Source organism: Thermobrachium celere DSM 8682 (assembly GCF_000430995.1).
Classification (GTDB): Bacteria; Bacillota; Clostridia; order Clostridiales; family Caloramatoraceae; genus Thermobrachium; species Thermobrachium celere.
The window spans coordinates 1,096,272-1,153,942 of the sequence record NZ_HF952018.1; the positions used below are offsets into that span (position 1 = coordinate 1,096,272).

Annotated in this window: 54 protein-coding genes and 1 other annotated feature (1 of these 55 only partly in view); of the genes, 10 read left to right on the forward strand and 44 right to left on the reverse strand. The window is 30.2% G+C overall.

The features are described 5' to 3' along the window. From typA to TCEL_RS06055, 21 genes are all read right to left on the reverse strand, one after another. Positions 1 to 973 carry the 5' portion of a translational GTPase TypA gene (gene typA, locus TCEL_RS05960; RefSeq protein WP_018662146.1) on the reverse strand. The gene continues 848 nt to the left of window position 1, outside the view, so only the first 973 of its 1,821 coding nucleotides appear in the window; its start codon is at positions 971 to 973; the stop codon falls past the left edge of the window. A gap of 87 nt (positions 974 to 1,060) precedes the next feature. Continuing rightward, on the reverse strand, positions 1,061 to 1,528 hold the full coding sequence (locus tag TCEL_RS05965) for a QueT transporter family protein (RefSeq protein WP_018662148.1): 468 nt from the start codon (positions 1,526 to 1,528) through the stop codon (positions 1,061 to 1,063). A gap of 15 nt (positions 1,529 to 1,543) precedes the next feature. Then, on the reverse strand, positions 1,544 to 1,888 hold the full coding sequence (locus TCEL_RS05970; protein WP_018662150.1) for a YlbF family regulator: 345 nt from the start codon (positions 1,886 to 1,888) through the stop codon (positions 1,544 to 1,546). A 16-nt stretch (positions 1,889 to 1,904) separates the two neighbouring features. After that, entirely contained in the window at positions 1,905 to 3,569 is a 1,665-nt protein-coding gene (locus tag TCEL_RS05975) for a ribonuclease J (protein ID WP_018662152.1), read from the reverse strand. Between the two features lie 155 nt (positions 3,570 to 3,724). Then, positions 3,725 to 4,177 carry a Fur family transcriptional regulator gene (locus TCEL_RS05980; RefSeq protein ID WP_018662154.1) on the reverse strand — a complete coding sequence of 151 codons (453 nt, stop codon included), beginning with the start codon at positions 4,175 to 4,177 and terminating at the stop codon, positions 3,725 to 3,727. 173 nt (positions 4,178 to 4,350) lie between these two features. Next, entirely contained in the window at positions 4,351 to 4,482 is a 132-nt protein-coding gene (locus tag TCEL_RS14195; RefSeq protein WP_018662156.1) for a hypothetical protein, read from the reverse strand. 12 nt (positions 4,483 to 4,494) lie between these two features. After that, positions 4,495 to 6,336, reverse strand: coding sequence for a ferrous iron transport protein B (gene feoB / locus TCEL_RS05985; protein ID WP_018662158.1), 1,842 nt, complete (start codon positions 6,334 to 6,336; stop codon positions 4,495 to 4,497). Further along, positions 6,336 to 6,566: a FeoA family protein gene (locus TCEL_RS05990; protein WP_018662160.1), complete on the reverse strand. Its 231-nt coding sequence runs from the start codon at positions 6,564 to 6,566 to the stop codon at positions 6,336 to 6,338. Before TCEL_RS05990 ends, feoB begins: the two co-directional genes overlap by 1 nt. 48 nt (positions 6,567 to 6,614) lie before the next feature. Further along, complete coding sequence (gene sfsA / locus TCEL_RS05995; protein WP_018662162.1) at positions 6,615 to 7,322, reverse strand: DNA/RNA nuclease SfsA; 708 nt, start codon at positions 7,320 to 7,322, stop codon at positions 6,615 to 6,617. 62 nt (positions 7,323 to 7,384) lie between these two features. Further along, entirely contained in the window at positions 7,385 to 7,660 is a 276-nt protein-coding gene (locus TCEL_RS06000) for a DUF1292 domain-containing protein (RefSeq protein ID WP_018662163.1), read from the reverse strand. A 64-nt stretch (positions 7,661 to 7,724) separates the two neighbouring features. After that, positions 7,725 to 8,138 carry a Holliday junction resolvase RuvX gene (ruvX, locus tag TCEL_RS06005; RefSeq protein WP_018662165.1) on the reverse strand — a complete coding sequence of 138 codons (414 nt, stop codon included), beginning with the start codon at positions 8,136 to 8,138 and terminating at the stop codon, positions 7,725 to 7,727. Between the two features lie 9 nt (positions 8,139 to 8,147). Next, positions 8,148 to 9,128 (reverse strand): aldo/keto reductase, encoded by a 981-nt coding sequence (locus TCEL_RS06010; RefSeq protein WP_479725387.1) that lies wholly within the window; start codon positions 9,126 to 9,128, stop codon positions 8,148 to 8,150. Between the two features lie 25 nt (positions 9,129 to 9,153). Continuing rightward, positions 9,154 to 9,408 (reverse strand): IreB family regulatory phosphoprotein, encoded by a 255-nt coding sequence (locus TCEL_RS06015; protein ID WP_018662169.1) that lies wholly within the window; start codon positions 9,406 to 9,408, stop codon positions 9,154 to 9,156. A 41-nt stretch (positions 9,409 to 9,449) separates the two neighbouring features. Further along, positions 9,450 to 12,086: an alanine--tRNA ligase gene (alaS, locus tag TCEL_RS06020; protein WP_018662171.1), complete on the reverse strand. Its 2,637-nt coding sequence runs from the start codon at positions 12,084 to 12,086 to the stop codon at positions 9,450 to 9,452. A gap of 87 nt (positions 12,087 to 12,173) precedes the next feature. Then, positions 12,174 to 12,378 (reverse strand) — a binding site (T-box leader). Continuing rightward, positions 12,375 to 13,373 carry an AI-2E family transporter gene (locus TCEL_RS06025; RefSeq protein ID WP_040683756.1) on the reverse strand — a complete coding sequence of 333 codons (999 nt, stop codon included), beginning with the start codon at positions 13,371 to 13,373 and terminating at the stop codon, positions 12,375 to 12,377. Its footprint overlaps the feature before it by 4 nt. A gap of 10 nt (positions 13,374 to 13,383) precedes the next feature. Beyond that, a complete protein-coding gene (locus TCEL_RS06030; RefSeq protein ID WP_018662179.1) occupies positions 13,384 to 13,896 on the reverse strand; it encodes a PRC-barrel domain-containing protein in 513 nt (170 codons plus the stop codon). A gap of 84 nt (positions 13,897 to 13,980) precedes the next feature. Continuing rightward, positions 13,981 to 15,051 carry a tRNA 2-thiouridine(34) synthase MnmA gene (gene mnmA / locus TCEL_RS06035; protein ID WP_018662182.1) on the reverse strand — a complete coding sequence of 357 codons (1,071 nt, stop codon included), beginning with the start codon at positions 15,049 to 15,051 and terminating at the stop codon, positions 13,981 to 13,983. A 15-nt stretch (positions 15,052 to 15,066) separates the two neighbouring features. Continuing rightward, positions 15,067 to 15,486, reverse strand: a complete 420-nt coding sequence (nifU, locus tag TCEL_RS06040) for a Fe-S cluster assembly scaffold protein NifU (protein ID WP_018662183.1) — start codon at positions 15,484 to 15,486, stop codon at positions 15,067 to 15,069. A gap of 1 nt (position 15,487) precedes the next feature. Continuing rightward, positions 15,488 to 16,675 (reverse strand): cysteine desulfurase NifS, encoded by a 1,188-nt coding sequence (gene nifS / locus TCEL_RS06045; protein WP_018662185.1) that lies wholly within the window; start codon positions 16,673 to 16,675, stop codon positions 15,488 to 15,490. A gap of 2 nt (positions 16,676 to 16,677) precedes the next feature. Continuing rightward, positions 16,678 to 17,121, reverse strand: coding sequence for an RrF2 family transcriptional regulator (locus TCEL_RS06050; RefSeq protein ID WP_018662187.1), 444 nt, complete (start codon positions 17,119 to 17,121; stop codon positions 16,678 to 16,680). Between the two features lie 144 nt (positions 17,122 to 17,265). Further along, positions 17,266 to 18,573 (reverse strand): replication-associated recombination protein A, encoded by a 1,308-nt coding sequence (locus tag TCEL_RS06055; protein ID WP_018662188.1) that lies wholly within the window; start codon positions 18,571 to 18,573, stop codon positions 17,266 to 17,268. A 91-nt stretch (positions 18,574 to 18,664) separates the two neighbouring features. Between TCEL_RS06055 and TCEL_RS06060 the strand changes: the two genes are divergently transcribed. Next, the gene (locus TCEL_RS06060) at positions 18,665 to 19,420 is read left to right on the forward strand and encodes a putative ABC transporter permease (protein ID WP_018662189.1); all 756 of its coding nucleotides are present in this window, start codon (positions 18,665 to 18,667) and stop codon (positions 19,418 to 19,420) included. A gap of 102 nt (positions 19,421 to 19,522) precedes the next feature. On the opposite strand, the gene TCEL_RS06065 is transcribed toward TCEL_RS06060, so the two are convergent. Then, complete coding sequence (locus tag TCEL_RS06065; protein ID WP_018662191.1) at positions 19,523 to 19,723, reverse strand: 4Fe-4S binding protein; 201 nt, start codon at positions 19,721 to 19,723, stop codon at positions 19,523 to 19,525. Positions 19,724 to 19,934: 211 nt separating this feature from the next. Here TCEL_RS06065 and gltS point away from each other — a divergent pair, with 211 nt between their 5' ends. Next, positions 19,935 to 21,119 (forward strand): sodium/glutamate symporter, encoded by a 1,185-nt coding sequence (gene gltS / locus TCEL_RS06070; RefSeq protein ID WP_018662193.1) that lies wholly within the window; start codon positions 19,935 to 19,937, stop codon positions 21,117 to 21,119. A gap of 14 nt (positions 21,120 to 21,133) precedes the next feature. Here gltS and hisC read toward each other — a convergent pair whose 3' ends face one another. The 15 genes from hisC to TCEL_RS14200 all read right to left on the reverse strand — a co-directional run bounded on the left by hisC (position 21,134) and on the right by TCEL_RS14200 (position 40,075). After that, the gene (gene hisC, locus TCEL_RS06075) at positions 21,134 to 22,222 is read right to left on the reverse strand and encodes a histidinol-phosphate transaminase (RefSeq protein WP_018662196.1); all 1,089 of its coding nucleotides are present in this window, start codon (positions 22,220 to 22,222) and stop codon (positions 21,134 to 21,136) included. A 208-nt stretch (positions 22,223 to 22,430) separates the two neighbouring features. Beyond that, positions 22,431 to 23,345 (reverse strand): UDP-N-acetylmuramate dehydrogenase, encoded by a 915-nt coding sequence (murB, locus tag TCEL_RS06080; protein WP_018662198.1) that lies wholly within the window; start codon positions 23,343 to 23,345, stop codon positions 22,431 to 22,433. A 113-nt stretch (positions 23,346 to 23,458) separates the two neighbouring features. Continuing rightward, positions 23,459 to 24,175, reverse strand: a complete 717-nt coding sequence (locus TCEL_RS06085; protein WP_018662200.1) for a phosphatase — start codon at positions 24,173 to 24,175, stop codon at positions 23,459 to 23,461. A gap of 67 nt (positions 24,176 to 24,242) precedes the next feature. Continuing rightward, on the reverse strand, positions 24,243 to 26,087 hold the full coding sequence (gene uvrC / locus TCEL_RS06090) for an excinuclease ABC subunit UvrC (protein WP_018662202.1): 1,845 nt from the start codon (positions 26,085 to 26,087) through the stop codon (positions 24,243 to 24,245). A gap of 11 nt (positions 26,088 to 26,098) precedes the next feature. Further along, a complete protein-coding gene (locus TCEL_RS06095; RefSeq protein WP_018662203.1) occupies positions 26,099 to 26,713 on the reverse strand; it encodes a metal-dependent hydrolase in 615 nt (204 codons plus the stop codon). Between the two features lie 72 nt (positions 26,714 to 26,785). Further along, positions 26,786 to 28,213 (reverse strand): peptidoglycan D,D-transpeptidase FtsI family protein, encoded by a 1,428-nt coding sequence (locus tag TCEL_RS06100; protein ID WP_018662204.1) that lies wholly within the window; start codon positions 28,211 to 28,213, stop codon positions 26,786 to 26,788. A gap of 2 nt (positions 28,214 to 28,215) precedes the next feature. Then, positions 28,216 to 29,430 (reverse strand): FtsW/RodA/SpoVE family cell cycle protein, encoded by a 1,215-nt coding sequence (locus TCEL_RS06105; RefSeq protein WP_040683757.1) that lies wholly within the window; start codon positions 29,428 to 29,430, stop codon positions 28,216 to 28,218. 12 nt (positions 29,431 to 29,442) lie between these two features. Beyond that, positions 29,443 to 29,862: an FHA domain-containing protein gene (locus TCEL_RS06110; protein WP_040683758.1), complete on the reverse strand. Its 420-nt coding sequence runs from the start codon at positions 29,860 to 29,862 to the stop codon at positions 29,443 to 29,445. A 94-nt stretch (positions 29,863 to 29,956) separates the two neighbouring features. Next, positions 29,957 to 30,538 carry a YdcF family protein gene (locus TCEL_RS06115; protein WP_018662211.1) on the reverse strand — a complete coding sequence of 194 codons (582 nt, stop codon included), beginning with the start codon at positions 30,536 to 30,538 and terminating at the stop codon, positions 29,957 to 29,959. A gap of 42 nt (positions 30,539 to 30,580) precedes the next feature. Beyond that, complete coding sequence (gene uvrA / locus TCEL_RS06120; protein WP_018662213.1) at positions 30,581 to 33,394, reverse strand: excinuclease ABC subunit UvrA; 2,814 nt, start codon at positions 33,392 to 33,394, stop codon at positions 30,581 to 30,583. Positions 33,395 to 33,554: 160 nt separating this feature from the next. Continuing rightward, the gene (uvrB, locus tag TCEL_RS06125) at positions 33,555 to 35,504 is read right to left on the reverse strand and encodes an excinuclease ABC subunit UvrB (protein ID WP_018662215.1); all 1,950 of its coding nucleotides are present in this window, start codon (positions 35,502 to 35,504) and stop codon (positions 33,555 to 33,557) included. A gap of 111 nt (positions 35,505 to 35,615) precedes the next feature. Continuing rightward, the gene (gene asnB, locus TCEL_RS06130) at positions 35,616 to 37,457 is read right to left on the reverse strand and encodes an asparagine synthase (glutamine-hydrolyzing) (protein ID WP_018662217.1); all 1,842 of its coding nucleotides are present in this window, start codon (positions 37,455 to 37,457) and stop codon (positions 35,616 to 35,618) included. Between the two features lie 25 nt (positions 37,458 to 37,482). Beyond that, complete coding sequence (locus TCEL_RS06135) at positions 37,483 to 38,247, reverse strand: hypothetical protein (protein ID WP_018662219.1); 765 nt, start codon at positions 38,245 to 38,247, stop codon at positions 37,483 to 37,485. A 63-nt stretch (positions 38,248 to 38,310) separates the two neighbouring features. Further along, complete coding sequence (locus TCEL_RS06140) at positions 38,311 to 39,870, reverse strand: recombinase family protein (RefSeq protein WP_018662221.1); 1,560 nt, start codon at positions 39,868 to 39,870, stop codon at positions 38,311 to 38,313. A 70-nt stretch (positions 39,871 to 39,940) separates the two neighbouring features. Continuing rightward, complete coding sequence (locus TCEL_RS14200) at positions 39,941 to 40,075, reverse strand: hypothetical protein (protein ID WP_018662224.1); 135 nt, start codon at positions 40,073 to 40,075, stop codon at positions 39,941 to 39,943. A 174-nt stretch (positions 40,076 to 40,249) separates the two neighbouring features. Between TCEL_RS14200 and TCEL_RS06145 the strand changes: the two genes are divergently transcribed. Continuing rightward, positions 40,250 to 40,699, forward strand: a complete 450-nt coding sequence (locus TCEL_RS06145) for a helix-turn-helix domain-containing protein (protein WP_018662226.1) — start codon at positions 40,250 to 40,252, stop codon at positions 40,697 to 40,699. A gap of 5 nt (positions 40,700 to 40,704) precedes the next feature. Here TCEL_RS06145 and TCEL_RS06150 read toward each other — a convergent pair whose 3' ends face one another. From TCEL_RS06150 to TCEL_RS06175, 6 genes are all read right to left on the reverse strand, one after another. Continuing rightward, complete coding sequence (locus TCEL_RS06150; protein WP_018662227.1) at positions 40,705 to 41,331, reverse strand: hypothetical protein; 627 nt, start codon at positions 41,329 to 41,331, stop codon at positions 40,705 to 40,707. A 108-nt stretch (positions 41,332 to 41,439) separates the two neighbouring features. Continuing rightward, positions 41,440 to 42,153, reverse strand: coding sequence for a M48 family metallopeptidase (locus tag TCEL_RS06155; protein ID WP_018662229.1), 714 nt, complete (start codon positions 42,151 to 42,153; stop codon positions 41,440 to 41,442). A gap of 9 nt (positions 42,154 to 42,162) precedes the next feature. Beyond that, on the reverse strand, positions 42,163 to 45,342 hold the full coding sequence (locus TCEL_RS06160; protein WP_018662231.1) for a type I restriction endonuclease subunit R: 3,180 nt from the start codon (positions 45,340 to 45,342) through the stop codon (positions 42,163 to 42,165). Positions 45,343 to 45,363: 21 nt separating this feature from the next. Next, positions 45,364 to 46,287, reverse strand: coding sequence for a restriction endonuclease (locus tag TCEL_RS06165; RefSeq protein WP_018662232.1), 924 nt, complete (start codon positions 46,285 to 46,287; stop codon positions 45,364 to 45,366). A 21-nt stretch (positions 46,288 to 46,308) separates the two neighbouring features. Beyond that, the gene (locus tag TCEL_RS12795) at positions 46,309 to 47,472 is read right to left on the reverse strand and encodes a restriction endonuclease subunit S (protein ID WP_018662234.1); all 1,164 of its coding nucleotides are present in this window, start codon (positions 47,470 to 47,472) and stop codon (positions 46,309 to 46,311) included. 14 nt (positions 47,473 to 47,486) lie between these two features. Continuing rightward, positions 47,487 to 49,004: a type I restriction-modification system subunit M gene (locus TCEL_RS06175; protein ID WP_018662236.1), complete on the reverse strand. Its 1,518-nt coding sequence runs from the start codon at positions 49,002 to 49,004 to the stop codon at positions 47,487 to 47,489. Positions 49,005 to 49,178: 174 nt separating this feature from the next. Here TCEL_RS06175 and TCEL_RS06180 point away from each other — a divergent pair, with 174 nt between their 5' ends. The 5 genes from TCEL_RS06180 to TCEL_RS06195 all read left to right on the forward strand — a co-directional run bounded on the left by TCEL_RS06180 (position 49,179) and on the right by TCEL_RS06195 (position 54,084). Then, on the forward strand, positions 49,179 to 49,988 hold the full coding sequence (locus TCEL_RS06180) for a RecB family exonuclease (protein WP_018662239.1): 810 nt from the start codon (positions 49,179 to 49,181) through the stop codon (positions 49,986 to 49,988). 15 nt (positions 49,989 to 50,003) lie between these two features. Next, positions 50,004 to 50,138: a hypothetical protein gene (locus TCEL_RS14205; protein WP_018662241.1), complete on the forward strand. Its 135-nt coding sequence runs from the start codon at positions 50,004 to 50,006 to the stop codon at positions 50,136 to 50,138. Then, positions 50,131 to 51,621 (forward strand): recombinase family protein, encoded by a 1,491-nt coding sequence (locus tag TCEL_RS06185; RefSeq protein ID WP_242823452.1) that lies wholly within the window; start codon positions 50,131 to 50,133, stop codon positions 51,619 to 51,621. The genes TCEL_RS14205 and TCEL_RS06185 overlap by 8 nt, the downstream gene beginning before the upstream one ends. After that, a complete protein-coding gene (locus tag TCEL_RS06190; protein ID WP_018662244.1) occupies positions 51,587 to 53,194 on the forward strand; it encodes a recombinase family protein in 1,608 nt (535 codons plus the stop codon). Before TCEL_RS06185 ends, TCEL_RS06190 begins: the two co-directional genes overlap by 35 nt. Before the next feature lie 245 nt (positions 53,195 to 53,439). Next, the gene (locus TCEL_RS06195; protein WP_018662246.1) at positions 53,440 to 54,084 is read left to right on the forward strand and encodes a hypothetical protein; all 645 of its coding nucleotides are present in this window, start codon (positions 53,440 to 53,442) and stop codon (positions 54,082 to 54,084) included. A gap of 71 nt (positions 54,085 to 54,155) precedes the next feature. Here TCEL_RS06195 and TCEL_RS06200 read toward each other — a convergent pair whose 3' ends face one another. Next, a complete protein-coding gene (locus TCEL_RS06200) occupies positions 54,156 to 54,437 on the reverse strand; it encodes an ATPase (protein ID WP_018662248.1) in 282 nt (93 codons plus the stop codon). Between the two features lie 251 nt (positions 54,438 to 54,688). On the opposite strand from TCEL_RS06200, the gene TCEL_RS06205 reads away from it, so the two are divergent. Together TCEL_RS06205 and TCEL_RS06210 are read left to right on the forward strand one after the other, a co-directional pair. Continuing rightward, positions 54,689 to 56,695: a methyl-accepting chemotaxis protein gene (locus tag TCEL_RS06205; protein ID WP_018662250.1), complete on the forward strand. Its 2,007-nt coding sequence runs from the start codon at positions 54,689 to 54,691 to the stop codon at positions 56,693 to 56,695. 228 nt (positions 56,696 to 56,923) lie between these two features. Next, positions 56,924 to 57,598, forward strand: a complete 675-nt coding sequence (locus TCEL_RS06210) for a hypothetical protein (protein WP_018662252.1) — start codon at positions 56,924 to 56,926, stop codon at positions 57,596 to 57,598. Positions 57,599 to 57,671 lie beyond the last annotated feature (73 nt).

Consider the following 57,671-nt stretch of genomic DNA (forward strand, 5'->3'; position numbering starts at 1 on the left):
CACCCTCTTTACCTGCAAATGGGCTGTCATTTACACTAAAAGTCATAGAAAGAGTTGGTTCATCTATCTGTACAAATGGTAATGCTTCTATATTTTCAATATCTGATATTGTTTCTCCTATGTTTATATCACTAATACCAGCAACTGCAACTATATCTCCAACTTGACCTTCTTCAATTTCCTCTCTTTTTAAACCATTAAATGTATATAAAGTAACTACCTTAGCATTTCTTACATTTCCATCTCTGTCAACTACTGCTACTTGTTGATTTTTTCTTATTTTACCTCTATAAATTTTACCTACAGCAATTCTACCTACATAATCATTTGAATCTATAGTTGTTACTAGCATCTGAAGTGATCCATTAATATCTCCATCTGGCGAAGGAATATTTTCTATTATTGTCTCAAAAAGAGGCTTAAGATTATTTGAATCTTCTTCTAGTGAATACTTTGCTATTCCTTCCTTTGCCGAACAATAAACTACTGGAAACTCAAGCTGCTCATCATCAGCTCCAAGTTCAATAAAAAGATCTAATACTTCATCTACAACCTCTATTGGTCTTGCATCAGGTCTATCAATTTTATTAACAACAACTATCGGCTTTAACTTTAACTCAAGAGCCTTTCTTAAAACAAATCTAGTTTGAGGCATTACGCCTTCAAAGGCATCTACTAGTAGAAGAACACCATCTACCATTTTTAAAACTCTTTCAACTTCTCCACCAAAATCTGCGTGTCCTGGTGTATCTACTATATTTATCTTTATGTCATTGTAAAATACTGACGTATTTTTGGCAAGTATAGTTATTCCTCTTTCCCTTTCTAAGTCATTTGAATCCATTATTCTTTCTTCAACCTTTTCATTGCTTCTAAATATACCACTCTGCTTTAACATTGCATCTACTAATGTAGTTTTTCCATGATCTACGTGTGCAATAATTGCTACGTTTCTTATATTAATATTGTTCATTCATGTCCCTCCATAACAAAAAATAATAGGATATCATAATGATATCCTATATAATCATAATTATTTTACGCAAAATATATATACTTGTCAACGTATGTGTTTTTTTGTCAAAACCTCTAGAGCAGTTGCTAAAATAACTCCTAATATACCCGCTGAAACAAACTCTCCAAATCCAATAGTACCTACTGTTGCAATATATGGTGTATTAGAAATTTTACTAACCCATATTGGAATTATTAATGCATTTAATAAGATTGGAGGCAATACTCCTAAATATTTATTAGGCATTTTTGAAGTTAAATATGCTGCAACTAATGTTGTCAAACTACCAAAAACAATATCTTGTAAACCAAAACCACCAAATATATTAGAAAACATACAACCTATAAACAACCCTGGAATTGCTGCTGATTCATATAAAGGTAAAATAGTTAAAGCTTCAGAAATTCTAAATTGTATTGGGCCATATGAAAAACTAGCAAAAGGCATTGTAAGAGCCACATAAATTGCCGCAATAAGCCCAGCTTTAACATAATAAATAGTTGGTTTTTTCATTTTAATTCCCCCATTTCACAGATTGGGATTAAAATCAATTTCAATTGCATCACCTAAAATCTTTATTATATCTTGCCATAAAATCGAAAATCTTCTTTCAGCTTCTAAATACTGCCTTATATCATTATTAAATTGAATTATACTGTATAAATTATTAATTGCATCTAGCTCCTCTTTTGATACTTGGATACCCTGTAATTGTTTTGAATAAACTTCTAGTTCCTTTTTTCTCAAATCTTCAACAATCTTTTTATTTTCCTCATTTTGTTTTATCTTTTCTACCATTTTTTTATACTCTAAAACTTCAGGAGAATTTTTTAAAAGTCTAGCTAACTCATGTGCTTTGTCGTAGATATTCATAAAAACCCCCCCTTTTTTATATTTCCATAATTATTGGTAATATCATTGGATTTCTCTTAGTTTTTTCATATAAGTATGCCTTCAATTCATCCTTAATGCTTGATTTAATTGTTGCCCAATCCTTTATCTGCTTTGATAGACATTCATCCAATACCTTTTTAACAATCTTCTTTGACTCCTCAATTAAATCCTCTGATTCTCTAACATACACAAAACCTCTTGATATTATATCAGGCCCTGCTATTACCTTTCCTGATTCTCTTTCTATAGTTACTACAACAGTTAATATACCATCTTGAGATAGATGTTTTCTATCTCTTAAAACAATATTTCCAACATCACCTACACCAAGTCCATCTACAAGAACTTGGCCTGCAGTTACATTACCATTTATTCTAGCACCATCATGGGTTATTTCTAAAACTTGACCAATATCAGTTATGAATATATTATCCTCATCCATACCTAATTTTTGTGCTAAAAGCGAATGTTGTTTTAAATGTCTATATTCGCCATGTACTGGCATAAAATATTTTGGTTTAATAAGTGTATGAATTAATTTCAATTCCTCTTGGCAAGCATGTCCTGAAACATGTATATCAGCAAGTGACTCATAAACTACATTTGCTCCTTTTTTAAACAATTGATTTATAACCCTAGAAATGAATTTTTCATTTCCTGGTATTGGGGTTGCAGATATAATAACAAGGTCTCCTCTTTGAATTTCAACTTTTTTATGTTCTGAAACTGACATTCTTGCAAGTGCTGACATTGGCTCTCCTTGGCTTCCTGTTGTAATGATTACTATCTTATGGTCTGGATATTTATTGATATCGTCTATACTTATAAATAGGCCTTCAGGTATTTTTAAATATCCTAAATTTGAAGCCACCTCAACAATGTTTTCAACGCTTCTTCCTGATATCGCTACTTTTCTTTTGTACTTTACAGCAGCATCTATAATTTGCTGAATTCTATGTATATTTGAAGCAAATGTAGCTACAATAATTCTTCCTCTTGTTTCATTAAATATTTTTTGGAAAGTATCTCCTACTGTTCTCTCTGACATTGTGTAACCTTGTCTCTCAACGTTTGTACTATCTGCTAATAAAAGAACAACTCCCTGTCTTCCAAGTTCAGCTAACCTTGCAAAATCCATTACAACACCATCTATAGGTGTATAATCAACTTTAAAGTCTCCTGTATGCAATATAATTCCTAATGGTGTATGTATTGCTAAAGAACAGGAATCTGCAATGCTGTGGCTATTTTTAATAAACTCAACACTTAAATCTCCAAAAGTTACTACATCATTATAGTTTACAACTTTAAGAGTACAATCACTTAAAATTCCATGTTCCTTCAACTTAGTTTCAACGATTCCTAAAGTTAAACGTGTTCCATATACTGGAACATTTAACTGTTTTAGAACATATGGTAACGCTCCAATATGGTCCTCATGACCATGGGTTAATACTATTCCTTTAACCTTATTTTTATTTTTTAGTAGATATGATATATCTGGAATTACTATATCTATCCCAAACATCTCCTCTTCAGGAAACATTAATCCGCAATCTATCACTATTATTTCATTCTTGTATTCAATCACGGTCATATTTTTTCCAATTTCATTAACTCCGCCAAGCGGTATAACCTTTACCTTTTCTTTTCTTGTCAATCACTTTCCCTCCTTTTCTTAATATAACCGAACATTACCAATAATGCTATTATACTTTATATTAATTACAAATATCAACACAATAGGTTATTCTTTTTTTATTTTTTACATTATTATTAAAAAGAATACTTTCATAATGTAAAAAAAGGCAGATTTTACTGCCTTAAGTTCTTTCTACATTCGCTACAATATCCATAGAACTTTACGCTGTGGTCATTTATCTTAAAATTATACTTTTCTTCTATCTTCTGTTCCAATACTTCAAGTAAGTCATCCTCAACTTCTTCTACTCTTCCACAGCCTTTACATACTAAATGATGATGTTGATGATCTTCCTCATCTCTCACTAACTCATATCTATTGCAACCATCATCAAAGTTCATTTTACATATCACACCCATTTTTTCTAGCAAGTTTAATGTTCTATATACTGTAGCTAAACCAATGTCTGGGCAGTCTTGTTTAACTATATCATATATTTCCTCTGATGATAAATGTTTACCTTCATTTTCCATAATAACATTAAGAACTGCTCTCCTCTGCGGTGTTAATTTATATCCTTTATTTTTTAAAGATTGCTTCAATTTTTCTGCATCTTCTTTAAACATAAATAGCACCTCAGCTTCTAATATATGTTAATTTGAGTGTACACTGTATTTTATTCATTGTCAAGTGAAAAGCAATTGAAAAAAGTATTAAGCTACTATTAATAATCCCCATGAGTAGATTAAATATAAATCTACCATGGGGATTATCATTTAAAAGTTATAATTTTATACCACTATTTTTTATTTATCTTACACTTTAAACAATTACCAGAACACTTTAAACAAGAGTTTAATTCCGTTCTACATCTAGGACAAACTGTTGAATTTTTTACTAACATACCACATGTAGGACATTTAATTTCCATTTAATCATCTCCTTATACAATTAAAAAAGCAAGTATTCCACCCACTAAAAATGCAAGTATAAAACTACCTAGCCATATTAAACCTGCTTCCTTTTTTGAACGTTCTTTAAAAATTACTATAATTGACGCTATACATGGAACAAATAATGTAATCGTTACTAATGCTACAACTGTTTGTTCTGGTGTTAAACTTAATTCTGTTAGCCCTGCTGCACCAAAATCTCTCCTTATTATTCCCATAATAAAAGCATTGGCTGTCTCTTTTGGAAGTCTAAGTACCGATTCCGTAATTGGCTTAAACAAATCTTGAATTTTATAAAGAATATCTGTTTCCTCAAGCAAAGTTATTATTAAAGCACCCAATGCAAACAAGGGTGTTGCTTCCTTTAAAAACATTATTGTCTTTGTCCATGTCTTTTTTAATACATTAGTTAGTTTAGGCAATCTCATAGGTGGAAGATCTATAAATAATTCAGAAGATTCACCAGGTAATATTCTATTTAATATTGTTCCTGTCAAAGCAAAGACTATTATTATTGTAAATGAATATATCAATATATATTTTGTTCCAAGTGGTGCTATCATACCTGCTATTACTCCAAGCTGTGCTGAACAAGGAATAGTAAAACCTAAAAGTATGGTAGCAATTATTTTCTCCCTCTTTGTACCTAAAAGTCTTGTTGTAATTGTTGCCATAGTAATACAACCAAAACCTAGAATTATAGGTATTATGGCTCGTCCATTTAATCCAAAAAAGGATAGCACTCTATCTACCAATGCAGCAATTCTAGGGAGATAACCTGAATCCTCCATAAGTGACATAAAGAAATAAAACGCTATAACAAGTGGTGTTAATAACCCTATTACATATGTTGGTGTTAAAGTTAAAATCCCAAATTCACCCACAAGTAATCTATATAATAGAGATTCTTCTGCAAAAAACTTAGCTGTTAAATGTCTTATAAATGGCTCATAATATCCTGCCATTATTTTTTCTTCAGTAAAACCAACCACATCTCCCGCAACCCAAACACCAATTACTTTAAATATTAAATACAGTACCATAATTAAAATTGGTATGCCTGTTAAAGGATTTAAAGTTAGTGTACTAATTTTTTGTCTTATCCTATTTCCCTTCCCCTCTTTTATTATTACAGATTCAGCTATTTTATCTACTTTCTCTCTTCTTAATCTATATATCTCTTCTCTTTTACCTAAAGTTTTTATATTTAATCTTTCTGAAATTGTCTCATCATCCTCAAGTAACATTAAAGCTTCACTTTGATATTCTACTTTGTTATTAAATTCCTTTAGGTACTCTTTAATTTTAGCATCAATATTTCCAACCCTAGCATTTTTTATATTCTCTTTTACTTCTTCTAAACCTTTACCCTTAACCGCAACTGTTGGTATAACAGGAACTCCTAGTAGTTCACTTAGCTTATTTATATCAATTTTAATTCCATTTCTTTCCACGTCATCCATCATGTTTAAGGCAACAATAACAGGTTTACCCATATCAATAATTTGTAGAGTAAGGAATAAGTCCCTTTCAAGATGAAGAGCATCAACAACATTCAAAATTACATCTCCATAAAGGATTACATCTCTTGCAACCCTTTCCTCATCATTAAATGATGATACACCATATACACCAGGAGTATCTAGAACAACATAATCCTGATACTTCCCATGAGATATATCTACTGTTGTACCAGGAAAGTTTGATACATCAACATACATTCCTGTTAAAGCATTAAAAAATACTGACTTACCTACGTTAGGATTACCAGCTAGTACCAACTTTTTATATCCCTTTGGTATTTCTATGTTTAAACCTCTACAACATTCCATTATGCACCCTCCTTAATAATGTCAATTTCTATCTTTTTAGCTAAAGTTCTTCCTACAGCTATCTCCTGCATTCTATTACTTAAAATAATTGGGCCAAATGGGATTTTTAAAGCACAATCAATTTTTGCTCCTTCATATATTCCTAATCTTATAGCCTGAACCTTTATTTTATCATCGTTTATCTTTTTTATATAAATCTTTTGTCCTTTTTTTGCCATATCTAATGTCATACCCTCATCTCCCTGTAATTGAAATTCATTTTCAATTATATTATAGTATTATTGATAATGATTGTCAATATCTAATACAACAGGGATTTCATCTTTAATACTTATTTCGTCTAATGATATGTTACATCTATAACACTTTATATCAACTCCACTCCTATAAGCCTTTAATATACATTCATAAAACTTTTCATCAATTTCTTTAAAAGGAACAAAGTAGCTAGCATAATCCATAAAAGCAATAAATATTATTTTACTGTCCATACCCATGTTCTTTATACTAATAAGTTCTTCAATATGTCTTCTTCCTCTTTCTGTAGGTGCATCAGGGAATTTTGCAACATTATTATCTTCATAAGTAGCACACTTAACTTCTATAAATGTTTTATTGTCCCCATTAATACAAAAATCAAATTTACTATTACCAAATGTAACCTCTCTTTTTATATCTCCATATCCTAAATGAATTCTTCCACTTCTCATTTCTTCCTCTAAAACTCTATTTGCTAAACTTGAATTTATGCATATTAGTTTTTTCTTCTTTTCCACAAACATAAGACTGTATTTTGTCTTCCTTAATTCATTATTACTCTTTATCAAAAATACCTTTGTATTTGGAATTAAAAGTTCCTTCAACCTTCCTGTATTTGGTACATGAACTATCTCTTCTTTTCCATCTATATCAACTAAAGCTTGAAACCTATTTAATCTTATTTTAAATATTGCTTCCACCTTTTCGCCTTCAATTTTATAACCCATACTAATCCTCCTATTAATAATTTTAAAGAATTAAAAAAAGGATATACCCTAAGGTACATCCTTTATTCTTCAAATTCAAAATCTTCGTCGCTCTCTAGCCATTCTTGATAAGCTTCGGCTACCTTTTCAAATTCCTCATCATCTTCTATTACTGAAAGAATTTCTTGACCATCTTCATCTACTTCTACCTTGAAAACAACAGCATCCTCTTCTTCTGATTCAATTGGGTAAAGAACATAATAAACATTACCATCAACTTCTAAGTCTGTTATAAATTCAAATTGAGTTTCTTGACCATTTTCATCAGTTAAAACGATTACATTATCCATATTTTCCATAAAATTCACCTCTTTCATATTTATACTTAGATTTTAATTTTAAATTTAATAATTGTCAACTAAATTATTTTTTTATCTTATCAAGGTAGCCTTGTAAAATATATGTTGCTGCTATCGTATCTATGACTTTTTTTCTTTTTGACCAATGCATATCAGCTTCCATTAACATCCTTTCAGCAGCAACCGTTGTAAGTCTTTCATCCTCTAATATTATTTCCAAATTACAAACTTCCTTTAATTTTTCACAAAAATTTAACACTTTTTCACTCTGTGGTCCCAGTGTCCCATTCATATTTTTTGGTAAACCTACAACTATCTTTTCTACATTGTACTGTTTTATAATACTTAGTATCTCTTGTAAATCCTTTTTAATACCTACTCTTTTTATTGTTTTTACACCCTGTGCTGTCCATCCAAGTGGATCACTAATTGCAACACCAATAGTTTTATCTCCAACATCCAAACCTAATATTCTCATTGCATCCTCCTATACAATTTTAATACAAAAATCTCTACAATATTGAGAACAATACCCACAAAGAAGGCACTTATGTTCATCCACCGTGGCTTTATTATCAACTAAAGAAAGTGCATTATTATGGCAAGCTTCAACACACTTACCACATCCTGAACACCAATCCTCAATTAATAATCTCTTTTTTTTATTTTTAAGCAGGAGCTTTAAATTCTCATCAATTAATTTTCCATTAAATTTTGATATATTTGCTTCTACTTCTTCAATAGATTGCATTCCTAAAGCAATAGAATGTATATGTGGTATGTTAAGTACAAAATCAATACATTCATCATATGAATTTATTAAATTGCCACCACCTAAGGGCTTCATAGCAAAAATACCCTTACCATTTTCATAGGCAATTTTAATTGCCTTTAGCATATCCTCTATTGTACCATCTATTATTCCTAGGCCTTTAATATTCACAATAGGATGTATTACATCGATTTCAGGCATATATGCAGCAACTTCTACTACTTCTACTGCATGCGTAGAAACTCCAACTGCGTCAATTATACCTTGCTTTTTAGCATCTATTAAATATCTTAATGCTTCCTCATGTCCCTTTAATGTTAACCTACTTTCCTGTTCATGTAACATAAAAATTCCAAGCTTTTTCACACCCATACCTTCAAGAGCTTCTTGTACACTTTCCCTCATTCCTTCATAGGTGTAATCATATGATTTTGATGAAATTATTATATCTTTATTTTTAGATAACTCTAGAGCTCTTTTTATGTATGGGTAAGTTTTATAGAGTTTTGCTGTATCAATAAAATTTACTCCTTTATCAAAGGCATGAGCTATAACTTTAGCACCTTCTTCTACTGGAAGGTTAGCTTGTAGAGGACCTACAGTTAAACTTCCAAAACAAAGTTTAGAAACCTTTAAATTTGTTCGTCCTAAATAATAGTATTTCACATAAATCACCTTTCTAAAATTAAGTTGCATTGGGAATTACCCAATGCAACCAAAATTATCTATTCTCTAAATATACCTTAAAAAGCTCCTCTAAGATTTCGTCACGTTCAACTCTTCTAATTATAGTTCTAGCACTTTTATGACTTGTTATATATGTTGGGTCTCCTGATAAAATATATCCAACCAATTGATTAATTGGATTATATCCTTTTTCCTTTAAAGCCTGATAAACTTCATCTAAAACTTCGCGTACCTTTTTATTTGGCTCTAGCTCAATATCAAATTTCATTGTTTCATGGTGCTCAGCCATAATAACACCTTCCTTTGTTTATTCTTATACATAATATACCATTATTTTATCATTGTTTCAACAATCTCAAATGCTTTATTTAACGCCTCATCAATCTTTGAAGCATCACGACCACCTGCTTGTGCAATATCTGGTCTTCCGCCTCCACCGCCACCAGCTACTTTTGCTACTTCTTTTATAATGTTTCCTGCATGTGCACCCTTTTGAACAGCGTCTTTGCTTGCCATAGAAACAAATACAACTTTACCTTCTTTATTACTTCCTAGAACAATTACACACGTTCCTAATTTTTCCTTTAACCTATCTCCAAGCGTTCTTAATCCGTCAGCATCTAAATCAACCTTTGCTACTGCTACCTTAACACCATTGATATCCTTAGCTGAATTTACTATTTCATCAGACATACTATTTGCCATTTTGCTCTTTAGAGCTTCAATCTCTCTCTCTTTTCCCTTAAGCTCATTTACTAACGCTTCTGCCTTTCTAACTATCTCTTTATTTGTTGTTTTTAAAGCCTTTGCAACTTCATTTAATGTTAATTCTATGTTATTTACATAATCAATTGCGCCTTTACCTGTAACTGCCTCAATTCTTCTTATACCAGCAGCTACACCCCCCTCTGAAACTATTTTAAACATTCCAATTGATGATGTATTTGATACATGTGTACCTCCACAGAGTTCCATGCTAAAATTACCTGCTCTTACTACTCTTACTGTGCTTCCATATTTTTCACCAAATAGAGCTGTAGCACCCATCTTTTTAGCCTCTTCTAGAGAAGTCTCAATTGTTTCAACATTTAAAGCCTCTAGTATCTTTTCATTTACAAGTTGTTCAACCTTGTGCAGTTCTTCATGAGATAGAGCTTCAAAATGTGTAAAGTCAAATCTTAATCTGTCATCTGCAACAAGTGAACCTGATTGTTCAACATGTGTTCCTAGAATTTCTCTTAATGCCTTATGTAATAGGTGGGTTGCTGTATGATTTCTTGCAATGCTCATTCTTCTGGATACATTTACCTTAGTTGTTACTAATGAACCCTTTCTAACTTCGCCCCTTGTTACTTTACATACATGTATTATTTTATTATTATGAGTCTTCTTACAATCTAGAACTTCAATTTCAAAACCTTCTCCTAATATAAAACCTGTATCTCCTATTTGTCCACCCATTTCAGGATAGAATGTTGTCTTATCTAAAATTAATGTTACTTCATCTCCCTCTACTGCATTATCAGTAAAGTTACCATCCTTTACAATATAAAGTACTTCTCCATTTCCTTCTGTACTTGTATAACCTACAAATTCAGTAGTCAATTCTGCTGGTAAAGTAGCATAAATATCTATATCTGTTCCCATATAATTTGTTTCTTCTCTTGCAGAACGTGCCCTTTCTTTTTGAGCCTCCATTTCTTTTTCAAAGCCCTGCATATCAACCTTTATATTATGTTCATCTAATATTTCTATTGTTAATTCTATTGGGAAACCATATGTATCATATAATTTAAATGCGCTTTCTCCATCTAAAACATTCTTATTTTGTGCTTTTAATTCTTCTATATATTGATTTAATATACTTAAACCTTGATCTATTGTTTCATCAAATCTTTCCTCTTCAAGTTTTATAACCTTTTTAATAAAGTCTCTTTTTTCTTCTAGTTCTGGATATGCTGTTTTTGAATTTTCAATTACAACATCACAAATATTGTATAAAAATGCTTTATTAATTCCTAATAATTTTCCATGCCTTGCTGCTCTTCTTAAAAGTCTTCTTAAAACATAGCCACGTCCCTCATTTGAAGGTAATATACCATCACTAACCATAAAGGTTACACTTCTTATATGATCTGTTATTACTCTTACAGATACATCCTTTGCTTCATCAGTATTGTATTTATAATTTGCTACTTCACATACTTTATCAAGAATAGCTTTTATTGTATCAACTTCAAATATTGAATCAACACCCTGCATAATTGTTGCTATTCTTTCAAGTCCCATTCCTGTATCTATATTTGGATTTTCAAGTCTAGAATATGTACCATCTTCTTCTTTATTAAATTGAGTAAAAACTAAATTCCAAAACTCTATAAATCTATCACAATCACATCCTACTTTACAATCTGGTTTACCACAACCCTTGTCTTCTCCTCTATCGAAGTATAGCTCTGAACATGGTCCACATGGACCTTGTCCTATTTCCCAGAAGTTATCCTCTTTTCCCATTCTGTAAATTCTGTCAGCAGGAACCCCTACTTTTTTAGTCCATATTTCAAAGGCTTCGTCATCCTCTTCATAAATAGATACATATAATCTGTCCTTAGGAAGCTTTAATACTTCTGTTGCAAATTCCCACGCCCAAGCAGTAGCTTCTTCTTTAAAATAATCACCAAAAGAGAAATTACCTAACATTTCAAAGAAAGTACCATGTCTTGCAGTTTTACCGACTCTTTCTATATCGCCTGTTCTAATACATTTTTGACATGTTGTTACTCTTTTTCTTGGTGGAACTTCTTGACCTGTAAAATATGGCTTTAATGGTGCCATACCTGCATTTATTAGTAAAAGGCTTTTATCATTTTGTGGAACAAGTGAAAAGCTTGGTAATCTTAAATGCCCCTTACTTTCAAAAAAGGACAGGTATTTTTCTCTAATTTCATTTAAACCCATGTAGTTCATTTTATCACCCTCCTATGTATATAATAATAACTCTACAATACAATTAACTTAATATTCTATTTAAAAAAAAATCCTTCATCCCTAAAATCTAGGGACGAAAGATCACTTCCGCGGTACCACCCTAATTACCAACTTGGTCACTCTAGGCCTTAACGCAAGCCAACGGTAATGCCTACTTTACTTTCAGCACACAGCTTTGGGACTGCTTCCATATCTATCTGTAAAGGTTCGCACCAGCCACCTTCTCTCTGAAACAGAATGGATATGTACTCCTTCCCTTCATAGCCTTTAAAATATTTTTTTCATTAAATAATTATATGTTACTTTTATAATTCCTGCAATAGGTACTGCCAACAAAAGTCCAATTCCGCCAAAAAATTTACCTCCTACCAATAGTATAATTATAACATAAACTGGATGTATTCCTAAACTATCTCCTAAAATTTTTGGTGCAACTATGCTGCTTTCAATCTCCTGAAGTACGAAAAAGAATATTGATACAGCAACAGCTTTATTTATAGATTGTGTTAATGCTATTAAAAAAGCTGGAACAAATCCAAGCACTGGACCAAAGTATGGTATTATATTAGTTAGACCATTAATAACTGCTATAAACAATGGAAATCTTATTCTAAGCAAAACAAGCCCTATAAAAGTAAATAGTGATATAATAAATGACAAAATTAACTGACCTCTAATATAATTACCTATTACTTCATCTATTTCTCTTGCAACATCAAAAACTATATCCCTTAATTTAAAAGGAATTATATTCATTAATTGCTTTTTAAAATAAGCAGAATCAATTAAAAAATAGTATGTAAAAATAGGAGTCAGTAAATATAAAGTCATTTTTTTAGATATCAAAATTGTATTAACAAAAAGTCTATTAATATAAATCGTTGATGTACTCTTTAATTTACCTAAAACTACATCTAAATTACCTTTAATATAGGCAGGCAACTTATCATAAAATAAAAAATATGGTCTTAATGATTCCTCTATTATATCTATACTAGAAGCTATTACAAATACCTCTTTGATAATACTTGGAATAATTATAAAAAATATAAATATGAATACAACGAGAATAAATATAATCGAAATTATTGCTGAAAGTTTAGAAGAAAATCCCCTTTTTTCTAAATGCTTTTTAAGAGGTGTAAGTATATAAGCAAAAATAAAGGATATTAGTAAAGGCGATATAAAGTCTTTTATTAAGAATAAAATAAATATAAAAAATATAATAAAAAACGTATAAACTAAAATTATTTTACTTTTTGTCATAATTACAACACTACCTTAAAAGTTTCTTTAAAGAAGCTTTATTTAATATCTTTACATCATCATTTACAACTATAAATTTAGATTTAAATCTTGTCTCTTTATCAACCAATATAATATTTCTTCCAGTAATTAAATCGTTTAACATTCCATTTGAAATACAAAGAGCTTTAATTTCTCCTGAGTATTCATCAAATATTACATCCTTTAAAATTCCCATAAATTTAGCATCTTTAGAAAAAACATTATTACCTAATCTATCAGATAAGCTTAACTTTTTTAAAAATCTATATTTTATCTTATTATAGTCTTTATCTAAATTTGATATTATAATAACATCTGAAACTATATTTATTTGCTTTGGAGTAATAATATAAAAACAATTAAATAAACCCTTTCTTTTTGATAAAATATATCCTATTATCTTAATTCTTCTGTTATCAAATAGAACATCAATTATTTTTCCATAATCATCTCCTGAATATCCTACAACTTTTTTGTTTAGTACATCAGTTAGTTTTATCATATTATAACACCTCCTTCTTAGATATTTTTTGCAAAATAGCTAAAAAAATTCTTAAAAATAAATAGGAGCTGATTGAATCAGCTCCTATTTTATAATTCCACCACCTACTACAATATCACCGTCATAAAACACAACTGACTGCCCTTTTGTTATAGCTCTTTGTGGAGTTTCAAATTTTACAAGAACACCATTTTTATAAGGCATGATTGTTGCATCAGCTTCTTTTGCTGAATATCTTATCTTTGCTGTTACCTTCATTTCTCCTTCTAATTTTTCAAAAGGTATAAAATTAACATCTTCTGCATATAGTGTGTCTTTAAATATATCTTTTTCGTCACCTACAACAACTAGGTTCTTTTCTGGTATTATGTCAATTACATAAACTGGCTTTCCTAAAGATAAACCAAGCCCCTTCCTTTGACCTATTGTATAATGAATTATACCTTTATGTTTTCCTAACTTATTTCCATTTACATCTACAAAATAACCTGGTTTAATCTCCTCAGGCCTTCTTTCTTTTATAAATCTGGCATAATCATTATCTGGGACAAAACAAATTTCTTCACTATCCTTTTTATTAGCAACTGGGAGTCCTATCTCTCTTGCTATTTCTCTAACTTTATCCTTAGTATATCCACCAAGTGGCATTAGGGTATGTGCTAATTGATATTGTGTCATGTTGTATAATACATATGTTTGGTCCTTCTTTTCATCCTTTGATCTTTTAAGAAGATATCTTCCTGTTTTATTATCTTTTTCTATAATAGCATAATGTCCAGTTGCTATATACTTAGCACCTAATACTTTTGCCCTTTTTAAAAACTCATCAAATTTTATATATTTGTTACATGCAATACATGGGTTAGGAGTTTTCCCTGCTAGATATTCATCAATAAAATAATTAATCACCTTAGATTCAAAAACATCTTTAAAATTTAAAACATAATATGGTATATCAAGCTTTGCAGCTACTCTAGTTGCGTCATTTACAGCTGAAAGAGAACAGCATCCGCCCTCTCTCTCTTCAAATTCTAAATTTCTTGGTATAACTTCCATAGTTATACCAACCACATCATATCCTTGCTCTTTTAGTAAATATGCAGCGACGGAGCTATCAACTCCGCCGCTCATTCCTATAACAACCTTTTCCTTCATATATTCACCTACTTATCACTCATGATGATGGTCGTCATCGTCTGTAAATCTGTCTTCCCATGGTTCTAGTCCATTTTTTATTCTATAATCATTTATTGCCTTATGGATAGCCTGTTCAGCTAAAACTGAGCAATGCATTTTAGCTGGTGGTAGTCCATCTAGTGCCTCTGCAACTGCTACATTTGTAAGTTCCCATGCTTCCTCTAAAGTCTTTCCCTTAATTAATTCAGTTGCCATTGAGCTTGAAGCTATAGCTGAACCACAGCCAAATGTTTTAAACTTTACATCTACTATTCTATTGTTTTCAACCTTTATATAAATCTTCATTATATCTCCACATTTAGCGTTTCCTACTTCTCCTACTCCATCTGGATTTTCAATTTCACCTACATTTCTTGGATTCATAAAATGGTCCATTACTTTATCACTGTACATATTATTTTCCCCCTTCTTTTATAAATGATTCATATAATGGTGACATATCTCTTAACCTTTGAACTATCTGTGGTAATACTTCTAAAACATAATCTACATCTTCTTCTTTATTTAAATCTCCAAGACTAAGTCTTAAAGATCCATGTGCAATTTCATGTGGTAAACCAATTGCCATAAGTACATGAGAAGGATCAAGCGATCCTGAAGAACAAGCACTTCCTGTTGAAGCACATATTCCATAATGATCTAATAATAAAAGCAATGATTCACCTTCTATAAATTGAAAACTTACATTTATATTACCTGGTAGTCTTTTTTCTGGATGTCCATTTAGCTTTGTATATGGTATTTTTTCCATAATACCATTTAGTAGTCTATCTCTCATTGACTTTATTTTTCTATTGTGTTCTTCAATATTTGATGTAGCAAGTTCTATTGCCTTACCTAATCCAACAATACCAGGTAAATTTTCTGTACCTGCTCTTCTTTTTCTCTCTTGGCCTCCACCATGTATTAAGTTATCTATTTTTACTCCTTTTCTGATATATAGAGCACCTACACCCTTTGGTCCATAGAACTTGTGGGCAGCAAGTGAAAGTAAGTCTATATTCATTTCTTTAACATCTATATTTACATTTCCAACTGCCTGAACTGCATCTGTATGGAAATAAATTCCTCTCTCTCTAGCAATCTTACCTATTTCAGCTATAGGCTGTATAGTTCCTATTTCATTATTAGCAAACATTATTGTTATTAATATAGTTTTATCAGTTATTGCCTTCTTTAAATCTTCAAGATTTATCATTCCATATTCATCTACATCAAGATAAGTTACTTCAAATCCTTGTTTTTCTAAATATTCACATGTATGAAGTACGGCATGATGTTCAATCTTTGTTGTTATTATATGATTACCTTTATCTCTATTAGCAAAGGCTACACCTTTAATTGCCCAGTTATCAGCTTCAGAACCTCCACCTGTAAAGTATATTTCATCTGGTAGAGCATTTAAAGCTTTAGCAACTTTTTCTCTTGCTTCCTCTATAGCTGCTTTTGATCTTCTTCCAAAGGTATAAATTGATGAAGCATTTCCAAATTGTTCAGTAAAATATGGCATCATTGCCTCTAATACTTCTGGTTTTGTATAAGTTGTTGCTGCATGATCCATATATACAAATCTTTTTTCCATTGTTATTCTCCCCTTTTTATTGATGTAATTACATTCATGGATTTATAGTCGTTTACCATATCCTCAAGTGTTATTGAGCGAGTAACTTGATTTACACTATCCCTAATCTTTATCCATAAAAGCCTTGTAGCACAATAATCAACTCTTGAACAGTTAACCTCATCATCAATACATTCTGATATTTCAATTGGCCCCTCTAAAACATCTAATATATCCGCTACAGTAATTTGTGATGGTGGCCTACTTAAAATATATCCTCCTTGAGCCCCTCTAACACTCTGTATTAATCCTGCCTTTCTTAGAGCACTAAAAAGTTGCTCAAGATAATATTCTGAAATATTTTGTCTTTCTGAAATAGTCTTTATCGATAAAGGCTCATTGCCATAGTTTAATGCAAGCTCAAACATAGCCTTAACTCCATACCGACCCCTAGTTGATAACTTCAAATTAATCACCTCTAATTTAATTCCGAGTAAAATAATATGAATTTCATCTTCAGATTATCATAGTAGAGTAATTTTGTCAACTTTATATTTTCAAAAACTTAAATATATTATTTCATAATCTATTATTTATTAAGGCTCACTAATTTATTCATTAATTTCCTTTAATTTGTTTAGTCTTTCCCTTATTTTAGACTCAAATCCAATATTTTTTGGTATGTAGTACCTTTTACCTAAATGTGATTTAGGTAAATAGTCCTGCTTTACATATCCATTGTAGTCATGTGGATATTTATATCCTATACCTCTATTTAATTCCTTTGCCCCCTTATAGTGAGCGTCCTTCAAATATGCAGGCACTCCAGAATCTTTATTAGTTCTAACATCTTCAATTGCTTTATCTATTGCCAAATAACAAGCATTACTTTTTGGAGCACATGCAACGTAAGAAACAGCCTGTGCTAAAATAATTCTAGCTTCAGGATACCCAACCATATTAACTGCATTTGCAGCACTTGTTGCAATAACAAGAGCCATTGGATCAGCATTTCCTACATCTTCACTTGCACATATCATTACTCTTCTTGCAATAAACATTGGATCCTCTCCAGCCTCAATTAATTTAGCTAAATAATAAATAGCAGCATCTGGATCTGTTCCACGCATACTTTTAATAAATGCTGAAACAATATCATAATGGTAATCTCCATTCTTATCATATAAAATAATTCTTTTTTGAATGCATTCATATGCATCCTCTATTGTAACTTTGATTTTTCCATCAATCTGTTTTGAAGTTTTAACCGCCATCTCTAAAGCATTTAAGGCTTTCCTTACATCACCAGAAGAATTTATAGCTATATACTCTAAAGCCTCATCTTCAATCTCAACATTTAAATTTCCTAATCCCTTTGGACTTTTTAATGCTCTTATCAAAACTTCTTTAACTTCCTCTGTACTCAATTCCTTTAACTCAAAAATCATTGACCTAGAAAGAAGTGCTTTATTAACCTCAAAATAAGGGTTTTCTGTTGTAGCACCAATTAATGTTATAATTCCTCTTTCTACATATGGAAGAAGTGCATCCTGTTGTAATTTATTAAATCTATGTATTTCATCAATAAATAAAATAGTCTTTTTAGAGTTAAACTTTAAATTGTTTTGTGCTTCTTCGACAATCCTTTTAATATCAGAGACTCCTGAAGAAACTGCATTTATCTGTTTAAATTCTGCCTTTGTAGTATTAGCTATTATCATTGCAAGAGTAGTTTTACCCGTACCAGGTGGACCATAAAATATAACTGAAGACAAATTATCAGTAATAATAGCTCTATAGAGCATTTTATTTTTATCTAGTATGTGCTTTTGACCAACAAATTCATCAAGTGTTTGTGGTCTCATACGTTCTGCTAAAGGTTTATTTTCTTGTTTATTTATCATGTCAAATAAATCCATGTTTTTCACCTCATTAATAATTTATACTATGTGGTATAATTAATTTGTAAGTTACATATAATTTTATACTATAATTTAAGGGGGGATATATTTGGAAAGATATCACTATCTATTTTTATGTTTTATTTTTTATTCATTCTTAGGTTGGATCATAGAAGTATTATATCATATTTATAAAGATAAACGCTTTATTAATAGAGGATTCTTATATGGTCCTATTTGTCCAATATATGGTTTTTCTGCTGTAATTTTAATTATTACTCTGGGGAAATACAAAAACCCTCTTTTAATATTCATTATAGGTTCATTAATCGCAAGCATTATTGAATACATTACAGGTTACTTACTTGAACTATTTTTTCATACAAAATGGTGGGATTATTCAAACGAAAAATATAATATAAAGGGATACATTTGCCTAAAATTTTCAATATATTGGGGAGCATTTTCATTAGTTTTCATAAAATTAATACATCCTAATGTTTCTAAAATTATAACTACTATAAATCAAAAATATGGGGAAATAGTTTACAATATAATCCTTGTTATATTTATAATGGATACTCTATACACTATAAACAGCCTTATAGAATTAAAATCAATATTTATAGAATTAAAGGAAATACTTGATGAAATAAAAAATACTATTGAAATGCGCAATGAAATGATTAAACTAGAAAATAATCTAGAGGGTAGAATTGAAAATTTAATCTACTTAAAAAATAAAATATTAAATAGATTAAGTTTTAAACAAAAATTGCTTATTAAATCATATCCTAAAATCAAGTCAATTAAATTTGAAAATGAATTGCAACATGTAATACAACATATAAAAGAAAAATTTTAATCATATATAAAGTATGTCCTCCTAATCTTAAGAGGACATACTTTTATAGACAAAAATTCAATTTAAGATTTAACAAATATAAAAATAAGTAGGAAGACAGCCCTACTTCATTCTTATAGCCCCTGCTGGGCAAAAGTTTACACACTTGCCACATCCAATACACTTTTCTTCGTCAACCTTTGAAACACCACCGCCAAAAAATCCTGATCTTTCTTGAGTTATTGCTCCAACTGGACATACCCTTTTAGCTGGACAAAATGGTGATCTATCACACTTTTGTGGATCAACGTAAGCTTTTTTCATATTCTCTCCTCCTTATACCTGTATGGGGTATATTAGTATTATAATACTTTAATACATATTTATCAAGTTTTTAATGCTTATTAATTTATTTTTTCTTTATTTTAAAACAATATTTTTAAATATTCTTAAAAAAACAATTGACTTTTTACGAATTTTCTTGTAATTTTTAAAATGTATGTCATATTTTTTAACAAAAAGGGGGAGGATTATTTTGGAACTAAAACTTGACATGATTCAAACTGTAGGACTTGCCGTTGTAGTTTATTATCTTGGAGTATTTATACGCTCAAAAGTAAATGTACTTGAAAAATTCTGTATACCTGCCCCTGTGGTTGGTGGATTATTGTTTGCAATCTTAAATTTAATTTTAAGAGAAAATGGTATTTTAAAAATAACTTTAGACACTACACTTCAAAAACCATTTATGCTAGTTTTCTTTACAACAATAGGGTTAACTGCTAGCCTTAAATTATTAAAAAAAGGTGGCCTATCTGTATTAATATTTTTCCTATGTACAGTGTTACTTGTAATCATGCAAGATTTAATAGGTGTACTTATTGCAAAGGCAATTGGAACAAATCCACTTCTAGGTCTAATTGCAGGTTCAGTTACAATGGTAGGAGGTCATGGAACAGGTGCAGCCTTTGGAGAATTATTTGAAAAATCCTATGGTTTTAATGGTGCAGTAACTGCAGCAATGGCAGCTGCCACCTTTGGCCTAGTAACTGGAAGTTTAATTGGCGGTCCTATAGGTAAAAAATTAATTGAAAAATATAATCTAAAATCTAATGTATCAGATTATATTGATGAAATTGCACTAACTGATGAAACAATAACTTATGAAGAAATGTTTAAAACTTTTACAATAATTATAATATCAATGTCATTAGGTGCTGTTCTTGAACTATGGTTTAAAAGCAAAAACATCACTTTACCTTCTTACATAAATGCAATGATTATTGCTGCCATCATATTAAACATTGGTGAATCAACAGGTAAGTATCATATAAATCAAAAATGTGCTGATATATTAGGATCAATTGGATTAAATGTATTTCTTTCAATGGCTTTAATTGGACTTAAACTCTGGGAACTAAAAGAAGTAGCAGGTCCAATGCTTATAATACTTATTGCACAAACAGTACTTATGACAATTTTTGCATATTTCATTGTATTTAGATTTAACGGCAAGGACTACGATGCAGCAGTTATGTCAGCTGGTTGTTGTGGATTTGGAATGGGTGCTACACCTAACGCTATGGCTAATATGAATGCCATCTGTGAAAAATATGGACCAGCACCTAGAGCATTTTTTGTTATACCAATTGTAGGGGCATTCTTAATTGATTTTACAAACTCTATAATCATTACAACATTTGCCAACTTCATTAAATGATAAAAATGGGGCGATTATTCGCCCCTTAATATTTCCTCTAATGATTTTACAAATCTCTGACATTGTTCCATAGTACCCACAGTAACTCTCAACCATCCAGGCATATCAAATAAAGATCCTGGTCTTACAATAACACCTTTTCTTAAAAGCTTATTGAAAACATCCATGTCATCTTTTCCTGTATCTACCATAACAAAATTAGCTTGACTCTCTATATAATTTAACCCTAATCTGTCAAATTCTTTATAGTAGTATTTACGTCCCTCGTCATTCTTTTCAACAATGAATTTTAAAAACTCCTCATCCTTTAGTGCAGCAATACCTGCCTCCTGAGCAATTAAATTTGTATCAAAAGGTCCAATAACAGAGTTCATATATTGAGTTATCTCTTCATTAGCTATTCCATATCCTAATCTTAAACCTGCAAGTCCATAAGCCTTAGAAAAGGTTCTTAATATTACTATATTATTATATTTATTAAGCAATGGAATTGTATCAGGATAATCTTCATCTGTTACATATTCTTTATATGCTTCATCTATAACTACTAACACATCCTTGGGTATATTATCTAATGCCCATAAGAGTTCATCTTTTTTTACAATGGTTCCAGTTGGATTATTTGGTGTTGCAAACCAAACAATTTTTGTTCTATCATTAACTGCATTGACCATTCCTTCCACATCTAATCTATGATTTTTCATTTTGATTTTAACAACTTTTCCACCCATTATTTTGGCAGAGTCTTCATATCTTTGAAATGATATATCCCCCATTATTATCTCATCATCTTTATCTATAAATATACTACACAATACCCTTATCAAAAGATCAGAACCTGTTCCACAAAAAATCATGGAAGTTTTTACCCCAAGATAATCAGCAAGTGCTTTCTTAAGTTCATAATTTGACGCATCTGGATATAAATTGATTGAATCTACAGCCGAAATCATGGCTTGTCTAACTTTTTCTGAACACCCATATGGATTTTCATTAGAAGCTAATTTTATTATATCATCCAGTCCAAGCTGTCTTTTAACTTCACTTATTGGCTTACCAGCCTGATATGGTCTTACCCCTTTTATAGCTTCTCTTATTTTCATGTTACCCCCTCCTTTAAAATAAGACTGCCTATTTATATAATAACTTTATTTTATTTTTTTCTCAATATTATATTTTTAATATTTTGAATTTTCTTTAATATGTAATATGATTTATTATAAAAATTTAAAATTCAATATATAATTATGTTTAAGCCAAGGATTTAATTAATAAAAATTTTTATAAATAATAAAAAATAATAGGCAAGGATTAATCCTCGCCTATTATTTTTACTTCGGTTTCTAGGGTTACTCCAAACTTCTCATATACGGTTTTTTGTACATGTTTTATAACTTCTAATACATCCTTTGCAGTTGCATTGTCATAATTTATAACAAATCCTGCATGTTTTTCAGATACCATTGCTCCTCCAAATCTATACCCTTTAAGTCCTGCGTCTTCTATTAATTTACCTGCAAAATATCCTGGAGGCCTCTTAAATGTACTTCCTGCACTTGGATAATTTAAAGGTTGTTTTTCTAATCTGCGTCTATTTAGTTCCTCCATACAACCTCTTATCTCATCGTAATTTCCCTTTTCTAAGTTAAAACACGCCTCAACTACCACAAGGTTTTCATCTTGAACCCTACTATGCCTATATGATAAATTTAACTCTTCTCTAGTTAATTTAATTAGATTTAAATTTTCATCAACACATTCAGCCCACTCAATTATATCCTTAATTTCGCCTCCGTATGCCCCTGCATTCATCGCAACGGCACCTCCAACCGTACCTGGAATTCCAGAGGCAAATTCCATTCCTTTTAGTGAATTTAGTAGGGCCTCCCTTGCGGTATTTGAGAGAGAAGCACCCCCTCCAGCAATTATTTTATTCTCCCTTACTAATATATAATCCAATCCTGTTAATTTTAGAATTACTCCTCTAAAACCTCCATCTTTAACAATTAAATTACTACCCTTTCCCATTATAAAATATGGAACATTGTATTTCTTAATCAGTTCTAATGATTTAATCAAATTATCTTTTGATTTTGGAATAACCATTATATCACATGGTCCTCCAACCTTAAAAGAGGTGTGATTCTTCATTGGTTCATTAAATTTCAATTCATCTTCATCTAAAAAGGTTTTTAAATTTATTTTAAGTTCATCTAAATTCATCATTTCAACTCCTTTTTAATGATTAAGCAATTTTTAGTATATATATAAATAATGCATAAATCAAGCATAATGTTACTTTTTTATGCAATATACAAATAAAAAGAGGGTTTAACCCTCTAAAAATTACGTCTAATTTTTAAAAACCTTTTCAAACCTTCTGGATCAGTACTTATTATATTCTCCTCTGTAACACCACATTCCTTTAGCATTTTTAAAGCCTCATTAAATTCTCCAATATGATAGCATATATGTGCATCACTTCCTAAAGTTAATAAATTACCCATTTCAACAGCCAACCTTGCTATTTCACTGCAATTTTGATAACTACCTGGTCTTGATATTCCTAAAGAACTGTTGTTTATTTCAATAAGCACATTATAATCCTTTGCAGCTTTCAAAACTTCTTTTTTATCAATTTCAAATGCAGGGTTGCCTGGATGTGCTATAATATCAACTAATCCACTTTTAATTGCACCAATAATTGCCCTTGTATTATCTTTTTTGCTTCCTGGTGTTATACATACATCATGTAAACTAGCAACAACAATATCTAATCTCTTTAATCTATCCTCATCTAAATCTAATCTTCCATCATAATCAATAATGTTCGCCTCTACACCTCTTAAAACCTCAACTCCATGTATTTCAGTCGGAACAGCCTTTAGGTTTCCAAAATAAAAAATATGAGGTCCTCCAGGCATAGCTGGTCCATGATCAGTTAGGGCAATTAATTTTAACCCCTTTCTACTTGCTTCCATGCAATTTTCTAAAAGTGTACTATAAGCATGCCCACTTGCAATTGTATGAGTATGTGTATCCACTAATATTTTCATTAGTATATCACTCCTAAGCCTTATAAATTTAATTAATATTATACAATATTGTTAAAAAATATTAAAGTTATTCATTATGAAAATAGTTAAAAATAGATAATGCTGCCTTTTCATTTATACCCTCTACTTCTAATAGTTTATCAATAGACGCATTTTTAATTTCATCAATGCTATTAAAGTGTTTAAGCAATGCTAATTTTCTTTTTTTACCTACATTAGGTATGTCATCTAAAACTGAAGAAAGCGTATTTTTATTTTTCAATCCCCTATGGTAACTTATAGCAAACCTATGAACTTCCTCTTGTATAGAAGCAATAAATCTATATAAATAAGAATGCTTATCTAATATAATTTCTCTTCCCTCATAAAACAATGATTTTGTTTTATGCCTATCGTCCTTTACCATTCCACATATTGGTATAGCTAGACCAAAAGAGTTAACAACCCTTTTAACAGCATTTACTTGAAGCTCTCCGCCATCTACTAATATTAAATCTGGAAAACTTGAAAATTTTCCTTCAGAAATATTTTTACCTTCTTCAAGTAGTACTTTTATTTCTTCTAGTCCCCTTGAAAATCTTCTTTCAACTATCTCTGCCATGCTATTAAAATCATCAGAACCTACTATTGTCTTTATTTTAAACCTTCTATACTGTTTCTTATTAGGTTTAGCATTTTCATAGACCACCATTCCACCAACACTATCTGTTCCTTGTATGTTTGATATATCGTAGGCTTCAATTCTATTTGGTAAATTTTCTAGATTTAATGTCCTCTTTAATTCATGAAGTACAAACTCTGTCTTTAGTTTTTCTTCTTGAAGTTTATTTCTTATATTCTTCAATGTTTCAAACGCATTCTTCCTTGCAAGCTCAACAATTTCACTTTTTTCTCCTCTTTTTGGTACTTTAATTGCTACCTTACTTCCCTTTTTATTTGATAAATAGGATTCTATTATATTAATCTCTGGTAACTCACTAGATAACAATATTTCTTTAGGAATAAATTCCCGTTCTTCATAAAATTGAACTAAGAATTGAGATAAAGCATCTTCATCTACATCATCAAAATAAAAATTTTCTCGACCTATTAATTTTCCATTTCTAATAAAAAATACTTCAAATGAAACTCCTTCATCATCCTTTGCAAAGGCTATAACATCTTCATCGTCTAGATAGCTTGAAATAATCCTCTGCTTTTCCTGTATCTTTTTTATAGAATTTATTTGATCTCTATATTCTGCTGCCTTTTCAAAATTTAATCTACTTGATTCTAAATACATCTTCTCTTCTAGATTTTTAATTAATTCATCATACTTTCCCTGCAGAAGTCTTAAAACATCATCAATAAATTGCTTGTAATCCTCAGGATCAACTTTACCTGTACAAGGTGCTAAACATTTATTTATATGATAATTTAAGCAAGGTCTATCTACTTCTACTCCATATTTTAAATTCTTTCTACAAGTTCTTATTTTAAATAGCTTTCTTATCAAGTTAATCGTTTCTCTAACAGCAGAAGTATCTGTATATGGTCCAAAATATTTTGCTCCATCTCTTTCATATCTTCTAGTTATTAAAACACGTGGATATTCCTCATTTAATGTAACCTTAATGTACGGATACTGTTTATCATCCTTTAGCAATATATTATATTTAGGTTTATATTTTTTTATAAGATTACATTCTAATATTAATGCTTCTAATTCTGAGTTTGTTATTATATACTCAAAATCTGATACATTAGATACCATAGCCCTAACTTTAGGGGGATGATTACTGCTCTTAAAGTACTGTTTTACTCTATTCTTAAGATTTACTGCCTTACCTACATATATTATTTCTCCTAATTCATTCTTCATTAAATAAACCCCAGGTTGCTCTGGTAAACTTTTGAGTCTTTCTTCAAACATCTAATCAGCTCCTACCTGTACTTTGTTAAAATTATTGGCAATCTCCATGCTGCATAAATTAAAAAAGTTAAAATAACAGCCGATTCTATTAAATTTCCTATCCAAGAACCTACTTTAAATGTAAATGGCATTTTAAATCTTTTCTTTTTAAAAGGATACATAATAGGAACTCCACCATTTGTAAACATATCTGCAATTAGATGCATTATATAGCCAATTGAAAATGGTATAATATACTCTTGAAATTTATACACAACAGCCGCATATCCAAATAATGATACAAAACATAAAAAACCAAATATACTATGGGTTAATCCGTTTCTATGATTTGATAATCCAATTAAAACTGAAAAAAAAGAAATTAAATTAAAATAAGTGAAATTAAAATAAAATGAATTTATAAAATAAATAACAATTCCCAAAGTAAAATAGAATGTAGTTTTAGTTATTTTATTTTTAAAAGGAAGAATATATTGATTAATAAAACTTTTTGGATGATCTATATCAGGTAAAATTGACGCTAACGCACATGCTAACAATGCTCCTGTTGTTAATGTCATATTAAAATACTCTGATAATATTATTGTAAACATTACTCCAATTCCTAAGTGCGTTTTACCTGTCATTTGTTTGCTCCTTTTGTTTACATAATTTCAAGTATAGTATATTACAAAAGGAGTATCCGAACAAGTGTTTTGTTATCTGTTAAAATAATGTAATATACAGTCCTTTGTTATATCTAAAGCCTTTCCTGAACCTGCACCACCATTTTCCACAATAACTGCAACAGCTATCTGAGGATTTTGAGCTGGTGCAAAGGCAACAAACCAAGAATGTGGCTCTTTACCCTCTAAATTTTCAGCAGTACCCGTCTTAGCAGCTATTTTAATTTTGCTATTTTTTATTTTACTTGCTGTTCCTTCATTAACTGTTAAAATCATATATTCCTTAATTTTTTCTGCTGTTTCTTTATCTAATACTTCAGCTAATTTTTCTGATTTTGTTTTATACTTCAAGTTTCCATAGTTATCAATTATAGAATCTAATATATATGGCTGCATAACCACTCCACCATTAGCAACTGCACAGGTCATAAGAGCCATAGTCATAGGATTTGCCTTAACTTCATGTTGTCCAATTGAACTAATTGCAATTGAAAATTCATCTCTTTCTTTAAAGTCATATCTTGCTGATTTAATAGGTATTTTTACAAATCTGTCCTTTATATATAAGTCAGAGTTAAATAAAAATTTTTCTGCTTCCCTTTTCAAAACATCGTAACCTAGCATTAAACCGATTTTTGCAAATGTATTGTTACAAGAAACCTTAAAGGCATTTTTTAAATTTATTTTTCCATGTTTTTCTCCTTTATAATCCCTTAGTTTTTTATCAGCAAATTGTAAACTTCCATTGCATACATTTGTATAATTATCAATATCATTAATATTTTCTATAGCTGCAGCTGCGGTTACAATTTTAAAAACAGAACCTGGAGGATAATATTCTGCTATTGCCTTATTTACAAAAGGTTTACCAATGTTATCATTGGAATAATCCTCAAAGTTTTTATCTATAAGATTAGGATTGTCTGAAGGCTTAGATACCATTGCTAAAATTTCACCAGTTTTTACATTTAAACATACTGCCGCACCTCTATCGTTACCAAATCTGTTGTAAATTCTATCTTGGAGTTTTGCATCAATTGTTAGTACAATACTATCTCCATATTTCTTTCTACTAAAAATTGCATATTTTAAATTGTTAAGAAAAACATTAATGTCATCATAAATCTGTTCTCTGCCTAAAAGTATATTATTATAATATCCCTCTACACCTGTTTTACCATACTTTAAACTATAATACCCACTAACAATACCTAATGATTCTTCATATGGATACTTCCTATTTCCCTTTTTGTCCGTATATGCTATCTTTTCACCATATCTATCAAATATTGTACCTCTTATAATATTTTTTTCTTCTTCTACAACTCTAGGATTAGAAATATCATATTTTATCTTTTCTGCAGTAAAAAGATTAAAATAAATTAAATAGGTTATTATTGATAAAAAGCACAGAACAAAAAATATAATTACCTTTTTTATATTTTCCTCTCTCTCCTTCATTTTTATCTCCCTTCAGAAATTTTATACAATACTCCTAAAGATAGAAAATTTAAAAGCATTGAACTTCCGCCATAACTAACAAAAGGCAACGTTATTCCTGTCATTGGTATCATTTTTGTAACTCCACCTATCACAACAAAAACTTGAAAAGCTAGCATACTTGATATACCTACAGCAACTAACTGTGAAAATAAATCTCTTGAATACAAAGCTGTTCTTAAACCTCTATAAACAAGTAACAAATATAATATAATAACTGCAGAGGCTCCAATTAAACCAAATTCCTCAGCAATTGCTGAAAAAATAAAATCATTAATTGCAAGAGGAATTAAATATGGATAACCTAATCCTAAACCCTTTCCAAACAACCCACCTGAAGCAATTGCAAATAACGACTGGCATATTTGATATCCTTTATCTAACTTATATCTCCAAGGATCTAACCATATTTGAACCCTTATTCTTACGTGATTAAATAAGAAATAGCTAATAAATCCACCAAACAAGAAAAATAAAAGCCCTAAACCGACATATTTAGCATTTGAAGTAGCTATATATAGCATTATAAGGTATATTCCAAAAAAAATTAGTGCTGCACCTAAATCCTTTTCTAAAACCAAAAAACCTATTGATAACAGCATAAATATTACTGATTCAATTAAGTCCCTTTTGGTAATTTGTTTAGATAGTGCAGATGCTAAATATAATATTATAAAAAATTTTGCTATCTCAGATGGCTGAAAACTAAAGGAACCTATTACAATCCAGTTTTTTGATCCTTTTATTTCTCTTCCTACAAATAGAGTTGACATTAGAAGTGCTAATGAAAATGATGCATATATATATTTATACCTTGATATACGTATCATTTTAGGTGTAATAAAAAGTATAATCATAAATAATGCTATACCTATTGTAAACCAAGTCATCTGCTTTAAAGCAAAACGTGGTATTTCAAAATTTTTAGTTCTAGTGTCTAGTCTATAAATCATAACAATTCCAATTTGACATAGTAATGTAGAAATCAGAAATAAAAATTTATCTCCTTTAGGATAAAATTTTCTTATAATGAAATTAGAATATGCAATCAATACAATTGAAGATAAACAAAAAACCAAAGGAATTATATCAATTTTCCCTGTAATAAAACTTAAGTTAAAAAATAACAATAACGTTACAAAGTAAATGCCATGAAGTACCTTTTTTTCTAATTCCATATTTATACACCTCTATATTACCTTAAATGTAACTCTACCAATTTCTATTAGATCTCCCTCTGATATTTTAGTAAGCCTTGTAATCCTTTCACCATTAACATATGTACCATTTGTACTATCTAAATCCTTTATATACATATCATCCTCTAATATAAACTTTGCATGATACCCTGAAACGTAAGCATCTTCTATTACAATAGAATTATCTTCCTTTCTTCCTATGGTAATACTGTCTCTTATAGGATAAACACTTCCTCTTGAAACGTTAATATTATCTGGAGCATCAATTACCTCAAGTGCCAACTCCATATCATCTTTTAATTTTTCCTTTCTTTTCAAATCTATATACATAAGCTTTATAATCCTAAATATAATGACATATATTATTGCAATTATTATAAATTTTAACGCAGTAGAAATATACTTAACCATATAGACACCCCAATATTCATTTTTTTAATATTATACCATATATTTTCATTTTAATTAATTATTTATATACACCTCATATAACTCAAAATAATAATTAATTTATAAAATATAACAAATATTTAATCACAGCAAAGGGTTCCCTTAAATGCCCATAAATTTCATCCCATAAATAACTTTTAACAAAAACACCTTTATATGAGGCATCTATATTTAGCTTCTTTGCAACAAGCATTGACCGAAAAAGATGAAACTTGTTTGAAACAATAACTGCTGACTTTAAATTTTTCTTTTCCATAATTTGTTTGCTATATTTTAAATTTTCATATGTATTTTTGGAGTTTGCTTCAATCAAAATTTTTTCTTTATCAATTCCTTTGGTTAATAAATACTCCTTCATAGCTTCTGCTTCCTCAATACTCTCACCTTGTCCCTTTCCACCAGAAACAATTATATAATTTACTTTTCCTTCTTTTAAAAGTCTTAATCCTTCATCTACTCTTTCCTTTAAAAATGGACTCATAAATTTTCCATACACCCTGCACCCTAAAACAATAACACAATCAGCCTCTTTTTCCTTACTTCCAAAACCAAATCCAATTATGATAGCCAAAAGAAACGTATAAACAAAAACCCCAAAAGCCAAAAAAATTAAAACAAGTCTTTTTATCTTACACACATAAATCCCCTCCAAACATAAAGAGGAAGAAGAACTTCCTCTTTATAAATACTTCTTTAAATATCTTCCTGTATATGATTTTTCTACTTTAATAATATCTTCAGGCGTTCCTTCTGCTACAATAGTTCCTCCTAAATCTCCACCCTCTGGTCCTAAATCAATAATATAATCTGCACATTTAATAACATCTAAATTGTGTTCAATTACAATTACTGTATTTCCCGCATCAGTTAGTCTTTGTATAATTTCAATAAGTCTTCTTACATCTTCAATATGAAGTCCTGTTGTTGGCTCATCTAATATATATAACGTTCTTCCTGTACTTCTTTTAGAAAGCTCATAGGCAAGTTTTATTCTCTGTGCTTCACCACCTGAAAGCTGAGTTGAAGGCTGACCTAGTTTAATATATGATAGACCAACATCGTATAAAGTTTGAAGTTTATTCTTTATTCTTGGTATGTTCTCAAAAAATTCTAGTGCCTCCTCAACTGTCATATCAAGAACCTCAGCTATGTTTTTGCCCTTATACTTCACTTCTAATGTTTCACTATTGTATCTTTTGCCCTTACAAACTTCACAAGGGATATAAACATCAGACAAAAACTGCATTTCAATCTTTATAATACCATCGCCTGAACAAGCTTCACATCTTCCACCCTTTACATTAAAGCTAAATCTTCCAGGCTTGTATCCTCTCATTTTGGCTTCAGGCGTTTGTGCAAATACTTCTCTAATGTAGTCAAATACTCCTGTGTAAGTTGCAGGATTAGAACGTGGTGTCCTTCCAATAGGTGATTGGTCAATATCTATTATTTTATCAATTTGATCAAGACCTAAAATATCATCATGTTTACCTGGGGTATCCTTTATATTTAACAACCTCTTTGCTGATCCTTTATAAAGTATCTCATTTACAAGGGTACTCTTTCCTGAACCTGAAACACCTGTTACACAAGTAAATACCCCAAGTGGAAATTTAACATTTATATTTTTTAAATTGTTTTCTTTTGCACCTAAGACCTCAATAAACCCTTTTGGCTGTCTTCTTGTTTTTGGAACTTCAATCTTTTTTCTACCAGATAAATATTGCCCAGTAATTGACTCTTCATTTTCTGCAATCTCCTCTGGCGTTCCCTGTGCTACAATTCTTCCTCCGTGGGTACCTGCACCTGGTCCAATATCAATAATGTGATCTGCAGCTCTAATTGTGTCCTCATCATGTTCTACAACAATAAGTGTGTTACCTAAATCTCTAAGATGCTTTAGTGTTGCAAGAAGCCTATCATTATCCCTCTGATGTAGCCCAATACTTGGCTCATCCAATATATATAAAACACCAACAAGACTTGAACCAATTTGAGTTGCAAGCCTAATTCTTTGAGATTCACCTCCAGATAGAGTTGATGCAGCTCTTGATAAAGTTAAATAATCTAATCCAACATTAATTAAAAAAGTCAATCTTGACTTAATCTCCTTAAGTATCTGGCTTGCAATCTTTTCTTCTTTTTCTGTTAAGTCTAAATTATTTATGAATTCTAATTCCTTTTTTATTGACATGTCACAGAACTTATCAATTGAAAGTCCTCCAACTGTAACAGCAAGGCTCTCTTCTTTTAGTCTAGCCCCTTTACATTTTGGACATGTTTTAAACTCCATATAGGATTCAATTTCACTTCTAATATATTCAGAATTAGTCTCCTTATATCTTCTATGAAGGTTTGGAATTATACCCTCAAAGCTATACATCATCTCTCCTTTTCCATATTCTCTCTCAAAGCTTACCTTAAACTTTTCTCCATTGTTTCCATAAAGCAGAATATTAATTACATCTTCAGGTAAATTCTTTAATGGTTCGTCTAAACTAAACCCATAATGTCTAGAAAGTCCATCTAAAATTGCATATGTCCACGTATCATCCCTAAGCTCTCCCCATGGCTTAATTGCTCCTTCATTTACTGAAAGCTCCATATCCTTTATTACTAGACTTGGACTGATCTCCATAAGTGAGCCTAATCCATCACAAACATCACACTTCCCATATGGGCTATTAAAGGAGAACATCCTAGGTGTTATTTCACCTAGACTAATATTACACTCAGGGCATGCAAAATTCTCACTAAATAACATTTCTTCTTTATCTATAACATCAATAATAACAAGTCCTTCAGAAAGTTTTAGAGCAGTTTCAATTGAGTCTGAAAGCCTTGACTTTATTCCTTCTTTTATCACTATTCTATCTACAACTACTTCTATGTTATGTTTTTTATTTTTTTCAAGTTTTATATCATCGTTTATATCATAAGTTGTTCCATCAACTCTAACCCTTACAAAACCTTCCTTCTTTATTTTTTCAAACAGCTTTGTATGTTCTCCTTTTCTCCCTCTAACAACAGGAGATAAAACCTGTATCTTTGTTCTCTCCTCAAGCTGCAAAACTCTTTCTAATATTTGGTCTACACTCATCTTTGTTATTTCTCTACCACATTTTGGACAGTGTGGTCTTCCAATTCTTGCATATAAGAGTCTTAAATAGTCGTATATTTCAGTAACAGTTCCTACTGTAGAACGTGGGTTTTTACTAGTTGTTTTTTGATCAATTGATATTGCTGGAGAAAGCCCCTCTATATAATCAACATCAGGTTTATTCATCTGGCCCAAAAACTGCCTTGCATAAGCTGAAAGAGACTCTACATATCTTCTTTGTCCCTCTGCGTATATTGTATCAAAAGCAAGGGATGACTTTCCAGAACCTGAAAGTCCTGTTAAAACAACAAATTTATTTCTAGGTATTTCAACATCTATATTTTTTAAATTGTGTTCCCTAGCTCCTTTTATAATAATTTTATCTATTGCCATTTTTTCACCTCTTGTATAGTTTATAGATTAATTTAAAACTATAATTATGAAAATGTAAAGTATGGATAATAAATATTTTATAATATAAATTTAATTTTTAAAGTATAATAAGGGTACAGATAGTGGTAAATGTTTTTACCACATTATGTACCCAAATATATTATGATATGCCCTTAAGTTTATATATTTTATCTCTAAGCTCTGCTGCCCTTTCAAATTCAAGATTTTTAGCTGCCTCAAGCATCATTTCTTCTAATGTTTTAATCAATAGATCTTTATCTTCTGTTTTATAAATTTCTTTATCTTCTGCCACCTTAGTCGCCTCTATAATTTCATGTACAGGTTTAACAACTGTCTTAGGTACTATTCCATGTTTCTTATTATACTCCATTTGTATACTTCTTCTTCTATTTGTTTCATCAATTGCTCTTCTCATTGAATCTGTAATCTTATCCGCATACATTATAACTTTACTCTCTGCATTTCTTGCTGCTCTACCTATAGTCTGTATTAATGATGTTTCTGAACGCAGGAAGCCTTCTTTATCTGCATCAAGTATTGCAACAAGCGCAACTTCTGGGATATCTAGTCCTTCCCTTAAAAGGTTTATTCCAACTAATACATCAAAATCCCCTTTTCTTAAATCTCTAATTATCCTCATTCTCTCAAGAGTATCAATATCAGAATGAAGATATCTAACCTTTATACCAACATCCTTTAAGTAATCTGTTAAATCTTCCGCCATTTTTTTAGTTAGAGTTGTTACTAAAACTCTAAACCCTCTTGAAATTGTTGCTTTAATTTCGCCTATTAAATCATCTATCTGCCCCTTAATTGGTTTTACAATAATCTCTGGATCAAGCAGGCCTGTTGGTCTTATAATTTGCTCTACTACTTGTGTTGAATTTTCTATTTCATATTGAGATGGCGTTGCACTTACAAATACAACTTGGTTTATCTTTTTTTCAAACTCCTCAAACTTAAGTGGCCTATTATCATATGCACATGGAAGTCTAAAACCATACTCTACTAAATTATCCTTCCTTGATTTATCACCTGCATACATTGCCCTAAGCTGAGGAAGTGTAACATGTGACTCATCTATAAAAATTAAAAAATCATCTGGAAAATAGTCTAATAAAGTATACGGCGGTTCTCCTTTTTGCCTTCCATCAAAATGTCTTGAGTAGTTTTCTATTCCATTACAGTATCCAACTTCCCTCAGCATTTCTATATCATAATTCGTTCTCTGCTTTAACCTTTGTGCCTCAAGAACTCTATCCTGCTGCATCAATTCATTATATCTTTCATCTAACTCCTTCTCTATCCCTGCTATTGCCTTTTCAATCTTTTCCCTTGATGCAGCATAGTGTGAAGCAGGAAATATAGAAACATGTTTTCTTTCACCTAGAATTTCCCCAGTTAAAACATCTATCTCTGTTATCCTATCTATCTCATCGCCAAAAAATTCAACCCTTATTGCCTTTTCTGATTGGGAAGCTGGAAATATTTCAAGCACATCTCCTCTAACCCTAAAGGTACCTCTTACAAAGTTAATATCATTTCTTTGATACTGTATATCCACAAGCCTTCTTATAACTTCATCTCTATCTTTCTCCATCCCAACTCTTAAAGATACAACAAGATCTCTATACTCATTAGGATCCCCTAAACCATATATACATGATACGCTTGCAACAATGATTACATCTCTTCTTTCTAATAGGGCTGATGTTGCCGAGTGCCTTAGTTTATCAATTTCATCGTTAATAGACGCATCCTTTTCAATATAGGTATCTGTTTGAGGCACATATGCCTCTGGTTGATAATAATCGTAGTAACTTACAAAATACTCTACAGCATTGTTTGGGAAAAACTCTTTAAACTCACTACAAAGCTGAGCTGCTAAAGTTTTGTTGTGGGCAATAACAAGTGTTGGTTTTTGAACCCTTTCTATTATGTTTGCCATAGTAAAGGTTTTACCAGAACCTGTTACTCCTAAAAGAGTTTGACACCTATCTCCTCTTTTTATACCCTCAACAAGCTTATCTATAGCCTGTGGTTGATCTCCTGTTGGTTTGAAATTTGATACAATTTTAAATTCTCCCATCTATTTCACCTCTGAACATATGTTCGCAATTTAATTATATACCTTTAATTATAATACGTCTAGGGGTATATTAATATATTTCAATATACACAAAAATAGGGGAATAATCCCCTATTTTAAATCTATATCTATATTATATTTTTTCAGCCAAGTATTTACTTGAATTAAATATGCCAACGTTTGAGGACCACTCATAAGCTGGCCAAACCAGTTATGATTTATATTTTTCGCACCTTGATTGACAGTTTGCTCAACAAAATCTCTATCTATAATATACAGTATAGGTTCATTTTTATTTGATAAAATGTCCATCATACGCTTACATACAAGTTCAGTATATCTAGGATTGTGAGTTTTAGGGTATGGTGATTTCTTTCTATCAATTATTTCATCTGGTAAGATGCCCTTAAGTGCACGTCTTAAAATACCTTTTTCTCTTCCATCACAGAATTTATATTCAGGTGGAAGGTTATATGCATATTCTACCAATCTATAGTCTGCAAATGGTACCCTAACCTCTAAACTATTTGACATACTCATTCTGTCTTTTCTATTTAGAAGTGTTATCATAAACCACTTAATGTTTAAATAGAACATCTCTCTCATTCTTCTTGTTAAAATATCATCTTCATCAAGATAATCTACTTGAGAGATTGTATCCTCATAATATTTTTTTATCCTGCCTTCTAAATCAAATCTTAAATTCTTATTCAAAATAGATTTTCTTATGTCAACAGATTTTAGCCATGGGAAGCCTTCATAATTTAGATCCTCACTCTTTACATACCACGGATATCCTCCAAATACTTCATCGGCACATTCACCAGATAGAGCAACTGTTGCATGCTTTCTAATTTCTCTGCAAAATAAATATAAAGATGAATCAATGTCTGCCATACCAGGTAAATCATTTGCTAAAACTGCCTCATCTAAATAGTTTACAAGCTCATCTTGAGACAAAATTATATTTCTATGATAGCTTCCGATTTCTCTAACCATTAAATCAATATAATCTTTATCATAATTTGGTATATATTCATTTGTTTCAAAATACTTATCATTTTCTTCGTAATCTATAGAAAATGTTTCAAGATTAGTACCCTTTTGTTTAAAAAAGTTTGCAGCTACATATGAAATTATACTGGAATCTAAACCTCCAGATAAAAATGTGCAAACCTTTACATCAGCAGAGAGTTGTCTGTTTATTGCATCTATAACTAAATTTTTTACACTCTCTACGCATTCATCTAATGTCTGTTTATTTTTACAAGCCTTTGGTTTCCAGTATTCCTTTAATATAAAGTTTCCTTTTTCAAAAATAATAAAACTTGCTGGTGGTACTTCCTTTATACCCTTAAAAATTCCATCTCCAAGTGGTCTAGAGGGACCTAATGCAAATAACGTTTCGATACCATCTTTATCTATAACCGCACTAATTTTAGAATGTGCAAGAATGCTTTTAATTTCTGATGCAAATATAATCTCATCATTTTGTTTTATATAAAAGAGGGGCTTTACACCTAAATGATCTCTTGCCATAAAGAGTCTATTTCTATTTTCATCCCACACTGCAAAAGCAAATATACCATTTAAATGATTTATACAATCTTCTTTATAATGAATATAAGCTGTTAATAGAACCTCTGTATCAGAGTAAGAATTAAAAGTGTATCCTAATCTTTTTAATTCATCTCTCAATTCCTCTGTGTTATATAGTTCCCCATTATATACTAATATATATCTATTTCCTTCATGTTCTTTTATCATCGGTTGCTGTCCACCTGCTGGATCCACAACTACCAATCTTCTATGGCCAAACAAAACATTATTGTTCTGATAAAAACCTTCTTCATCTGGTCCTCTTTTTGCAAGCCTTCTTGTCATCCTTTCAATTTCTTTTATTTTATCCTTTATATCATCATTAAAATTAACCCAACCAACTATTCCACACACTATTAACACCTCTAGTTTCTCTATATTATTTTAAAGTTATAAAATAATCTACTAACCTTCTCCTTAACGCATCTACTTGACTAAAATCTGTAGCCTGTATATAGTATTTTTCAAGTTCATCGTGTAAATTCTTAATAAGTGAATAAACTTCTTTTGCTTCATTTATTTTATCTCTATATCTAATTTCTATTGTCTTAATAGGATCTTCATTTTCTTTTACTATATTTTGATCTATACATTCAAACATATCTATAACCTTATCATTATCTTTTGGATTATAAACATGTGGTGCTGTTCCATCAAGCATTGCAAAACTACGTGCTGGTATAATTATCATATCAATACTTGAAGGATCAAAAGCACAGTGATAGTACTCAACATCTAAACCTGCTTCAATTGCTGCCTTTGCAACCTTCTTAGTCATAGTTGATTTTCCAGTTCCTGGTCTCCCCTTTATAATTATTCTGTTTTTAAGTCCTTGAATTAAATTTTCATAAAAACACTGTTGTCCTTGAGGTGTCATAGCACCTGCAAATCTATGAACCTCTTCTCCCTTTCTCTCAAGAGGTTGTAAATTTAATCCAGCTATAATATCCTGTGTAATTTGATCTGCCTTTTTAAAATCCATTCCCTTTAGATATTCTTTCTCCCATTCATCATGAATTGCCTTAGCTTCCCTAAGTAGCGAGAAAAAGATTGAATATTGTTCACTTATCTTATCTGTATAATAAATAATTGGCTTTTTATACTTTCTTATTAAATCAATATCCCAATAGTCACCAAAATTCAATATTCTTTCTACTGCCCCTGGGTATTTAGGGTCAATAACATGAGATAATTTCCCATAAACACACTAAAACAGCCAGTGGATTATTATTTCTTGTTCGTTTGTTCTTTTATCCTTTTCTCCTATTTCAATATAATCTATAAGCTCATTAACCATATCGTAAGTTAACCTATCAAAGTTTAAAAAGGACCTAACTTTTTCTACTATTTTACTCTTCTTTTCCTCTGCAAGCCTTAAGTTTTCTATTTGGGACTCAATGTATTGTTTCCTTGCCAAAAGTGTATTTTTTTCATCTAAAAAGACTTTATTAAACTCTAAAAACTGCTCTTCGGTAATCATGCCCTTTGTTTTATCAAGATATATATTCTTAAGTGCAGTATCCCTTGTTTTAATATCATTGTTTATCCTACTTAGCTCCTTTTCTAAATTCTTAATCTCTAAATCAAAAGTCATATCGTTAAGCCCTTCAACAATCTCATTTTCATTTAATATTCTAAAATGTTCTTTAATCTTATCTGCTACTATATTTTCAAGTCTATCGAGCCTTATAGTATGTTTTGTACAAAGCTTTCCCTTAGAGATACAATAAAGTTTACACCTTAAATACGACCTCTTTGCATTATTAGTTGTCTTTTGCATTGTACTTTTACAATCTAAACATTTAACCTTTCCTGCAAAAATATGTGATTTACCTGTTCCTAAGCTTCTTACCTTACTTTTTAATCTTTTTTGAACCTTATTAAAAGTTTCCCTATCAATAATAGGCTCGTGGGTATTTTCTACTATAATCCAGTCGCTTTCCTTTAGCTTTACTGTCTTTTTTGATTTGTAATTTAGCTTTTCATAGACATGTTGAACCATATCTCCAACATACATTCTGTTCTTTAAAATCCTTTTTACCGTTGTCTTATTCCAATAACCTCGACTTTTACTAACAAAGCTGTTGTTTACATTCATCCCCTTTAATAGTTTATACTTACTTGGGTTTGGTATATTTTTTTCATTAAGCATATCTGCTATCTTTTGAGTACCATATCCATCTAAATACCAATTAAATATGTCTCTAACAATCTTTGCAGCTTCTTCATCTATAACAAGTCTGTTTTTATCCTTTTCATCTTTTTTGTATCCAAAGCAGGGAAAAGAGCCTATGAATTTACCTGATTTTTGTTTTACCCTAAATACAGCCTTTATTGATTCACTTATATCCTCACAATACCATTCATTAATAAGGGCATTAACCTGCCTGCTTTTTTTATTATGTTTATCCTTTGTATCTACCCCATCTACCACACTTACAAACCTAATATTCCATTCAATAAACTTATTGTGAAGATACTTCTCAACAAGCTCCATATCCCTTGAAAACCTTGATTGATGCTTACAGAGGATTATATTAAATTTGCCCTGTTCTGCATCTCTTATCATTTGATTAAACTCTGGCCTATCCTTATCAAGACCTGAATAATCCTCATCACTATAAATCTTATATATCTTCCATCCTCTTTCATTGGCATATCTTATTAGCATATCCTTTTGATTTTGTATGCTCTCACTCTCATCCATCTTGTTTGCTTTATCCCTATCTTCATCACTTAGCCTTACATATATAGCTACAACCTCCAAGCTATACCTCCTTCACCTTACTCACTGGCTAAGAAGTATAACTACCTACTTTATTTTTAAGCAGATAGCTTCATCTGCTGTTTTTGCTTTCTCTCTTCTTAATTAGTTTAATAACCTGCTCCATTAGTTTCTTTTTTCTCTCTTCACCTTCCTTTGTAGCAAATACTTCCTTTAAAATGATTTTTTCACCAACCCTATCCCCCACAAATAACTCCTTAACTTAATTCACTTATCATTTTATTCAACTAAAGTTATTGGTATTACTTATATATTGAGCATCTACTTTCAATTTTATGTATTTTTCATTACTATGAATTTTTGTAGACAAGTATAAACTCGTCCAACATTGTCAATAATTACAGTTGAAAGGGGGATTATTATGGATACACTACAAATGGAATTTGGTAAAATGGTTAGAAAATATAGAAAGGAAAAGGGATACTCAACCCAAAAGCTTGCTGAACTTTTAGGCGTAAGCGTTGGACTTGTAAATAATATTGAGAATGGTAAGAGCGATGTGTTTAAGCTGGAAGTATTATCCTGTTTGTTAAAATTAAATGAAATACCTGAAGAAGAGTTTATTAGCATAATATACAATAAAACTTTTTCATATCAATTTAAAGATAACAACCAAAAAATTGAAATTTACTTACCAAGCAATATATCGTCAGCTGAAAATAATGAATTCAAAGACTATTTATCAGCAATTTTGAATTCTCTTCTTAATGTTTTTGAGGAATATAAGCAAAATAAAAATCTTATTGAATCAATAACAGATTCAATAAGATTTCAATTGGAACTTTATTTAAAATGCAAAAATTATTTATAGTTATATTATACCTTTACAACTAAGCAGTTTTCAGAAAGTAAATTTATCTCTTTGCTAATATTTGCTCTCATTAACGCACAAGCAGCTAAATTGAATGGATTTTCCGCTGTAATGTCTGCTGTTTCTTCTATTTTTTTAGATAAACATAGATAACAAAATTTATCTAAAGCCTTTTGTGCATCATTTTCATGTAAAGAAGTCTTTGATTGACCTGACACAAAGGCTTCCCATATAAACAAGTTTATATCTTCGTTTATAAATCTATTCCAATCAAATGTTATCTTTATTTCATTTTTACAATTTTCTTTAATATTTTTAAAAATCCAAACCATTTCAGCTAATCCAATAGATAAGACTTGGCTACCAGCTGATGCACTCCACGCTCTATTTTTTTCTCCATTTCTTGCACTTGTCAAATTCAATGGATTTTCTGATATTGGAATAAAAAGTGGACATTCAAACCCTAATGCCACTTTATATCCTTTAGTTAAGTCATCTGCAATTCCTAAGGCAAATTGTTTAATATCTTTCCCCAAAATTACATTTTGTTCTAACAAATCTTTTTTGCACCAACCAAATTTATTAGCCTTAATTGAACCAATGTCTGCACACCAGACACTTATGTTTTTCATGAAAAATACATACACTCCTTTATCTTTTTCTTTTGTGAAAATAACACTTAAACATTATTTGTTCAACCTATAATTCTTTTTTATCCAAACTTAAATCCACTTTTTTCGTTACAAATCCATCCTTACCCCATATTTCCTTAACCATTCCCGTCTCTTTTCGTAATCTGGCATAACCTTTGAAAGTAAGTTCCAAAAGTCTTTGGAATGGTTTTTATAATAAAGATGGCACATTTCATGTACAAGAATATAGTCAAAGGCATCTGCCCTTGCCATAGCACATCTCCAGTTAAATAAAAGTTCATCCTTGGATGTACAGCTTGCCCATCTTTTTTTCTGTTCCTTAACCTTTATTGCAGTTGGTTTTTTACTAAAGAAATTTTGGTAGTATTTTAGCCTTTCTTGAACTTTTTCTAAAGTCCTCTGCCTATACCATTCTTCCATAGCCTTCTTTATTACACTATCATCTTTTTTATTTACAGTTACATAAAACTTACCTCTAAAAAGCCTAACTTCAGGCTTTTTTATATTTTCATCAATGAGAATTTGAAGGGAGTAGTTTCTACCAAAATACATAAAGGATTCTCCATTAACATACTCCCTTTTTATTGGTGTTGTTTCAACGCTATTTAATAAAAATAACTTCTGTACAATCCAATTTGCCTTCTTTTTGACTACTTCTAAAACATCTTCTTCCTTTATTCCATCTGGTGCTATAACATTTATAACATCTGGTGGTTCAACTGATATTTCAACTGTTTTTCGTCTTCTGTAATCTAAATTAAACTCTATTGTTCGTGTTCCATACTGAAATTTCAGCTTCATATAATCCCTCTATTCCTTTGTGGCATAATGGACCTTTGCTAAGTTTAAAAGTTCTACTGTTAGTTTATCTATTTTGTCTTTTCCTAAAGTTTTAAAATATCTCTTTATTAGATGCATTCTTATACTTCTCTGAACATCATTTGTTTTTGTAGGATTTGTTACCCAATCAATTGGAGTATCCAATAATATTTCATCAATCTCTTTTGTTATTGTTTTTACTAAATCATCTGTATCTGAAGCTATATAAACAGCTGTTTCCTCTTTTACTACATCTATATCCTCATCTAAAACAATCTTTTTAATTGTTTGATATAAAGCATACTGCTTTTTATTAAATCCGAGTTTTTCAGCTTCACTCTCAAGGCCTTTTTTAACTTCCCTTTCAATAAACTCCTCTAACTTTTTCTTTCTCTCAATCCAACTGTTTTCTGTTTCATCTAATATCTTTTGTAGCTTTTCAAGAAGGCTTGTATAATAAACTGGGTTTTCGTCCATTTTAATACTAATCACATGTTTTGCAGCATGTTCCATTGCAGAAGCCTTTGCCTCATCTGAATTTAAAGTTTCTATCTTTGTTTTAAAATCCTCTTCAAATAAAGTTATGGGTTTTATCCACTGAACTACTCCCTTTGAAACTAAATGCTCTTCTATAATTTTTCTAACCTTTTCTCCACAGTCTGATATATCTAAGTTTTTCTCTGGTGAATATTTGGCCTTGCAGGCTGCCCTTATATATGAAAGCCATTTTAAATCGTTTAATATATCTTTTCCTACATGAAGTGGAAGTAGTACCTCAACATAGGATGAAAACTTTTTATAGGCTATCTCAAACTCCGCCCTTTTATCCTCCATCTTTAATACATTAACAAGCTCATCAAGATTGTTTTTATCTATTCCCTTAAACATTCTCATTGCTGCTTCTCTTACAGTTAGCATTTGCTTATATATTTCATCCATTGAATACATAGGTGTTCCGATATCTTCTTTTTCAAATATAGCAAGGGCTTCTTCTAAGAAGTTTGTTATACCATAGTAGTCAACTACATAACCACACTGCTTTGTTATTGTCACTTTTTCTATTTTGCCATTTTCAATCTCTTTTTCTACTTCCCTTACGCTGGTTCTATTAACCCTTGCAATTGCTTGAAGAAGGTTATGTTCCTTTAAAGGTCTATCCAAATACATAACCTGCTCAATTGGTGCATCAAAACCAGTTAATAGCATATCCTTTACAATTATAAAGCATAGTTTATCCTTTTCAACAGGCTTCTTAAACCTATTTATAATCTCCTCCTGCTGCTTTATTGTTGTAAAATGTTCCTTTAGGTGTGGAGGGTCATTTTGACTTCCTGAGAAGATTACCTTTGCTTCAAAACCTTCTCCCAAAATATCCTTCATATGCTTGTTTAGTGCATTATAATATTTTACACAGGCTTCTCTACTAATACATACAATCTGTGCCTTAAATCCATTTGGAAGTACATTTTCTTTATAATGAGTTAATATATCCTTTGCTATGTCCTCAATTCTTGATTCTGCTTCAATTATTGTTCTTTTGTTTGCATATTTTTGTTTTATTGCTTCCTTTTCTTCATCTGTTTTATCCTCAAAGGTTTCACAAAATATATCCTCAAGGCTGTCTCCCTTTATTTGAAGTTCTTCCTTTCTTCCCTCATAAACAATCTTTACAGTTGCACCATCATCAACAGCCTGTTGAATTGAGTATTTATCAATATATCCTCCAAATGTTCTTTTGGTTGATTTATCTTCTTTATCTATTGGTGTTCCTGTAAAGCCTATAAATACTGCATTAGGTAGTGCCCTTCTTAAATTTGCTGCTGTATCTTTATAATGGCTTCTGTGTGCTTCATCTGCAAGAACAATTACATTTGATTTATTTGTTAAAATATCATATTCCTTTATGAATTTCTTTGTGGTTTTTACACCACCTACAATAACTTCTCTTTCCTCTGTCTCATTTTCAAACTTTTGTATTGTTGTCATTATAATTTGGGGCTGTGCCTTTGAAAGTAGCTCCTTCATCTGTGAAATTGTCTCTGCTCTAACTGGTGTTGTTGTTTTTGATAGTGCCCTTACAAATGTATTGTAAATCTGCTTATCTAAATCTATTCTATCAGTTACAACAACTATTGTTGAATCCTTTAGCTTTTCAATTCTTCTTATCTTCCTTGCTAAAAACACCATAGTTAGAGACTTTCCTGAACCCTGGGTATGCCATATAACTCCACCCTTTTGAAGTTTGTCCCTTCCATTTATTATTCTATCAACTGCCTTATTAACAGCCCTAAACTGCTGGTATCTACACACCTTCTTTATAGTTACTCCACTATCTGTTTCAAATAATACAAAGTTTCTCATTAAATCAAGTAAATTTTTCTTTTCTAAAACTCCTTGAAGTAATATATTTTGTCCAAAATTTTCTACATCTTCAATTTCGCTCTTTTCAAAAGGATAAGGGTCCTTCCATTCAAGATAGTGGTCATATTTTGAGCTTATTGTTCCTATATATCCATGATACTTGTTTAAAATAATTGTAAAAAAGTTTGTATAAAATAGTCTTGGATTTCCTTCCCCAATGGATGAATCCCTTTCGTTCATATATCTTCTTAATTGTTCATAGGCTTCTTTTTTCCCTATATTTTCATTGCTACTTTTTTCTAAAAATGGTGATTTACATTCTATTACAACAATGGGCATACCATTTATAAATACAACAATATCAGGAATTATTTTCCCTCCTGATAGGGTTTGTACCTCAAACTGCCTTGTTACAAGAAAATCATTGTTTTCTGGATTTTCAAAGTCAATAAAGTGGACTGTATGAAATTTCTTTTTACCACTTCCATCTAAATCCTGTTCTACAGCAAAGTTTAATTCAACTATGTAAGTATATATCTTTTCATTAATCTCTAATAATGATGCTCCTAAAAGGTCTGCATTTGTTATCCTTCTTACTACCTTGTTTAGATTGTTTTCATCTATCCATGGGTTTAATCTTTTTAATGCCTTTTTTAGCCTATTTACTAAAATTACATCTTTAAAAGATTCCCTTTCTCCATCAAATGGAGTTAATTTATCCCCATCAATAAATTCATAGCCCAATTTATCTTTTAAATACCTTATGGCAGGCATTTCAACCAGGCTTTCTTCATTACCTAAATAGGACATTTAACCCCCTCCCTATTGTTGCTATTCATCAAAATAATCAGTGTCTATTCTTTTAATTTCGTAATTTTGTTGAACAGAAACTCCTACATTAAAATCTATCATATATTGAGTTAACATTATTCCATCAATTAAAACAATTTTCATTTCATTACTTTTTTGAATATATGAATAAGCTTCTTTGGAAAAAGTTGACGTAGTAATAAAAATGCCTTTTTTTGCTCCTTGCCCTACTAATGCACCAACAAATTTTTGTATTTCAGGTCTTCCTACTACTGTATCTTTCCAACGTTTTGCTTGAACATATATCCTATCTAATCCTAATCTATCTTCGTTTATTATTCCATCTATTCCTTCATCCGCTGTCTTTTGAGTTACTTTTTTGGCTTCTTGCTTAGACCCACCATATCCCATGTTGATTAGTAAGTCTAAAACTATCTCTTCAAATTTATCAAATGGGACTTCTAATAATTTCTGTAAAAGTTCTCGAGCTAACAATTCTCTCATTTCTTTGTATGCTTCATCCATTCTCTCGTAGGGAGTTTTTGAATCAATTACCTCTTGTTCATCTTCTTTATTTTCTTTCTTCGATATTTTTCTGTTTTTATTATAAAACTCTTTAAATTCATCATATCGTAATAAATATTTTGTATTTAAACTTTGTATATTTTCTTTTAACAAATTTTGTCCTTTTTCGGTAATTTGAAATTGCCCTCTTTTAGGTATGTTTAATAACCCAGCATAGAACAAATAACTCTTTGCCCAATTTATTCTATCATAGAATATCTTTTTTGCATTTTGACCTTGATAAGTTCTATTAATTTCTTCATCAGTTAAACCAAAAATTTTTGCAAGTGCTATTTCAGTTTCTTTATTATCATGTATTTTACCATCTGAAATATATTTTAATAAGGGTAACATTATTTCTTCAAAAGTTGGGATACTCATTGACAACACCTCTTAAATAACTTATACTTTAACCCTAATTTTTCCTGTTAAAAGCTTTTGCATAAGCCCTTTTTTAAGTATTTCAAGTTTTTCTTTCTTTGCTTGATATTCTTCAAGCTGGTCGTCTACTGATGATAGAATGTCGGCAATTTTTTGTTGTTCTTTAATATTTGTAACAGGAATATCTAAATTCCTTAAATCATTACTATTTATCGCATCAAATGTACTTCCTTGAGATATTCTTTTTAAATAAACACTATATATTTTTAATAAATAAAATACATACATAAAGTTAAGTTCCTCATTACATCTTAGTGCAGCTAATCCTCTTCCTATGCAAGCTCTTGTATTATTTATATTAACCTCTCCTACTGGAGCTCTAACTGAAATTAGAATGTCTCTTGGTTCAGAAATTTTTATTGGTTTACTACACCATTTTTGTGGTATTGGATAAATAAGTCCAAATTCTGTTTTACCTTGATAAAATGGCAATCCAATTCTTTCTTCATTATAACTATCGGAATCTGGCGATTGTCCCATTATAATCTCACACACATCCCCTAACTTCTTCACATCCCAATCCTTAGGTATAACCCCTACCTCTGTCTTTTTAAATTCCTTATGCCCTATTCCCTTTGTTAAAAGCCTTTGCATTAACCCTTTTTTGAGCTCTTTTGTTTTTTCTATAAGCTTATCAACATTTTCAATTTGTTCATCTACTGTTGAAAGTATGTCGGCTATTTTTTGTTGTTCTGGTTGTGGTGGGATAGGAATTTTTATACTTTCTATAGTAGATGCACTTAAGCTTGGCACACCAGTCGCTTCATTATACATATACCAGTTTATTGTTTGAAAATAATAAAATACATATTTAGGAAATGCTCTGTTTGTAATTTCTGTATAAAACAAAGTATCTATAGTCCAAAAAGGTCTTTCAATATATTGTGGTTTATTTATGGTTCCCTTCCTTCCAATTAAAACAGAAGGTTTATCATATAAATATTTATTTGCCCATCCAATCTGTCCCCCAGTTCCTAATATCGGTATAGCACCATTTTCATCTACAACGTCTTGTTGACTTTTCCCATGTCTAACTTTTAAAACATCACCAACATTTACTACTTCCCACTCCTTTGGTATCTCTCCAAGCTCCGTCATCTTATATCCTTCTCTTGCCTTCTTCACCTGTCTCACCTGCCTTATATTTCTTCAAATCCAAGTTCCTTTAGGTATTCATTTAATTTACTTTCTGTATCTTTCATCTTTGCTTTTAGTTCCTTTATTTCCTTTAAAACATTATCTATATCTACTTCTTCCTCTTCCTCTGTTGTGTCAACATATCGGCTTATGTTTAGGTTGTAGTCATTGTCTATTATATCTTGCTTTTCTACAACAGAAGCATATTTTTCAACATCCTCAAATCTATCAAAGGTTTCTACTATCCTTTGTATATCCTCATCCCTTAGTTTATTTTTATTGCCATCCTTTACAAATCCTTGACTTGCATCTATAAATAAAACTTTGTTTTCTCTTTCCTTTGGTTTGTTCTTATTTATAACAAGTATTGCAGCAGGAATACCTGTTCCATAAAATATATTAGCTGGAAGTCCTATTACTGCTTCGATTAAATCATCATCAATAAATCCCTGTCTTATCTTCTGTTCTGCACCACTTCTAAATAAAACTCCATGTGGTACAACTGTTGCCATAATTCCTTGGTCATTTAAACTTGCCACCATATGAGAAACAAATGCTAAATCACCATAGGACTTTGGTGGTATACCATAATGGAATCTATCATATTTATCATTTTGTGCTTCTTCATATCCCCAGTTCTTTAAACTAAATGGTGGGTTTGCAAGTATCTTATCAAATGTTTTTAAGTGTCCTGCCTCTGTATGCATTGGATTTCTTATTGTATCTCCCTTTTGTATATCTGCCCCTTTTGCACCATGGAATAGCATATTCATTTTACAAATAGCCCAAGTTGAGAGGTTTATTTCCTGCCCAAATAAAGAAACATTCTTAGGATTTCCCCCATGTTCCTTTATATATTGAATGGATTGAATTAGCATACCTCCACTACCACAGGTAGGGTCGTATATCCTGTCTCCTTCCTTTGGCTTTACAATATTAACCATAACCTTTACAACTTCAGCAGGTGTATAGAATTCTCCACCCTTTTTACCACTTTCATCTGCAAATTCCTTTATAAGATATTGATATGCATCCCCTAATACATCTTCTGACTCAAGGTTTGAATTTGCAAGGTTTACGCTATCAAATTTAAGTATAAGCTGTGAAAGTTTTTTATCTGGAACTCTCTCTTTATCGTTATAATTTGCTGTTGTAAGCACTCCAACAAGCTCTGAATTTTTAGGACAGTCTTCAATTGCCTTAAATGCCTTGTCAAGTTCTGGTCCTATATTCAAGTTTAAATCTCTTAGCTTTTCCCACCTTGCCTCTTCTGGAACAAAGAAGGATTCATATAGGGTTGAATCCTCTAAAAGTACCTCTATTTCTTCATCAGGTATTCCTTGCTCTTTAAATTCATTTCTTAATTTTTCTCTCTCCTCTTGAAATTCGTCATTTATTCTTTTTAAAAAAAGCATACCAAATATGTAATCTTTATATTCAGGAGCAGAAAGCTCTCCCCTTAATATATCTGCACACTGCCATAGAATTGACTCTAATTCCTGTAAAGTAAGCTTTGCCATTGCTTCAACCTCCATCTATATCAAAAAATATTTTCTTCACAAAAATATTTTAACACAAATTTAATTAATGAAATATATTTTTATTGTATTCATCTGTGTGAAATATCTACTGCAATGAATAATTTTTCCTTAATCTACACACCATAATACCAAGAAAATTTTGGAGGTGAGATTTTGGAAAATAAAATTTATCTAAGTGCATCCAGCATAAATACTTTTAAAACTTGTAAAAGGAGGTATAAGTTCAAATACATCGAAAAAATCAACAATAATTTAAAATTAGAAAGCAAATATATTTCCTTTGGTCAAAGTATGCATAAGGCTATTGCAGATTTTAATTCAATTCAAAATCAAGAATTTAAAACACTACAAATACTACAAAATCTGTTAAGAAAAAACTGGATTAGGAAGGGATATGAAAATACAGATGAAGAAAGAGAATTTGGATTAAAGGGACTTAAAATGCTTGAAGAATATTTTAATAATCCTCAAGATATGGCAAGTAAAAATTTACTCATCGAAAACACATTAAAGGAATATCGAAACAACAACATAATTCTTTTTGGGAAAATTGATAGAGCTATTGTTACTTTAAATAATGAGATAGAAGTTATTGACTATAAAACAGGTAACACAATCGAATATGAAGGTGATTTTGTTTTAGACCCTCAAATTGCATGCTATATAGAGCTTTTTAAAAATAATTTTAATATAGTCCCAAACTATATAAGTTTTTATTACCTTACCCACAACAAAAAGGTTCAAATAAAAATAGAACCTCAACATATAAACCTTATATCAGACTTTTTAAATGATACAATAAATCAAATAATTACAGAGAAGGAGTATCCCTGTAATGTATCCGAAAGTTGTGAATACACATGTGAATTTTGTGATATATGCGATAAATCCTATAGCATTGAAGAAAAATTACTAAATGAATTAAGAACAAACAATTTTGAAGCAAATAAAACTGTATTTTAAATAAAGGAGGACGTTATGCCTACAAAAGAAATTGTAATTTCATCAATAAAATATAAAGATGATGTTGAATCGTGGAATAAATTATTAGAAATCTTAATAGATTGTATTATTGATGAATATTGTGGAGGTGCTTTTGAAAAAAATGAGTGAAAACTCAACAAATGTTGCTGAAATAATAAAATCAAGTCTAACACCTGAAGACTATGCAGCGATTTACGCAAGAAAATCAAATGTAAAAGAATCTCTTTCGCTTGATACCCAAATAAAAAGAGCAAAAGAATTAGCACAAAAAAACAACCTAATTGTTTATGACATATATAAAGAACAAGCTTCAGCAACAAAGCACTTCGAAAGTAATCGTAAAGAAATACAAAGGCTACTTCAAGATGCAAAGGAGAATAAGTTTAAAACAGTTATTGTTTTTAAAAGGGATAGATTAGCAAGAAATATTGATGACTATTATAAAATCAGAAATATATTTAGAGAAAATAAAATAAACCTACTTTTTACTGATGATGTGGAGTATATTTCAGATAATAGTATGCTATCTTCCTTAATTGAAAGCTTCTATATGTGCCTTTCAGGTCTTGAGGCAGAAATTATAAAAAGCAGAATTGAACCTGGAAAGGAAAACAAAAGAAAACGTGCTGAATATTTCGCACCTAAAGTTCCTTTTTTATATGAAAAGGATGACTCTGAAAAGCCTTTTAAATTCAAACCAAAATCACAAGAGGCATCAAAGGAATTAGAAGAATTGATTAAACTTTATATTGATAGTAATGATTATACTTCAGATGTAGAAGTTAAATTTAAAGAACTACTTGATAAATATATGGATTCAAAATCTAAAAAAATATATCATTTTAATAATTTTATAAAAACACCAACTTGGGCAGGACTTCAATTAAAAAATCTAAAATACAAATTTGAAGATTCAATTATTATAAACAAAGATACTAATGAACTTGAATTAAACAGGGAGATGTACCAAAAGTGCACCAACGTAGTTCCCCTCATTTCTGAGGAATTATGGTTTGAAGCTATGAAGGTGTGGCTAAAAAAATCCAACTATAACTTTTCCCATAAGAAGGAATACCCGTTTAAAAACATCCTCTACTGTGGTAAATGCAAGAAGAAAATATATCTATTTGACGATACTTATCACTGCAAAAAAAATTGCTTCAAAGTCAGTGTTAATGAAATACAAAAAATTTTACTAAGTAAATTAGTTGAAGATATTTTTAAAAATGATACTGTTTCAAATAAATTATCAGATAAAATTACTATGCTTAAAGATAATATAAAAAAGATTGAATACGAGATAAGTAATTATAATAAACAACTTAATAACAAAATTATGGATATGATAAAAAAGAATGAACCACTTGAAAACGATGATATTAAGCAAATTTTATCTAAAATTAAAAAGCTAAATAATGAAAAGACCTCACTTGAGAGCGATTTAATACAATTTACAAACTGCTATGAAAATATAAATTTTTATAAAGGCTTTAAAGAAAATTTAGAAGAAAAGATTTTATCTAATTATGATGATATTAATTCAATAATTGAAAGCATTATTGAGAGGGTTGTTCTAAATGAAAAGTCCAACATCCAAATTGAATACAAATAATGAAAATTATGCTGTTGCTTATATCAGAGTATCTACAAAGGAGCAGGAAACCAACTCATCTTATGATGTACAGGAAAACTGTATTAAAGAGTATGCAAAAGCAAATAGTCTTGAAATTATTGAAACTTTCAAAGAAGCTAAACCAGCATCAGGCAGTGAAAATACTATTATCTCCATTGATACTATTAATGATATATTGACAAGAAGGCCTAAATTGTATGAGATTATCAATAGGGCACAAAATAAAGAGTTCAAGCACTTGATTGTGTATAGCATTGACAGATTTTCAAGAAACCTTGATGAATTTTTAACCTTATCGGCTTTACTTGAAAAAAGAGGTATTAAAATTCATTTTACAAAACCAGGTGAAAATATTTCAACAGGTAGTTCAAGTTTAAATAAGTTTATAGAAATTATTAAAGCCAATATAGCTTCAATGGAAGCTGATATACTCTCTTCTCGTGTTAAAAATGCTCAATTAAATAAAGTATCTTTAGGTTATTGGCCTGGAGGAAGAACCCCCTTTGGCTATGTAGCAGAAAAAATTACAAACAGACATACTAAACTTAAAAAATCAAATTATGAGGAACACATCATAAAGGAAATATTTGAGCTATATAATAAAGGCTATGGATATAGAAAAATAAGTAAAATTTTAAATGAAAAACATAGTGAAATGAAATTTACCAAAAGCAAAATTGAATACATTATTAAAAATGAAATATATACAGGATGTATTGTTTGGAATAGACGTGGTGGACGTAGAAAAAACTATAAATTTTATAAAAATAGTGAACACACCAAGTCTAAAAAGGATGACAAAATGGTCGTAATTGACGAAAGCACATGGAATAATGCTTGTAAGATAAGACAAATCAAGTCAAGTTCTAAAAATAAAGGTACATTTAATTCAAGCACATTTGTTTTAAATGGATTACTTTACTGTGGTCATTGTAATAACCCTTTAAAAGGAAAAAACTATGGTAAAAATAAAAAATTAGTCTATAGATGTCCTAAGTGTATTGAAAGAGGAAAATCAAAAGTTTTAATAGAAAAAACTGAACTTGAGGACTTATTTTATAAAATGCTCTCAAACTCCCTATCAAAGCAGAATAAAGAAAATGTCTGGCTAATGTTTTTAAATAATTACATAAAATTTTATCAGTCCAATACAAACTATTTAAGTGCATGTTGCGATTATAGAGATAAACTCAATAACGAACTTAACCAAATTAACAACTATATTAACAACAGTTCTAACTTAGATAACATATTTGATTGTTTTGAGAAAGACTCTGTACTTGAAGTATTGAATACTCAAAGAATACTCTATACAAAAAATATAGAGAGCATTTCTAAAAAAATAGAAAAAATTCAAAACATATTATCCAAACCCGTTTTAACCAAAGAAGAATTTTTTGATAAATTAAATCACTTTTTAAACAATATTTCTAATCTTAATCAAGACACCATGAGATATTTTATTACCAGTTATATAAATAAAGTTATTGTAACTTCTTTAGATAGTACAATAAATTTAGACATTGAATTAAACATAAGCAAATTTCAATAAAATTAAGCAGAGCTAAAATAACATGCTCTGCTTAATTTTTATTTATTTAGGTAGTAGGCAAATAGTCTGTTATGGTATACCATAACAGACTATTTGCCTACAATATTTTTTGATTATATTTTTAATAACAATTTGCTCTATCTATCGGATTAAAAACTTATAAAAAGTAATATTTTATTCCTATTCATTTCCAAAAACTTATGTGAATATACTTAATTAAAGCCATTTAAAATTTAGGAGGATGCATGAAATTAGAGAAATTAAATGATATTATTGTTGGTGCTAAATTAGAAGACTTGAAAAAGGCAATATCTGAAAATCAAAATCCCTATGAATTATTAATTACGATAAATGAAGGTTTAAAAAATAAAATTTCACCTTACTTAATTCAGAAATATATACTACAAAATTTTAAGAAAGTTTGGAAAAAGAAGAAATGGCAGGATGTTACGGATGATAATGATATTAAAGATACCAATGTTGTTAATGAAGATACTGAAAATATAGTACCCTTACCAAGCGAGGATACTGATTCGGGAAGTACAACTTACTCAAGCGAAAATAATCCCCCAGATGATGCCAACAACCTTGAAACTATATTAAAAAAGCTCTATCATATTGAAACTAAAATAAAAGAAATTGAAAAATCGTTAAAGTCATTAAATAACAGTATCTACTCATTATTGAATAATTACAATCATCAAATTGAAGATTTTGTAGGAATATATAGTAGCGAAAGCATTAAGGTTACTCTAAACTTAAATAAAAAGATTAAGGAGGAACTGAAGAGTCTGCTTGAGCAAAACTACAAAATAAAGAATAATGACTCAAAGTTAATCAACACTGCCCTTTTAATAGCACTTCTTAATGAGAAGAATAAAAGAGATTAGTTCAACAAGCTCTTAAAGCTGTTGAACTAATCTTTAACTTAAATAAAGTAGGTATATACTTCTTAGTGTGTTTAGGAGACAATAACATGAGGTGCTGTTCCATCAACTATTGCTATATTTAAATCATTTATTACAATACCATCTAGTGAATCCATGTCAGCAGAACAGTAAACATAATCAATGTCAAATCCTTTAGACTCAAGTTCTACCCCCATTTTGTGCATAAAACTTGATTTTCCACATCCTGGGCCACCTTTTATAATGTATATCTTATCTCTTCCTTTAAGTACATAATCAAAATAGGACACAAATCCTGCTGAAGTATTAGCCGAAGCAAAATATTTTTTACCCATATTAACCTCCAATATGTTCTTTCATAAACTATAATATGATAGGAGGCGCTAATTAGTGCCTCCCTTTACTTTTTTTTTAACTTTAAAATGTTTAAATTATATTTAAATGTAAGCTAGCAATTTATGTTATATTTTGTAATTATTTTGTTATTTTTTATAATTAATTATTCTTACTTTTGTATATTACATGTAAAGTTTTTAACATAACATTACGATATAAAAAATAAATACAATCAAAGGAGGAAAGCTTAATGACGATGGGAAAACGAATATCCTTATTCGTACTAACAGTTTTCGTAACAAGCATTTTAATTATGGGATTGTTTTCCTATAAAAGTGTTAATGATTATTTCATAAAAAGATTAAGTGGGGAGATATTAAACATTTCAACAAGTGAAGCAGAAAAAATAGATGTTCTATTGGAAAAAGAAATATCTGAACTTCATGGACTAGCTTCAACTAGTGATGTTAAAGCAGTTTTAGAAGGCCAAGGAAATATAGAAGCATTAAGCCAGATATTCGACAAATATGTTGGTGATGTTGGAAATAGTGAACATGTTTTTCTTGTAGATGAAGCTGGTACAATTCGTGCAGATAGTGATAGAAAACTAATTGGTAAAAGCGTTTTAGATAGGCAATATACAAAAGATACCTTAAGTTTTAAAAAGCCTGTAATAAGTGAAGTTTTAGTTTCAAAGTCAACAGGTGAACTTGTTGTTGCAGTAACTTATCCTGTAATAATAAATGGTAAAATTAAAGGTTTTGTAGCTAATGCAGTAAAATGTAGCAGCTTTTCAAAATTTTTGAAGGATGAAGGGGTAGCTGGATTAAAGTCTGGTTATACCTATGTTGTTGATACAAAAGGCAAACTAATATACCATAAGGATAAAAATAAAATAGGAAAAACTGTTGAAAACGAATCAATTAAATCTTTAATTGAAAAATTGAATTCAAACGAAAAAGTTGAAAGAAATATAGTTAAATATGTATATAATGGAATTAAAAAGATAGCTGCTTATGATTTTTCTAAAAAAACAGGCTGGATAGTTGTTACAACAGCTGACGAAGAAGAAGCAGTAGCTCCAATTTTATCTCTAATAAAAACTCTTGTTCTTATATTTAGTATATTAGGTTTAATTGCAGTTAGCCTAGCTTATATATTTGTAAATAGAATTACTAAACCGCTAAATAGAATTGTAAAACTAATTGATGAAACATCTAGATTTGAACTAGAAAATAAAACAGAATATGAAGATCTTTTAAAATATAAAGGAGAAGTAGGTTTTATTGCAAATGCAGTTGCTAATTTAAGAGTTCAGCTTAGAGATATTGTTGGAAAGATTATAAACGTTTCAGACATTATTAAAGAAAATGCCCATAAAGTATCAAGCACAGTTGAAATGTTAAAATCAGAAGCAGAAGATAATATGGCAACTACAGAAGAACTTGCAGCTGGCATGGAGGAAACATCAGCTGCGACTGAAGAAGTAACAGCCACAGCAGATTCAATATTATCAAATGTAGAACAAATAAGAGACAGGGTTGAAAAAGTTACAACCTACACTGAAGAAATAAAAGAAAGAGCATTAATGATAAATACAGAAGTAAAAACATCAAAGGAAAATGCACTAAATATTTATGAAAATGTAAAGAAGGATCTACAAAATGCAATTGAAGAATCAAAGAAAGTTGAACAAATAAATGAACTTGCTAATACAATAATAGCAATTACTTCGCAAACAAATCTACTTGCTTTAAATGCTGCTATAGAAGCTGCACGTGCTGGAGAAGCAGGCAGAGGTTTTGCTGTAGTTGCAGATGAAGTTAGAAAGCTTGCTGAAGAATCTTCAAAGATTGCAGCTAATATTCAAAAGGTTGTTGAGATGGTTAATAATTCAGTAAAGAATCTTGCAAAAGGTAGTGAAGAAATTTTAGGGTTTATAGAGAATAAAGTTACAAGTGACTATAATGCTTTTATAGTTGTTGGCGATCAGTATAATGTAGATGCTGAAACTATATACAAATATATGGAGGACGTAAAAATACAAATTAGTGAAGCAACAGCAGCTGTATCTGAAATTGTTCGTGCAATTACTGATGTTGCAAAAACAGTAAATGAAGGTGCTGTTGGAACAGAAAATATTGCATCTAAGACTCAAAATATTGTCACAGCAGTTGAAGGTGTAAATGAGATATCTCAGCAAAATCTTGATGGTGCTAATAAACTAAAGGAAGTATTAAGTGTTATTAAACTATAATGTTGTTTTAATAGTAAATATATATATACAAGAAAAATCAAAATACTAACCTCCTTCTTGATATAATTTAAAATTTTATCAAGAAGGAGGAATTATTTTTTTGTTAATAGCTTATAGTAAAGTATTTGTTTTATGTTTTGCTCTACTGTAAATATATATTATTTTTTGGTATAAGAAGGAAGTAAATTCATATAATAAAAATAATTAAAAATTTAAGGAGGTATATAAATGCAGTTACCGATTATAAAAAAATATCTTGATAAATTCTCTAAAAATAATAAAAATCAAGAATGCATAATTGATGAGCAGAAAAATGAAGAATATACAAATGATGTTTGTAGTTATAACTTTATAATTCAACCTGTACATCTATTTAATTTTTCATTAAATTTAAAGAAATCTACCTTTGCTGTATACATTGATATATCTAGCCATAAAAACTATATTGAAATTGATACTAACACTATTGTTACTGAAGATTTTGAGTATTATTTTAAACAGGCTGGGTTTGACCCAATAAAAATAAAAAAAGAGTTAATAGATTTTAAGTCTTTTCCAATAAAATATAGAATATCAATTCCTATTCAACGCATTAAACCAGCAGGTTGCTTTTGTGCCTATGTATATTTAAATGAAGAACAATTCTATAACGGATTATTAATTTTCGATTCTTATGCAAATAGATTTAGAGTTCAACTTAACGAAAAACATAAAAACAAGGCTAGGAAGATGTATGAGATAACAGAATCTATTCTGATGAGAGAGCCTAAAAATATTCCTAAATGCCCAATAGACTTGCAATATACTACGCAACTAGATGATATAACTAACAAATGGTGCAGAATCTGTTATAAAGCAAACTTATTAAGCGATTATAGTAGGGAGGTAAAAGAAAGTGTGTAATGGATATATTACAGGAAGAATAATTTCAAGTGATAAGTATTTTATTAATAACACAAGGTTCATTGTAAAATTA

Excerpts from the sequence above, each read along its gene's own strand:
- TCEL_RS05965 (WP_018662148.1), bottom strand. The coding sequence starts at position 1,528 with ATGAAAAAACCAACTATTTATTATGTTAAAGCTGGGCTTATTGCGGCA.
- TCEL_RS05970 (WP_018662150.1), bottom strand. The coding sequence starts at position 1,888 with ATGAATATCTACGACAAAGCACATGAGTTAGCTAGACTTTTAAAAAAT.
- TCEL_RS05980 (WP_018662154.1), bottom strand. The coding sequence starts at position 4,177 with ATGTTTAAAGAAGATGCAGAAAAATTGAAGCAATCTTTAAAAAATAAA.
- TCEL_RS14195 (WP_018662156.1), bottom strand. The coding sequence starts at position 4,482 with ATGGAAATTAAATGTCCTACATGTGGTATGTTAGTAAAAAATTCAACA.
- feoB (WP_018662158.1), bottom strand. The coding sequence starts at position 6,336 with ATGGAATGTTGTAGAGGTTTAAACATAGAAATACCAAAGGGATATAAA.
- TCEL_RS05990 (WP_018662160.1), bottom strand. The coding sequence starts at position 6,566 with ATGACATTAGATATGGCAAAAAAAGGACAAAAGATTTATATAAAAAAG.
- sfsA (WP_018662162.1), bottom strand. The coding sequence starts at position 7,322 with ATGGGTTATAAAATTGAAGGCGAAAAGGTGGAAGCAATATTTAAAATA.
- TCEL_RS06000 (WP_018662163.1), bottom strand. The coding sequence starts at position 7,660 with ATGGAAAATATGGATAATGTAATCGTTTTAACTGATGAAAATGGTCAA.
- ruvX (WP_018662165.1), bottom strand. The coding sequence starts at position 8,138 with ATGAGAATATTAGGTTTGGATGTTGGAGATAAAACTATTGGTGTTGCA.
- TCEL_RS06010 (WP_479725387.1), bottom strand. The coding sequence starts at position 9,128 with ATGCAACTTAATTTTAGAAAGGTGATTTATGTGAAATACTATTATTTA.
- TCEL_RS06015 (WP_018662169.1), bottom strand. The coding sequence starts at position 9,408 with ATGGCTGAGCACCATGAAACAATGAAATTTGATATTGAGCTAGAGCCA.
- alaS (WP_018662171.1), bottom strand. The coding sequence starts at position 12,086 with ATGAACTACATGGGTTTAAATGAAATTAGAGAAAAATACCTGTCCTTT.
- TCEL_RS06025 (WP_040683756.1), bottom strand. The coding sequence starts at position 13,373 with ATGACAAAAAGTAAAATAATTTTAGTTTATACGTTTTTTATTATATTT.
- TCEL_RS06030 (WP_018662179.1), bottom strand. The coding sequence starts at position 13,896 with ATGATAAAACTAACTGATGTACTAAACAAAAAAGTTGTAGGATATTCA.
- mnmA (WP_018662182.1), bottom strand. The coding sequence starts at position 15,051 with ATGAAGGAAAAGGTTGTTATAGGAATGAGCGGCGGAGTTGATAGCTCC.
- nifU (WP_018662183.1), bottom strand. The coding sequence starts at position 15,486 with ATGTACAGTGATAAAGTAATGGACCATTTTATGAATCCAAGAAATGTA.
- nifS (WP_018662185.1), bottom strand. The coding sequence starts at position 16,675 with ATGGAAAAAAGATTTGTATATATGGATCATGCAGCAACAACTTATACA.
- TCEL_RS06055 (WP_018662188.1), bottom strand. The coding sequence starts at position 18,573 with ATGGATTTATTTGACATGATAAATAAACAAGAAAATAAACCTTTAGCA.
- TCEL_RS06065 (WP_018662191.1), bottom strand. The coding sequence starts at position 19,723 with ATGAAAAAAGCTTACGTTGATCCACAAAAGTGTGATAGATCACCATTT.
- hisC (WP_018662196.1), bottom strand. The coding sequence starts at position 22,222 with ATGAAAATAAGAGAAGCTATAAAAGGGGTAAGACCATATCAGGCTGGT.
- murB (WP_018662198.1), bottom strand. The coding sequence starts at position 23,345 with ATGATGAATTTAGATGAACTTAAAATAAATTTAAAAACCTTTTTAGAT.
- TCEL_RS06085 (WP_018662200.1), bottom strand. The coding sequence starts at position 24,175 with ATGAAAATATTAGTGGATACACATACTCATACAATTGCAAGTGGGCAT.
- uvrC (WP_018662202.1), bottom strand. The coding sequence starts at position 26,087 with ATGTTTGAAGAAAGACTCAAAAGTTTACCAGAGCAACCTGGGGTTTAT.
- TCEL_RS06095 (WP_018662203.1), bottom strand. The coding sequence starts at position 26,713 with ATGACAGGTAAAACGCACTTAGGAATTGGAGTAATGTTTACAATAATA.
- TCEL_RS06100 (WP_018662204.1), bottom strand. The coding sequence starts at position 28,213 with ATGAAGGAGAGAGAGGAAAATATAAAAAAGGTAATTATATTTTTTGTT.
- TCEL_RS06105 (WP_040683757.1), bottom strand. The coding sequence starts at position 29,430 with ATGGAATTAGAAAAAAAGGTACTTCATGGCATTTACTTTGTAACGTTA.
- TCEL_RS06110 (WP_040683758.1), bottom strand. The coding sequence starts at position 29,862 with ATGGTTAAGTATATTTCTACTGCGTTAAAATTTATAATAATTGCAATA.
- uvrA (WP_018662213.1), bottom strand. The coding sequence starts at position 33,394 with ATGGCAATAGATAAAATTATTATAAAAGGAGCTAGGGAACACAATTTA.
- uvrB (WP_018662215.1), bottom strand. The coding sequence starts at position 35,504 with ATGGGAGAATTTAAAATTGTATCAAATTTCAAACCAACAGGAGATCAA.
- TCEL_RS06145 (WP_018662226.1), top strand. The coding sequence starts at position 40,250 with ATGGATACACTACAAATGGAATTTGGTAAAATGGTTAGAAAATATAGA.
- TCEL_RS06150 (WP_018662227.1), bottom strand. The coding sequence starts at position 41,331 with ATGAAAAACATAAGTGTCTGGTGTGCAGACATTGGTTCAATTAAGGCT.
- TCEL_RS06155 (WP_018662229.1), bottom strand. The coding sequence starts at position 42,153 with ATGAAGCTGAAATTTCAGTATGGAACACGAACAATAGAGTTTAATTTA.
- TCEL_RS06160 (WP_018662231.1), bottom strand. The coding sequence starts at position 45,342 with ATGTCCTATTTAGGTAATGAAGAAAGCCTGGTTGAAATGCCTGCCATA.
- TCEL_RS06165 (WP_018662232.1), bottom strand. The coding sequence starts at position 46,287 with ATGAGTATCCCAACTTTTGAAGAAATAATGTTACCCTTATTAAAATAT.
- TCEL_RS06175 (WP_018662236.1), bottom strand. The coding sequence starts at position 49,004 with ATGGCAAAGCTTACTTTACAGGAATTAGAGTCAATTCTATGGCAGTGT.
- TCEL_RS14205 (WP_018662241.1), top strand. The coding sequence starts at position 50,004 with ATGCCTACAAAAGAAATTGTAATTTCATCAATAAAATATAAAGATGAT.
- TCEL_RS06185 (WP_242823452.1), top strand. The coding sequence starts at position 50,131 with ATGAGTGAAAACTCAACAAATGTTGCTGAAATAATAAAATCAAGTCTA.
- TCEL_RS06190 (WP_018662244.1), top strand. The coding sequence starts at position 51,587 with ATGAAAAGTCCAACATCCAAATTGAATACAAATAATGAAAATTATGCT.
- TCEL_RS06195 (WP_018662246.1), top strand. The coding sequence starts at position 53,440 with ATGAAATTAGAGAAATTAAATGATATTATTGTTGGTGCTAAATTAGAA.
- TCEL_RS06200 (WP_018662248.1), bottom strand. The coding sequence starts at position 54,437 with ATGGGTAAAAAATATTTTGCTTCGGCTAATACTTCAGCAGGATTTGTG.
- TCEL_RS06205 (WP_018662250.1), top strand. The coding sequence starts at position 54,689 with ATGACGATGGGAAAACGAATATCCTTATTCGTACTAACAGTTTTCGTA.
- TCEL_RS06210 (WP_018662252.1), top strand. The coding sequence starts at position 56,924 with ATGCAGTTACCGATTATAAAAAAATATCTTGATAAATTCTCTAAAAAT.